Annotated in this window: 55 protein-coding genes (2 of these 55 only partly in view); 23 read left to right on the top strand and 32 right to left on the bottom strand. The window is 71.9% G+C overall.

What is annotated here, in order from left to right:
- A protein-coding gene (locus EDF53_RS11425; protein ID WP_111085536.1) for a hypothetical protein crosses the window boundary here: on the top strand, positions 1 to 12 show its 3' portion. It extends 192 nt beyond the left edge of the window; only the last 12 of its 204 coding nucleotides appear in the window; its start codon lies off the left edge, out of view; its stop codon occupies positions 10 to 12.
- A 57-nt stretch (positions 13 to 69) separates the two neighbouring features.
- On the opposite strand, the gene EDF53_RS11420 is transcribed toward EDF53_RS11425, so the two are convergent.
- The 6 genes from EDF53_RS11420 to EDF53_RS11395 form a co-directional block, all read right to left on the bottom strand.
- Complete coding sequence (locus EDF53_RS11420) at positions 70 to 906, bottom strand: NAD(P)-dependent oxidoreductase (protein WP_123293850.1); 837 nt, start codon at positions 904 to 906, stop codon at positions 70 to 72.
- An 82-nt stretch (positions 907 to 988) separates the two neighbouring features.
- Complete coding sequence (locus tag EDF53_RS11415) at positions 989 to 1,588, bottom strand: M23 family metallopeptidase (protein ID WP_185021016.1); 600 nt, start codon at positions 1,586 to 1,588, stop codon at positions 989 to 991.
- A 256-nt stretch (positions 1,589 to 1,844) separates the two neighbouring features.
- Positions 1,845 to 2,201, bottom strand: coding sequence for a hypothetical protein (locus EDF53_RS11410; protein WP_123293681.1), 357 nt, complete (start codon positions 2,199 to 2,201; stop codon positions 1,845 to 1,847).
- Positions 2,202 to 2,334: 133 nt separating this feature from the next.
- Positions 2,335 to 3,081 carry a 1-acyl-sn-glycerol-3-phosphate acyltransferase gene (locus tag EDF53_RS11405; protein WP_123293680.1) on the bottom strand — a complete coding sequence of 249 codons (747 nt, stop codon included), beginning with the start codon at positions 3,079 to 3,081 and terminating at the stop codon, positions 2,335 to 2,337.
- Between the two features lie 91 nt (positions 3,082 to 3,172).
- Positions 3,173 to 5,026: a DNA helicase RecQ gene (recQ, locus tag EDF53_RS11400; protein ID WP_123293679.1), complete on the bottom strand. Its 1,854-nt coding sequence runs from the start codon at positions 5,024 to 5,026 to the stop codon at positions 3,173 to 3,175.
- A 9-nt stretch (positions 5,027 to 5,035) separates the two neighbouring features.
- Positions 5,036 to 6,169, bottom strand: coding sequence for a CPBP family intramembrane glutamic endopeptidase (locus EDF53_RS11395; RefSeq protein WP_148058332.1), 1,134 nt, complete (start codon positions 6,167 to 6,169; stop codon positions 5,036 to 5,038).
- Positions 6,170 to 6,205: 36 nt separating this feature from the next.
- Between EDF53_RS11395 and EDF53_RS11390 the strand changes: the two genes are divergently transcribed.
- Positions 6,206 to 7,135, top strand: coding sequence for an EamA family transporter (locus tag EDF53_RS11390; RefSeq protein ID WP_123293677.1), 930 nt, complete (start codon positions 6,206 to 6,208; stop codon positions 7,133 to 7,135).
- A 9-nt stretch (positions 7,136 to 7,144) separates the two neighbouring features.
- Here the strand turns inward: EDF53_RS11390 and EDF53_RS11385 are convergent, their stop codons facing one another.
- Complete coding sequence (locus tag EDF53_RS11385) at positions 7,145 to 7,573, bottom strand: GNAT family acetyltransferase (RefSeq protein WP_123293676.1); 429 nt, start codon at positions 7,571 to 7,573, stop codon at positions 7,145 to 7,147.
- 93 nt (positions 7,574 to 7,666) lie between these two features.
- Here EDF53_RS11385 and EDF53_RS11380 point away from each other — a divergent pair, with 93 nt between their 5' ends.
- Both EDF53_RS11380 and EDF53_RS19365 read left to right on the top strand, forming a co-directional pair.
- Complete coding sequence (locus EDF53_RS11380) at positions 7,667 to 8,479, top strand: class E sortase (protein ID WP_260215475.1); 813 nt, start codon at positions 7,667 to 7,669, stop codon at positions 8,477 to 8,479.
- Positions 8,476 to 8,652 carry a hypothetical protein gene (locus EDF53_RS19365; protein ID WP_159573240.1) on the top strand — a complete coding sequence of 59 codons (177 nt, stop codon included), beginning with the start codon at positions 8,476 to 8,478 and terminating at the stop codon, positions 8,650 to 8,652. The genes EDF53_RS11380 and EDF53_RS19365 overlap by 4 nt, the downstream gene beginning before the upstream one ends.
- 45 nt (positions 8,653 to 8,697) lie before the next feature.
- Here EDF53_RS19365 and EDF53_RS11375 read toward each other — a convergent pair whose 3' ends face one another.
- The 4 genes from EDF53_RS11375 to EDF53_RS11360 all read right to left on the bottom strand — a co-directional run bounded on the left by EDF53_RS11375 (position 8,698) and on the right by EDF53_RS11360 (position 14,789).
- The gene (locus EDF53_RS11375) at positions 8,698 to 11,673 is read right to left on the bottom strand and encodes an AAA family ATPase (RefSeq protein ID WP_123293675.1); all 2,976 of its coding nucleotides are present in this window, start codon (positions 11,671 to 11,673) and stop codon (positions 8,698 to 8,700) included.
- On the bottom strand, positions 11,673 to 12,836 hold the full coding sequence (locus EDF53_RS11370; RefSeq protein WP_123293674.1) for an exonuclease SbcCD subunit D: 1,164 nt from the start codon (positions 12,834 to 12,836) through the stop codon (positions 11,673 to 11,675). Before EDF53_RS11370 ends, EDF53_RS11375 begins: the two co-directional genes overlap by 1 nt.
- A gap of 61 nt (positions 12,837 to 12,897) precedes the next feature.
- Positions 12,898 to 14,085, bottom strand: a complete 1,188-nt coding sequence (locus tag EDF53_RS11365) for a S24/S26 family peptidase (protein ID WP_123293673.1) — start codon at positions 14,083 to 14,085, stop codon at positions 12,898 to 12,900.
- A gap of 104 nt (positions 14,086 to 14,189) precedes the next feature.
- On the bottom strand, positions 14,190 to 14,789 hold the full coding sequence (locus EDF53_RS11360) for a hypothetical protein (RefSeq protein WP_123293672.1): 600 nt from the start codon (positions 14,787 to 14,789) through the stop codon (positions 14,190 to 14,192).
- A 202-nt stretch (positions 14,790 to 14,991) separates the two neighbouring features.
- On the opposite strand from EDF53_RS11360, the gene EDF53_RS11355 reads away from it, so the two are divergent.
- Entirely contained in the window at positions 14,992 to 15,534 is a 543-nt protein-coding gene (locus tag EDF53_RS11355; RefSeq protein WP_123293671.1) for a MarR family winged helix-turn-helix transcriptional regulator, read from the top strand.
- Between the two features lie 60 nt (positions 15,535 to 15,594).
- Positions 15,595 to 16,104, top strand: coding sequence for a mycothiol transferase (locus EDF53_RS11350; protein WP_123293670.1), 510 nt, complete (start codon positions 15,595 to 15,597; stop codon positions 16,102 to 16,104).
- 144 nt (positions 16,105 to 16,248) lie between these two features.
- On the opposite strand, the gene EDF53_RS11345 is transcribed toward EDF53_RS11350, so the two are convergent.
- Both EDF53_RS11345 and EDF53_RS11340 read right to left on the bottom strand, forming a co-directional pair.
- Complete coding sequence (locus EDF53_RS11345; RefSeq protein WP_123293669.1) at positions 16,249 to 18,279, bottom strand: DEAD/DEAH box helicase; 2,031 nt, start codon at positions 18,277 to 18,279, stop codon at positions 16,249 to 16,251.
- Between the two features lie 268 nt (positions 18,280 to 18,547).
- The gene (locus EDF53_RS11340; protein WP_260215471.1) at positions 18,548 to 19,402 is read right to left on the bottom strand and encodes a PPK2 family polyphosphate kinase; all 855 of its coding nucleotides are present in this window, start codon (positions 19,400 to 19,402) and stop codon (positions 18,548 to 18,550) included.
- Positions 19,403 to 19,575: 173 nt separating this feature from the next.
- Here EDF53_RS11340 and EDF53_RS11335 point away from each other — a divergent pair, with 173 nt between their 5' ends.
- Complete coding sequence (locus EDF53_RS11335) at positions 19,576 to 20,586, top strand: alpha/beta hydrolase (protein ID WP_111085552.1); 1,011 nt, start codon at positions 19,576 to 19,578, stop codon at positions 20,584 to 20,586.
- 302 nt (positions 20,587 to 20,888) lie between these two features.
- Entirely contained in the window at positions 20,889 to 21,176 is a 288-nt protein-coding gene (locus tag EDF53_RS11330) for a hypothetical protein (protein WP_123293668.1), read from the top strand.
- Here the strand turns inward: EDF53_RS11330 and EDF53_RS11325 are convergent.
- The 3 genes from EDF53_RS11325 to EDF53_RS11315 all read right to left on the bottom strand — a co-directional run bounded on the left by EDF53_RS11325 (position 21,173) and on the right by EDF53_RS11315 (position 26,736).
- Positions 21,173 to 24,427 carry an efflux RND transporter permease subunit gene (locus EDF53_RS11325; RefSeq protein WP_123293667.1) on the bottom strand — a complete coding sequence of 1,085 codons (3,255 nt, stop codon included), beginning with the start codon at positions 24,425 to 24,427 and terminating at the stop codon, positions 21,173 to 21,175. The genes EDF53_RS11330 and EDF53_RS11325 overlap by 4 nt on opposite strands.
- 76 nt (positions 24,428 to 24,503) lie before the next feature.
- A complete protein-coding gene (locus tag EDF53_RS11320) occupies positions 24,504 to 25,190 on the bottom strand; it encodes a DUF6518 family protein (RefSeq protein WP_123293666.1) in 687 nt (228 codons plus the stop codon).
- A 94-nt stretch (positions 25,191 to 25,284) separates the two neighbouring features.
- The gene (locus EDF53_RS11315) at positions 25,285 to 26,736 is read right to left on the bottom strand and encodes a PLP-dependent aminotransferase family protein (protein WP_123293665.1); all 1,452 of its coding nucleotides are present in this window, start codon (positions 26,734 to 26,736) and stop codon (positions 25,285 to 25,287) included.
- Between the two features lie 61 nt (positions 26,737 to 26,797).
- On the opposite strand from EDF53_RS11315, the gene EDF53_RS11310 reads away from it, so the two are divergent.
- The 3 genes from EDF53_RS11310 to EDF53_RS11300 all read left to right on the top strand — a co-directional run bounded on the left by EDF53_RS11310 (position 26,798) and on the right by EDF53_RS11300 (position 29,039).
- Positions 26,798 to 27,451, top strand: a complete 654-nt coding sequence (locus EDF53_RS11310; protein ID WP_123293664.1) for a YitT family protein — start codon at positions 26,798 to 26,800, stop codon at positions 27,449 to 27,451.
- Between the two features lie 134 nt (positions 27,452 to 27,585).
- Positions 27,586 to 28,461, top strand: coding sequence for a DUF4097 family beta strand repeat-containing protein (locus EDF53_RS11305; protein WP_123293663.1), 876 nt, complete (start codon positions 27,586 to 27,588; stop codon positions 28,459 to 28,461).
- Complete coding sequence (locus EDF53_RS11300; protein WP_111085559.1) at positions 28,458 to 29,039, top strand: PadR family transcriptional regulator; 582 nt, start codon at positions 28,458 to 28,460, stop codon at positions 29,037 to 29,039. The genes EDF53_RS11305 and EDF53_RS11300 overlap by 4 nt, the downstream gene beginning before the upstream one ends.
- Positions 29,040 to 29,212: 173 nt before the next feature.
- Here the strand turns inward: EDF53_RS11300 and EDF53_RS11295 are convergent, their stop codons facing one another.
- Positions 29,213 to 30,001 carry a MerR family transcriptional regulator gene (locus EDF53_RS11295; RefSeq protein WP_123293662.1) on the bottom strand — a complete coding sequence of 263 codons (789 nt, stop codon included), beginning with the start codon at positions 29,999 to 30,001 and terminating at the stop codon, positions 29,213 to 29,215.
- Between the two features lie 130 nt (positions 30,002 to 30,131).
- Between EDF53_RS11295 and EDF53_RS11290 the strand changes: the two genes are divergently transcribed.
- The 4 genes from EDF53_RS11290 to EDF53_RS11275 all read left to right on the top strand — a co-directional run bounded on the left by EDF53_RS11290 (position 30,132) and on the right by EDF53_RS11275 (position 33,967).
- Positions 30,132 to 32,351: an APC family permease gene (locus EDF53_RS11290; RefSeq protein WP_123293661.1), complete on the top strand. Its 2,220-nt coding sequence runs from the start codon at positions 30,132 to 30,134 to the stop codon at positions 32,349 to 32,351.
- Positions 32,352 to 32,362: 11 nt separating this feature from the next.
- On the top strand, positions 32,363 to 33,118 hold the full coding sequence (locus tag EDF53_RS11285; protein WP_123293660.1) for a hypothetical protein: 756 nt from the start codon (positions 32,363 to 32,365) through the stop codon (positions 33,116 to 33,118).
- 53 nt (positions 33,119 to 33,171) lie between these two features.
- Complete coding sequence (locus EDF53_RS11280; RefSeq protein ID WP_123293659.1) at positions 33,172 to 33,417, top strand: DUF3072 domain-containing protein; 246 nt, start codon at positions 33,172 to 33,174, stop codon at positions 33,415 to 33,417.
- A 109-nt stretch (positions 33,418 to 33,526) separates the two neighbouring features.
- A complete protein-coding gene (locus EDF53_RS11275; RefSeq protein WP_123293658.1) occupies positions 33,527 to 33,967 on the top strand; it encodes a DoxX family protein in 441 nt (146 codons plus the stop codon).
- A 34-nt stretch (positions 33,968 to 34,001) separates the two neighbouring features.
- Here the strand turns inward: EDF53_RS11275 and EDF53_RS11270 are convergent, their stop codons facing one another.
- Entirely contained in the window at positions 34,002 to 35,117 is a 1,116-nt protein-coding gene (locus EDF53_RS11270; RefSeq protein WP_123293657.1) for an NAD(P)-binding domain-containing protein, read from the bottom strand.
- Positions 35,118 to 35,275: 158 nt separating this feature from the next.
- Between EDF53_RS11270 and EDF53_RS11265 the strand changes: the two genes are divergently transcribed.
- Complete coding sequence (locus EDF53_RS11265) at positions 35,276 to 35,494, top strand: DUF3073 domain-containing protein (RefSeq protein WP_111085566.1); 219 nt, start codon at positions 35,276 to 35,278, stop codon at positions 35,492 to 35,494.
- Positions 35,495 to 35,736: 242 nt separating this feature from the next.
- Here the strand turns inward: EDF53_RS11265 and purM are convergent, their stop codons facing one another.
- The gene (gene purM, locus EDF53_RS11260; RefSeq protein WP_123293656.1) at positions 35,737 to 36,834 is read right to left on the bottom strand and encodes a phosphoribosylformylglycinamidine cyclo-ligase; all 1,098 of its coding nucleotides are present in this window, start codon (positions 36,832 to 36,834) and stop codon (positions 35,737 to 35,739) included.
- A 73-nt stretch (positions 36,835 to 36,907) separates the two neighbouring features.
- Here purM and purF point away from each other — a divergent pair, with 73 nt between their 5' ends.
- Positions 36,908 to 38,365, top strand: a complete 1,458-nt coding sequence (gene purF / locus EDF53_RS11255) for an amidophosphoribosyltransferase (RefSeq protein WP_111085568.1) — start codon at positions 36,908 to 36,910, stop codon at positions 38,363 to 38,365.
- Positions 38,366 to 38,448: 83 nt separating this feature from the next.
- Here the strand turns inward: purF and EDF53_RS11250 are convergent, their stop codons facing one another.
- Positions 38,449 to 38,844, bottom strand: a complete 396-nt coding sequence (locus tag EDF53_RS11250; RefSeq protein ID WP_111085569.1) for a hypothetical protein — start codon at positions 38,842 to 38,844, stop codon at positions 38,449 to 38,451.
- Positions 38,845 to 39,006: 162 nt separating this feature from the next.
- Here EDF53_RS11250 and EDF53_RS11245 point away from each other — a divergent pair, with 162 nt between their 5' ends.
- On the top strand, positions 39,007 to 41,538 hold the full coding sequence (locus EDF53_RS11245; RefSeq protein WP_123293655.1) for a LuxR C-terminal-related transcriptional regulator: 2,532 nt from the start codon (positions 39,007 to 39,009) through the stop codon (positions 41,536 to 41,538).
- A 270-nt stretch (positions 41,539 to 41,808) separates the two neighbouring features.
- On the opposite strand, the gene EDF53_RS11240 is transcribed toward EDF53_RS11245, so the two are convergent.
- A complete protein-coding gene (locus EDF53_RS11240; protein ID WP_123293847.1) occupies positions 41,809 to 42,171 on the bottom strand; it encodes a sterol carrier family protein in 363 nt (120 codons plus the stop codon).
- Between the two features lie 57 nt (positions 42,172 to 42,228).
- Between EDF53_RS11240 and purD the strand changes: the two genes are divergently transcribed.
- Both purD and EDF53_RS11230 read left to right on the top strand, forming a co-directional pair.
- Entirely contained in the window at positions 42,229 to 43,497 is a 1,269-nt protein-coding gene (purD, locus tag EDF53_RS11235) for a phosphoribosylamine--glycine ligase (protein WP_123293654.1), read from the top strand.
- On the top strand, positions 43,494 to 44,363 hold the full coding sequence (locus EDF53_RS11230; protein WP_123293653.1) for a phosphoribosylaminoimidazolesuccinocarboxamide synthase: 870 nt from the start codon (positions 43,494 to 43,496) through the stop codon (positions 44,361 to 44,363). Before purD ends, EDF53_RS11230 begins: the two co-directional genes overlap by 4 nt.
- A 233-nt stretch (positions 44,364 to 44,596) precedes the next feature.
- Here the strand turns inward: EDF53_RS11230 and EDF53_RS11225 are convergent, their stop codons facing one another.
- Entirely contained in the window at positions 44,597 to 45,802 is a 1,206-nt protein-coding gene (locus EDF53_RS11225; RefSeq protein WP_123293652.1) for a PP2C family protein-serine/threonine phosphatase, read from the bottom strand.
- A 141-nt stretch (positions 45,803 to 45,943) separates the two neighbouring features.
- Here EDF53_RS11225 and EDF53_RS11220 point away from each other — a divergent pair, with 141 nt between their 5' ends.
- On the top strand, positions 45,944 to 46,264 hold the full coding sequence (locus EDF53_RS11220) for a hypothetical protein (protein WP_123293651.1): 321 nt from the start codon (positions 45,944 to 45,946) through the stop codon (positions 46,262 to 46,264).
- A gap of 12 nt (positions 46,265 to 46,276) precedes the next feature.
- Here the strand turns inward: EDF53_RS11220 and EDF53_RS11215 are convergent, their stop codons facing one another.
- The 3 genes from EDF53_RS11215 to EDF53_RS11205 all read right to left on the bottom strand — a co-directional run bounded on the left by EDF53_RS11215 (position 46,277) and on the right by EDF53_RS11205 (position 48,460).
- Entirely contained in the window at positions 46,277 to 47,119 is an 843-nt protein-coding gene (locus EDF53_RS11215) for a helix-turn-helix transcriptional regulator (RefSeq protein ID WP_123293650.1), read from the bottom strand.
- Positions 47,120 to 47,276: 157 nt separating this feature from the next.
- On the bottom strand, positions 47,277 to 47,897 hold the full coding sequence (lepB, locus tag EDF53_RS11210) for a signal peptidase I (RefSeq protein WP_123293649.1): 621 nt from the start codon (positions 47,895 to 47,897) through the stop codon (positions 47,277 to 47,279).
- Complete coding sequence (locus EDF53_RS11205; protein WP_148058331.1) at positions 47,894 to 48,460, bottom strand: hypothetical protein; 567 nt, start codon at positions 48,458 to 48,460, stop codon at positions 47,894 to 47,896. Before EDF53_RS11205 ends, lepB begins: the two co-directional genes overlap by 4 nt.
- Positions 48,461 to 48,587: 127 nt before the next feature.
- Here EDF53_RS11205 and EDF53_RS11200 point away from each other — a divergent pair, with 127 nt between their 5' ends.
- Complete coding sequence (locus EDF53_RS11200; protein WP_123293647.1) at positions 48,588 to 49,373, top strand: SDR family oxidoreductase; 786 nt, start codon at positions 48,588 to 48,590, stop codon at positions 49,371 to 49,373.
- A 145-nt stretch (positions 49,374 to 49,518) separates the two neighbouring features.
- Here the strand turns inward: EDF53_RS11200 and EDF53_RS11195 are convergent, their stop codons facing one another.
- The 6 genes from EDF53_RS11195 to EDF53_RS11170 form a co-directional block, all read right to left on the bottom strand.
- Complete coding sequence (locus EDF53_RS11195; protein ID WP_123293646.1) at positions 49,519 to 50,403, bottom strand: VOC family protein; 885 nt, start codon at positions 50,401 to 50,403, stop codon at positions 49,519 to 49,521.
- A 238-nt stretch (positions 50,404 to 50,641) separates the two neighbouring features.
- Positions 50,642 to 51,733, bottom strand: a complete 1,092-nt coding sequence (locus EDF53_RS11190; RefSeq protein WP_148058330.1) for a hypothetical protein — start codon at positions 51,731 to 51,733, stop codon at positions 50,642 to 50,644.
- On the bottom strand, positions 51,730 to 52,332 hold the full coding sequence (locus EDF53_RS11185; RefSeq protein WP_123293644.1) for an ABC transporter ATP-binding protein: 603 nt from the start codon (positions 52,330 to 52,332) through the stop codon (positions 51,730 to 51,732). The genes EDF53_RS11190 and EDF53_RS11185 overlap by 4 nt, the downstream gene beginning before the upstream one ends.
- A complete protein-coding gene (locus EDF53_RS11180; protein WP_123293643.1) occupies positions 52,323 to 53,366 on the bottom strand; it encodes a peptidoglycan-binding protein in 1,044 nt (347 codons plus the stop codon). Before EDF53_RS11180 ends, EDF53_RS11185 begins: the two co-directional genes overlap by 10 nt.
- The gene (locus EDF53_RS11175; protein WP_123293642.1) at positions 53,366 to 53,971 is read right to left on the bottom strand and encodes a hypothetical protein; all 606 of its coding nucleotides are present in this window, start codon (positions 53,969 to 53,971) and stop codon (positions 53,366 to 53,368) included. Before EDF53_RS11175 ends, EDF53_RS11180 begins: the two co-directional genes overlap by 1 nt.
- Positions 53,972 to 54,253, bottom strand: a complete 282-nt coding sequence (locus tag EDF53_RS11170; protein WP_123293641.1) for a hypothetical protein — start codon at positions 54,251 to 54,253, stop codon at positions 53,972 to 53,974. It abuts the gene before it with no gap.
- Between the two features lie 104 nt (positions 54,254 to 54,357).
- Between EDF53_RS11170 and EDF53_RS11165 the strand changes: the two genes are divergently transcribed.
- Positions 54,358 to 54,924 (top strand): GNAT family N-acetyltransferase, encoded by a 567-nt coding sequence (locus EDF53_RS11165; protein WP_159573594.1) that lies wholly within the window; start codon positions 54,358 to 54,360, stop codon positions 54,922 to 54,924.
- Positions 54,925 to 55,023: 99 nt separating this feature from the next.
- On the opposite strand, the gene EDF53_RS11160 is transcribed toward EDF53_RS11165, so the two are convergent.
- Positions 55,024 to 56,271: the 3' portion of a catalase gene (locus EDF53_RS11160; RefSeq protein ID WP_123293639.1), read on the bottom strand. It continues 282 nt past the right edge of the window; 1,248 of the gene's 1,530 nt are visible here — the last part of the coding sequence; its start codon lies beyond the right edge, outside the window — the gene reads right to left on this strand; it ends in the stop codon at positions 55,024 to 55,026.

Raw genomic sequence — 56,271 nt, 5'->3', positions numbered from 1 at the left:
CGCCGCGACTGACGCGTCGACTCGCGCGTCGACTCGCGCGTCGACTCGCGCGTCGACTCGCGCGTCGATTCAGAAGGCGGTGCCGACCGCCGCGATGTCGTCGCCGCCGTGCCCGGCCGCACTCGCGTCGGCGTAGACCCGCCCCAGGGCGTCGAGGAGCGTGGTGGACACGTCGTTCGCCCGCGCAGCCTCGGCGATGAGGCCGATGTCCTTCCGCAGCCCGTCGAGTGCGAACTGTGCCGGGAACTCCCCCGCGATGATCGCCGCGCCCTTGGTGTGCGCGTAGGCCGAGTCGCTCGCGCTGCCGTCGATCGCGTCGAGGAACAGCTGCGGATCGAGCCCGAGCGCCGCGGCGAGGGCGAGCGACTGCCCCGTGGCCGCGGTGATCGAGGCGATCCAGGCGTTGGCCGCGAGCTTGAGCGCGGTCCCGTCGCCGACCCGCTCGCCGGCGCGGATGGTCTTCGCGCCGATCGCGTCGAGCACCGGGACGACCCGGTCGACCTGGTCGGCGGGGCCGGCCGCCAGCATGGTGAGCTTCCCCTGCTCCGCCGGGGCCTTCGTGCCGAGCATCATCGCCTCGACCAGGGTGATGCCGTACTTCGCGGCGAGCTGCACGACGGTCTCGGTGCCGTCGACGCCGATCGTGGACGCCTGCACCCACACGGCGTCGGTCGGAGCGTCTCCGGCGGCCTGTTCGAGCACGTCGACCACGGCGTCGGTGTCGAAGAGGGTCAGGAGGACCACCTCGGCGTGCTCGACGGCGGCACCCGGGTCCGTGGCGACCGTCGCACCGTGCTCCCCGAGTGGTGCGGCCTTGTCGGCACTCCGGTTCCAGACCGTGACCTGGTGCCCCTCGCGCAGCAGTGATCCCGCCACGCCGGCACCCATCGCCCCGGTCCCCAACACCGTCACTCGCACGTGCGTCTCCGTCCTGCCACGGCTCGGTGCCCCGGCGTTCCCGACGCTACGCGCTCGACCGTCGTCGCTGTCAGAGGAGCCCGCGGGCCTGCAGCCAGGTGGCCGGATCGACCGGGACCCCGCCGACGATGACCTCGAAGTGCAGGTGCGCCCCGGTGGAGACGCCGGTGTTGCCGACGGCGCCGAGGCGTTGACCGGCCGACAGGACCTGACCGGGTCGCACCCCGATCGCCGACAGGTGGCCGTACCGGGTCTGGGTGCCGTCGGCGTGCTGGAGCAGGACCTGGTTGCCGTAGCCGCCGAGGACCCCGGCGGAGACGACGCTGCCGGGCATCGCGGCGACGACGGTGGTGCCGATCGGAGCCGCGAAGTCGATGCCCTGGTGGTTCGTCGTGCAGGCGGAGCACCCGGTCACCCAGCGCGAGCCGAACCCACCGGCGGCCGGCACGATCCCCGCGGTGGGGCGGGCCGCGGCATCCGACGAGCCGACGGCGGTCGCACGTGCCTGCGCGGCAGCGGCTCTGCCGATCGAGAAGCCGTCGCGGTCGACGGAGAGCCGGGCGGAACCGTCGGCGACGAACTGCTGCACGCCGGGCACGGGACTGCTCGGCGACGGGGTCGATGCCATCGCGGTCTGCGGGGAGCCGACGGCGACGAAGAGACAGGTCACCGCGGCGGTCGCCGTCGCGGGCAGGGCGCGGCGGACGGAACTGCGGAAGGAGGAGGGGGAAGCCGGGGTGGCGGAAGGGGGAGCCACCACCCCGGCGGCTCTGGGGGCGTCCGGACGCGTGCCGTGCCCAGCACGGCACCGCTCGGACGCTTCGGGACGGCGGGTGCGGAGGCGGTTCGCGGCCCGCCGTTCGGCACCGCGCGGGCGCAGCGGGAGGCCGTCAGTGGGCGTCGTCATCGCTCGGGGACCGCCGGGCTCAGACGCGGACGACGCCGTCGCGGGCGATCCGGTCGAGTTCGGTCGCGACGGCGTCGACGACCGCTCGGGTGATGGCGTCGGCGACGGTCTCGACCAGGACGAGCTGCTCGGGCTGCACACGGAGCTCGGTGACCACCGACGGGGTGACGCGGACCGTGATGTCGTCGATCGCGGCGACGAGGGCCGCGGGCACCAGGGTCGAATCACCGGCACGGACGGGAGCGGTCATCGGTGAGGTCGGGGCAGGCGCCGCGGCTGCTCGAGCCGGGGTCGGGATCGGGGTCGTGCTCGTGGCCGGCGGCTCGGGCTGGTCGCGTCGCTGGGCGATGGAGTCGAAGAGCGGGGTGGAGGACATGCTGCTGACCGTCCGATCGGAGTCGTGGTTGCGGGCCGTTGTCGGGCGACCCGTCGGGGATGCGTGCCGTGCGGCACGTCCCTCATTCAACCATCGATATTTCAGATGTGCAATAGTGCCTGACAGATCCAGCTCAGTCGGGGTCGACGGCCGCTGCGGTCGGGTCGTCGGGCTGCAGCGCCCGCTTGACCCGTTCGACGATCGTCGCCGGCGGGTTGTTGTAGGTGTTCGCCGGCTCCTGGCCGCTGAGCTCCTGGATCGCCGCCATCACCGCATCGGTCGCGTGTCGGCGTGCACGTCCGGACGAGGCCTCGCCGAACGAGGACAGGTCGATCGGCTTCCCGAACTCGATCGTCACCTTGGCGAGCTTCGGCAGCTTCGAGCCGACGGGCTGCACGTCCTGGGTCCCCGTCAGGGCCACGGGCACCACGGGCGCGCCGCTCGTCAGGGCCAGCCATGCCACACCCGTGCGGCCCTTGTAGATCCGGCCGTCCAGGGAGCGGGTGCCCTCCGGGTAGATCGCGAAGGCCTCGCCCTCGTTCAACCGCGCGAGCCCCAGGTCGAGCGCCTGCTGCGCCGCCGCCCCCGCACCACGTTCGACGCCGATCGCACCGATGCCGCCGAAGAACGCCCGCGACACCGCGCCGCGGAACCCGGTGCCGGTGAAGTACTCCTGCTTCGCGAGGAAGGCGACCTTCCGCGGTGCCATCAACGTGATCGCCGGGGAGTCGATGAAGGAGCGGTGGTTGCTCGCGAGGATCACCGGCCCGCGCTTTGGAACGTTGCGGCGTCCGATGATCTTCGGTCGCCAGAGCATCCGCGCGAGCGGTGTCACCACTGCGCGGCTCAGCACGGTGGCGAACTTGGTCGAACCGGACACCGGGCCTCCTCGTCGTGACGGCGAACTCCCGAGTGTAATCACGCCTGCGAGCAGTACATGCCCACGGCGGCATGCACGTCCGACCGTGGGGTCAGTCGGCCTCCGACGCGACGACGTCGAGCACCGCGCGGCCGTACCGCTCGAGCTTCGCGGCACCGACCCCGGAGATCTCGGCGAGCTGGTCGACGTCGGACGGACGCACCGCCGCGATGCCGCGGAGCGTCGCGTCGTTGAACACCACGTACGCCGGCACACCCTGCTCGCGCGCCTGGGCTGCACGCCAGACCCGGAGCGCCTCGAACAGGCCGACCGCCTGCTGGGGCATGTCGGTGACGACGGTCCGGCGGGACGACCGGCTCGCCCGCGGCGCCTTCACCGGGTCGCGACGCATCCGCACCTGGACATTGCCGGTCAGGACCTCGGCGCTCGTCGGACTGAGGACGACCGTGCCGAACCCGTCGCCCGAGACCGCGGCGTAGCCCTGCGCGAGCAGCTGCCTGGCCACAGCGCGCCACTCGCCGTCGGACAGGTCGGAACCGATGCCGAAGGTCGCCAGGGACTCGTGCTGCAGCTCCTGCACCCGCGGTGACTGCTTGCCGACCAGGATGTCGACGAGGTGGGCGACGCCGTACCGCTGACCACGCTCACGCTCGAGCCGGACGACCGTGGACAGCAGCTTCTGCGCGGGCACGGTGCCGTCCCACGACTCGGGCGGGGCGATGCACGTGTCGCAGTTGCCGCAGGCCGTGGACGGCTGCCCGAAGTACGCCAGGAGCCGCACCCGGCGGCACTCGATCGTCTCGCACAGGCTCAGCATGGCGTCGAGGTGAGCGCTGAGCTGCCGACGGTGTGCGGCGTCGCCCTCGGACTGGTCGATCATCCGTCGCTGCTGCACGACGTCGTTCAGGCCGTACGCCAGCCACGCGGTCGAGGGCAGGCCGTCGCGTCCGGCACGACCGGTCTCCTGGTAGTACCCCTCGACCGACTTCGGCAGGTCGAGGTGCGCCACGAACCGGACGTCGGGCTTGTCGATGCCCATGCCGAAGGCGATCGTCGCGACCATGACGATGCCGTCCTCGCGCAGGAAGGTCGACTGGTTGCGCGCACGCACCCGGGCGTCGAGCCCTGCGTGGTACGGCAGCGCCTGGATGCCCTGTTCGGCCAGTGCGGTGGCGGTCCGCTCGACCGACTTGCGCGACAGGCAGTAGACGATGCCCGAGTCGCCGCTGTGCTCGGTGCGGATGAAGGTGAGGAGCTGCTGCAGCGCGCCGGTCTTCGGTTCGATGCGGTACTGGATGTTCGGGCGGTCGAAGTCGGCGACGAAGTGTGCGGCGTCGTCGAGGCCGAGCCGCGCCGAGATCTCCTGGTGGGTCTGCGGGGTCGCCGTGGCCGTGAGGGCGATCCGGGGCACGGTCGGCCAGCGCTCGTGCAGGACGCTCAGCTCGAGGTAGTCCGGCCGGAAGTCGTGGCCCCACTGGGCGACGCAGTGCGCTTCGTCGATGGCGAACAGCGACACCCGCGCCCGGTCGAGGAGCGCGCGCGTGGACTCGAGCCGGAGCCGCTCGGGCGCGAGGTAGAGCATGTCGACCTCGCCCTGGACGACCGCGCGCTCGACCCGGGCACGCTCGTCGGGCCCCTGCGTCGAGTTGAGGAAGGCGGCACGCACCCCGTTCGCCGCGAGGGCGTCGACCTGGTCCTGCATGAGCGCGATGAGCGGCGACACCACGACCCCGACGCCGTCGCGTACGAGCGCGGGCACCTGGTAGCAGAGCGACTTGCCACCGCCGGTGGGCATGAGCACCAGGGCGTCACCGCCGGCGACCACCTGGTCGATGATCGCCGCCTGCTCGCCACGGAAGTCGTCGTAGCCCCACACACGGTGCAGGACGTCGAGCGCGGCGGCTCGTGAGGCAGACACGGCGGCGGGCGCGGGCGTGGTGCTCATGCCACGAGCCTACGGGCGACCGGCGACACCCACGGCACTGTCCACAGCGGCACGGTCCACAACGGCTGCGTCGACATCGTCGGCACGAGCCGGCGCGACGGCCCACCCCGTGCCCGCCGGGCCGAACCACCGCTTGCCGCCCGCCCAGACCGGCGGCGTCCCGCGGAACCGCGGTGCCTGGTGTCCGGCGAAGGTGCGATCGAGCTTCCGCCACCAGGCCAGGAACTCGACCATGCCCCAGAACGCGAGCGACGTCCCGAGGGTGACGAGCCATCCGATGGGCGTGCCGTTGGCGTCGGACGAGGTCAGGTCGATCCCCGACCACCCCGGTGCCTGCAGCACGAAGATCATGATGTTGTTGAAGGCGTGCTGCAGCACGGTGGCCTCGAGGCCGCCGGTGCGGAGCACGATGATCGCCGCGATCAGGCCGAACGAACCGACGTCGAGGATGCCCCAGACGTTGTAGCCGTTCGGGATGTGCAGCAGGGCGAACACGACGGTCGACACCGCCACGGCGATGATCGTGCCGGTGCGTCGCGGGATCCACGACGCGATCGTCTGCATGAGGAAACCGCGGAAGATGAACTCCTCGGCTGCGCCCTGGAACGGGACGAGCAGGACGACCAGGACGATCGTGAGCGTGAGGGTGCCCAGGGACACCGTCGACTGCCCGATCGCGGCGTGGTTCCACGCGAAGCCGCCGTCGGTCGTGATCATCCCGCCGTCCCAGAAGAGACCGGTCTGCACCACGAACATGACCACGGCGATGACGAGGGTCGGCAGCAGGCACCACGCCGTCCAGGCCCACCGGACCCGGAAGCGCGTCGACGTCAGGACGGCGCCCGGTCCGAGTCGAGCGACCTTGACCGCCAGCAGGATCCCCGGCAGCAGGACGACCAGCGACACGAGCGACAACGACAGGACGAGCGGATCGGTCGGGTCCAGCGCACCGCCCGCCAGGTCGTTCTGCAAGTCGATCAGCGCCTGCGGACCCTGGGTCACGCCGAGCGGGACGAAGTACGCCACCGCGATGACCACCTGGGAAACGAAGTACCAGCCCGCCAGGAACGCAAGGGCGACCAGCGGGCGCCACCACCTCCATCGTGCGTCGACACGGGGCAGGCGGTGGTAGGGAACACTCACGCCCCGCAGGCTACCGGGCCGGGCAGGATGGGACCCGTGCTCACCGTGCTGTTCGGCCTGACCGGAGCCGTCGTCTACGGTTTCGCCGACTTCCTCGGCGGGCTCGCGTCGCGGCGCATCCGTCCGGTGGCGGTCACCGCCGTCGCCGCGGCGATCGGGATCCTGCCGCTGCTGATCGGTCTGGCCGTGCTCGGGGGGACGCCGTCGTGGGCGGGCACCCTCTGGGGCGCCGTCGCCGGACTGTCCGGCGCGGTCGGGGTCCTGCTGCTCTACGCCGCGTTGGCGATCGGCCCGATGAGCGTGCTGTCACCCCTGACCGCGGTGTTCGCCGCCGTCGTCCCGGTCCTGGTGGCCGTGGCCCGTGGGACCGTCCTGTCACCGCTGGCCGTCGCCGCGGTGGTCGTGGCCGTCGTCGCGGTGGTGCTGGTGGCGGCCGTGCGGGACACCTCGGGTGCACGACTCACCGTGCGTGGGGTCGTCGCGGCCGCGGTCGCCGGGTGCGGGTTCGGCGGGATCGTGCTGGCGTACGACGCGACCCCACCCGGCGCGGGCATCCACCCGCTCGTGGTCGCGCGGGTGCTGCAGACGGTGCTGCTGGGTGCGGCGGCGCTCGTGGTGACGGTGCGTGCCGGGCGCGGGGCGCGGTCTGGAGGCGCGGCAGACCCCGCAGCCTCGGTCGGCGTCGCGGGGTCTGCCGTGCCTCCAGGGCGCTGGTGGCCGCCGCGTCTGCTGCTGACGGTCGCGGCGTGCGGCGTCCTCGACGCCCTTGCGAACGTGTGCATCCAGGCGGGGCTGCACGCGAGCGACGACCCAGGCACCCTGCCCGTCGTGAGCGTGCTCAACGCGCTCTACCCGATCGGCACGGTCGTGCTGGCCGGGGTGGTGCTGCGGGAGCGGTTGACCGCGCCGCAGTGGGTCGGCATCGCGCTGGCGTTCATCGCGTCGGTGGGCCTGGCCCTGGCGTGACCGGACGACTCAGACGTCGGGGATGAGTCGCTTGCCGAGCGACACGGTGCGGTCGTCGGAGTACCCGAGGGACTCGTAGAAACCGAGCACCCGCTCGTTGCCGGCACGGATCTGCAGGTTGAGCTTCGGGCAGCCGAGGTCGGTGAGCAGCCGCTCGAACTCGGCCATCAGCGTCCGGCCGAGACCGGAGCCCTGCAGGTCCGGCTGCACGGCGAGGTAGTTGACCCAGCCGCGGTGCCCGTCGAAACCGGCCATTCCCGCGGCGACGACCCCGCCGGCCTCCGACTCCGCCACCAGGAAGAGCTCGGGCTGGACCGTGGCCTTGCGCGCGATGTCGCGGCGGGGGTCGTTCCACGGGCGGACGAGACCGCACGATTCCCAGAGGGCTACGACCGCGTCGGTGTCGTCGGCGCGGAACGGGCGGATCCGGTACTCCATCCCCCCACGTTACGGGGGTGTGGAGAACGTCGTCACCGGGCCGTCGTCGTGATCTGATAGACCTGTCCGACCGACCAGCCGATCAGGAGCCCCGTGACCGCACACGACACCATCCCGTCGCGCCGCAGCGCGCGGGACGACGACGGCGGTAGACGGTCCGGGCGCCGTTCCCCCCGGCGACGGCAGACGGTCGGTGGCGCGATCGTCTCGCTCATCGCCGAACTGCTCATCATCGCGGGTGCCGGCACCGGGCTGTACGTGGTGTGGACCGCCTGGTGGACGGACGTCGTGGCGGTCAACGAGCAGTCGAAGCTCGTCGAGGGGCTCGACCAGCTGAAGACCCCGGACGGGGCCGGCACCGAGCACCGTGGGACCGCACCCGTGCTGGCGGAGCCGCCGGACCTGTCCGACGTGTTCGGCACGATGCAGATCCCCCGCTTCGGCACGGACTACAACCGGCCGATCGGCGAGGGCACCGACCGTGAGAAGGTCCTCAACACCATCGGGCTCGGGCACTACCAGGACACCGCGATGCCCGGGGCCCCCGGCAACTTCGCCGTCGCCGGCCACCGCGTGACCTACGGCAAGCCGCTCAACCAGATCGCCGAGCTCAAGAAGGACGACTCCGTCGTCGTGCGGGTCACCGACGCGAAGACGAAGTTCGACGTCTGGTACGTCTACAAGGTCACCGACAGCCAGATCGTCACGCCCGACCACGTCGAGACGATCGCGCCGGTGCCGAACAAGCCCGGAGTCGACCCCTCGCCGTCGGACCGCTGGCTGACCCTGACCGCGTGCCACCCGATGTGGTCGGCGGCCGAACGGTTCGTCACGCACGCGAAGCTCGACTACTGGATGCCCGCGTCCGAGGGCACCCCGAAGGAACTCTCGGAGACGGCCAAGTGATCTTCCCCCTGGTCTGGCGGCTGCTGCCCGGCCCCACGTTCCTGAAGGTGCTCGAGCTGCTCGTGCTGCTCGCCGCGATCGTGTTCGTCCTGTTCCAGTGGGTGTTCCCGTGGATCGCAGCGGACATCCTGCCGCCGCCGGACGGCACCGTGGAGTCCACGCCGACCCCGTGACGGGTTACACCCGGAACCAGGACCGGCGCCGGACGGCAGGCGGCGTCAGACCGTTGTCGTCACCTGCGAGCCGCCGGCCGCGGTGCGACGCACGGCGATCCGCTCCGGGATCCGCTGCTTGAGTTCCTCGACGTGGCTGACGATGCCGACCTGCCGTCCACCGGCGGTCAGTCGCGACAACTGCCCGATGACGTCGTCGAGGGTCTCCGGGTCGAGCGTGCCGAACCCCTCGTCGACGAAGAGCGTGCCGAGCGAGACGCCACCGGCCTCGGCTTGCACGACGTCGGCCAGCCCGAGCGCCAGGCACAGCGACACGGTGAACGTCTCGCCGCCGGACAGGCTGCGGGGGTCCCGCACGGTGTCGGTGGTGTGGTCGTGCACGGCGAGTGCCAGGCCGGTCCGGCGTGCCCGTGACCCGGACTCCCGCTCGTCCGAGGTCTCGAGCGTGAACCGCCCCGCGAGCATCGCCCGGAGTCGGTCGTTGGCCGCGGCGACGACGTCCTCGAACCGGCGCATGAGCACGTAGGTGCCCAGGGTGATCCCCGTCGGGTTCGCCGCGGTGACCCCGTTCGCGATGTCGGCGAGCCGGACCACGGCGCGGCTGCGTGCCGACGTCTCGTCACGGGCACGAGTCGCCCGGGTGACCTCGGTCGCGCACCGGTCGACCGCGTCGGCACGGTCGGCCGCGGAGACGGTGACCGCGGCGGCCTCGTCGAGTGCGGCGGCAGCGCGCTGGCGTCCGGCCCGGGCGCCGTCGAGGTCGAGGCGTTCCGCGGAGTCGTCCGCCGCGGCGACCACGGCGGGTTCGGCCAGACCGGCCACGACGACGGCCCGCTCGGCCTCGGCCGCACTGATCAGCGCCCGCAGCCGGTCGGTGCTGTCGGGTTCGAGCCGTCCGGCCCGCGCTGCGGCGACGTCGGCGAAGTCCTGGTCGTCGAGGACCCGGTCGACCTCGGTACGGCGGTCGTCGCGGGCACGGGTCGCGGCGGCCACCCGTTCGTCGGCCTGCACGACCGCGCGGTACGCCTCGAGTCGCTCGTCGAGGAGCTCGACGGCTGTCCGGAGCGTCGCGGGACGCTCATCGAGGAGTGCTCCGAGCCGCTCGAGCGCCGCGGCCACGGTGCCGAGGTCGGTGTCGAGCCGCTCGGCGTCGGCCAGCGCGGTCGAGACCAGGACGGTCCGCCGTGCGTCGAGGTCGTTCCGCTCGCGCTGGAGCCGTCCGGTCGTCGTGTCGTGCTCCGCCCGCTGCCGCTCGTGCTGCAGGACGAGCGCGGCAGCGTCGTGCGCGGCCCGGACCCGTTCGTCGGCGGCCGCGGTCAGGGCGTCGAGCGCGGCGGTGTCGACCGCGCCGACGACGTCGACGAGCCGCTGGTGTTCGGCACGTTCGACCGCCAGGTCCGACGCGGCGTCGGCGAGGTGCTGGTCCGCTCGGCGAGTGGCGTCGCCGGCGGCGTCGACGGCCGCGGTCGTGGGGTGGTCGTCCTGCGGGGTCGCCACCGAGGGGTGCGCCGTCGACCCGCAGACCGGGCACGGGTCGCCGGTCGTGAGCGCCGCGCCGAGTTCTCCGGCGAGCCCGGCGATCCGGCGTTCGCGGAGTGCCCGCTCGGCCGCGAGGGCCTCGGTCGCCGACCGGCGCGCGGCAGCGACGGACTGCTCGGCCGTGGCGACCCGTTGCGCTGCGTGGTCGCGCGCCACGAGGTCGGCTCGGAGGGACCGGATCCGGGTGACCTCGTGCGCGGCGGCGTCCGAGTCGGCTGCCGTGCGGGCCGCGGTGCGTGCGGCCTCGACGATGCGGGCCCGCTCGGTGGGACGGGCGTCGAGTGCGGCGTCGCGTTCGAGCAGCTGCTCGGCGATCTGCTCGGCGTCCGCGGTGGCCCCGGCGATGGCGGACCGACGGGCAGCGGCGCCGTCCTCGACCGCGACGAGGTGCCGGACGGCCGACAGGTCGTCGGCCAGGGCGTCGCGTCGCAGCACGACGGCGTCGGCGTCGGCGGTGATCCCGTGGCGGTCACGCAGCGACCGGGCGGCCGCAGTGGTCTCGTCGGCGCGCGTGACTTCGGCGTCGAGTCCGTCGGCCACGGCGGTCACCCGGGCAGCGCGTTCGCCGAGGGCGACGGCCGACCGGGCGGCGTCGACGGCGGGGGCGTCGTCGTCGAGCGCGGCCCGTCGCACGAGCAGCCCCGCGCGTCGTTCGAGGGCGGTCGCACGCGCCGTGACCGCCTGTTCGTGCTCGGCAGCGGTGGTCGCCGCCGCGGCTGCTGCAGCACGGACGGCGGCAGCGGCATCGGCGGCCGCACGGACCGACGCCACCGTCGACGGCACGACGGTCTCGTCGGCGTCGTCGAGACCGGCGGCCTGGGCGAAGCGGTTCAGGGCATCACGTACGCGGTCGTCGGCACCGTCGACCTCGGCCTGCACGGCACGGCGCCGCGCGGCGAGCTCGTCGGCCGTGCGGTCGTAGACCTGCGTGCCGAACAGGGACTGCAGGAGCTTGCGGCGCTCTTCGCCCGGGGACCGCAGGAACCGTGCGAACTCGCCCTGCGGCAGCACGACGGTCTGCAGGAACTGCGCGCGGTCGAGCCCGACGATGCGGCCGATCTCGACGCCGACCTCGGGGATGCGTGACGACATCGGTTCGCCGGCGACGTCGGACGGGTTCGCCAGACGGAACAGCTGCACGGACGCCTGCTGCTTGACGGTGCCGGTCCCCCGCTGCTTCGGGCGGTCGTACTGCGGGGTGCGGCGGACCCGGTAGGTCCCTGCGCTGGTCTCGAAGACGAGTTCGACGAACGGCTCCACCGCCGGGTCGGCGTGCTGGCTGTGCAGGCGGTCGGAGCTGGCGTCGGACCCGGCGAGCCCGCCGTACAGGGCGAACACGACGGCGTCGATGATGGTCGACTTGCCGGAGCCCGTCGGCCCCTCGAGCAGGAACACCCCGGAGGCCGCGAGCGCTGCGAAGTCGATGGACACCAGGTCGGGGTAGGGCCCGATGGCGCGGAGTTCGAGTCGGTGCAGGTACATCAGCGGTCCCCCTCGCGCTGCAGCGCCAGCACCGCGGCCTCGTACGCCTCGGTCAGGACGGCGTGTTCGTCGTCGTCCGGGGCGGCACCGGTGGCGAAGGCCACGAAGTCGGCTGCGACCTCGACCGGGTCGGACGTCGCCGTGACCGCTCGGGCCACCGAGGCCGGACCGCGGTCGGCGGGTTCGTGCGTGATCGCCAGCGCGTGCGGGAAGTGGTCCTTCACCCGGGCGTACATGCGCTCCGGGTGCACCGTGTCGGTCACGGCCACTCGCACCCACGCGTCGGCGTCGGCCCGGAAGACCCCGGACTCGATGTCGTCGATGCCCCCGCGGACGTCGACCAGGCGGCGCGGCACGGGAGCGGGCACGAGTTCGACCGAGACGGCACCGGCCGCGTCGAGGTCGACCAGGGTCACCGACTTCTGCTGGTGCCGCTCGCCGAACGAGAACGCCAGCGGTGAGCCGGCGTACCGGATCCGTCCGCCGTCGCCGACCCGCTGCGGGCCGTGCAGGTGCCCGAGGGCGACGTAGTCGAAGCCGTCGAAGACCGATTCGGCCACCCGGTCGACACCGCCGACACGGATGTCCTGCTCGCTGTCGCTCGGGTCCGCCCCGCCGACGAAGGCGTGTGCGACGACGACGCTGCGGGTACCGCCGCGCAGCGCGAGGTCGGACCGGATCCGCTCGGTGGCGGCGTGCACGACGGCGTGGTGCGACCGTGCGAGGGGCTCGTCCGGCACGTCGGCGAGTGCGTAGCGGGTGAGGTCGGGGTGCAGGTACGGGATGCCGTAGACCGCCACCGGGCCGTCGGCGTCGTCGACGAGCACCGGGTCCGCGATCCGGGCGGGTTCGGCGAGGATGCGGACGCGGCGGTCCATCACACCGGCGCCGAAGCCCAGGCGTGCGGCGGAGTCGTGGTTGCCGGGCGTGAGCACCACGGTCGCCGTCTCGGCCAGGCGTTCGAGCACCCGGGACAGCATGCGGACCGCATCGATCGGCGGGATCGCCCGGTCGTACACGTCACCGGCGATCACGACGAGGTCGACGGAGCGGTCCCGCACGAGGTCGACGAGCCAGTCGGTGAACGCCGCCTGGTGCTCGAGGAGGTCGGCACCGAGCAGCGTGCGGCCGAGGTGCCAGTCGCCGGTGTGCAGGATGCGCATGCGGACACGGTAACGCCGGCCGGGGACATCGCCGGACGGCCGCGCGCCGCCTGTGGAGAACTCAGGGCACGCAGCTCGCCGACGCCAGGCCGAGGACCGAGACGACCCGCACCTTGACGGTCGGCGTGCTGGTCGCGGTCCAGTTGTTGCCGAGGTTCGTGCGGAGGTTCAGCGTGTAGGTCGTGCCGAGGTCGAGCAGGCCCGCACCGCCGTAGACGAGCGAACGCTGTCCGGGGGTCGTGGCGGTCGCGAGCTGGGTCGTCCCGTTCATGAGGTCGAACGAGTTCGGCACGGTGGGGTCCGTGTAGGTCCAGGTGATCGTCACGGTGCTCGACGACGCGGCCGTGCAGGTCAGCGTGGGGACACCGGTGGCCGTGCCCGCCGTGAAGTTCGACACCGGGTTCACGGTCGTCCGCGACCACGGCACGGCCACCGCCTGCGCCGGCACGAGCACCCCGATGCTCCCCGCGATGACGAGGACCGCCGCCGCACCGCCGAAGCGGCGCAGCCGCTGCACGCGACGCTCGTGCACCCGGAGCGAGCGACGGGTGACGACGGTGGTCCCGCCGGACGGGAGGCGCGTGGCGGCGTCGTCCCGCGCCTCCCGTCCGGCATCGGTACCGTCCGACGGCCCGTCACCCGACCCGTGGGCGGTGTCGCCCCCGTCCGAGCCGTCGGCGTCGTCGTCGTCGATCGCCGTGAGGCGGCGGAGCGACCCGTCGACCGTGCAGAGCGCCAGCAGCGCGGTCAGGCCGAGTGCGAGCACGACGACCCTGACCCATTCCCCCTGCCGGAGCCACAAGATCGGCGCCCCGACGAACGGGATGCGCAGGAAGGCGACCCCGTGCACGGCCGAGCGTTCCAGCGGTGTGGAGTCCTGCTGCGGGTTCGCGTCGCCCTTGGTGACCAGGGTGCCGCCCGGGCCGTCCTCGACGTAGCGGTGCATGCGGAGGTGACCCGGCTGGTCCGGGTCGTCCGCGAGCAGGATCTTGCCCGTCCGGACCTCGCCGGACGCGACCGGGCGCGAGACGACGACGTCCCCGGGCGTGAGGCGCGGCTCCATCGACCCGGTCATCACCGTCGTCGGTTGCCAGCCGATCAGCGCGGGGGCGGCCGCCCACAGGGCGAGGCCGAGGAGGGTCGCGACCACACCGCGTGCGACGGTGCCGACGACGACGCGCCCCCAGTCGACGACGTCACGGAGCACGGCGTGCGGTGTGGGACCACCGTGCACTGCGATGCTGCTCATGACTGCCTTCGACCGGGGGCGCGTTCTCGGGGGTGGTGACCGGGGGTGGTGACCGGGGCGGGCTCGGGCTGAGCCCCGGTCACCGGGTGGGGAGGGCTCCCGGCTCAGCTGTTCTGGGCCTCCCAGGTGAGGCCGAGGGACGCGGTGCCGCCCTGCACCGTGTTCGGCGCCGCGCTCGAGACCGTGTACGTGAAGCGGTAGACGCGCGACTCGGACGCGGAGCCGGTCGGGGCCCAGGTGCCGAGGCCGGTGGCGAAGTTCGTCGAGCCGGTGCCGAACGCGGCGAGGGTGCCGTTGTAGAGCGTTCCGCTGGTCGCGGCCGGGGTGAAGCCGGTGCAGGAGCCGAAGCCACCGCCGGTACCCTGCTCGACCTGCAGGTTGATGTTGCCCGAGAGGTTGTTCGTGGTGGCCGGGTTCGTGCCGTACAGCTTCACGGTCGAGGCCAACGAGCCGGTCGACGTGACCGTGATGCAGTTGGCGCCGGTCGAGCCGGGCTTCAGGCCCGTCGCGGTGAAGAGCGCGGTGTTGTTGTCGTCATCGGTGAGGGCGACGCTGCCGGCGGTCCAGTTGCTGGTCGGGTTGACGGTGGTGGCCGAGAACGCCGAGTAGGACGCGGTCGAGACGACGACACCCGAGGCGACGAGGGCGGCGGGGATGGCGATCCAGGCCGCGAGACGGGCGGCGCGAGGGGTGACACGAGACATTGCGGGAGCTCCTGATCCGGAAACGGTGGCGCCGTGGTCGCGGTGGTTGGTCGCGTCGGAGCCGTGGTGTTTGCTACGACGATCAAGTTACTTTTCCGCCGAGCAACTCACAAGCGAAGGAACCACCCCCGTGCTGGGGGTGTCTTGACGAGTGAGATACTTGTTGACTGAGTCATCCCACCCCCTGCCGAGAAGAGCTTCGATGACGGACACCACCCAGGCCGTCCTGCCCGACACCCTGCCGCCCGCACCCGTGTCGCCGACCGTCTCCGTACCGGAGCGCGTGGACTCGGACACCGACCTCGCGAAGCTCCTCACCGCCTTCCGCCTGCTCCAGACACAGCACGCCCGCGTCCTGCACCACGAGAGCATCGTGCGCGGGCTGAACGCCACCGACACCCGCTTCGTGTTCTTCCTGGCCGCGGCCGACGGCGAGGGGATCACGCCGAAGCAGGCCGGCGAGTACCTCGAGCTCACCACAGGCGCCATGACCTCGCTCGTCGACCGGCTCGAGCAGCGCGGACACCTCGAGCGCCGCCCGAACCCGCAGGACCGTCGCAGCGTCCTGCTGCACCTCACCGCCTCGGGTGCCGAGGTCGCCCGGCAGATCGGCGCCGTGTACTCGGACGCCTTCCGCGAGGTCGTCGCCCCCGCCGACCGGGTCCGCCTCGCCGCCGCGTTCGCCGGGCTCGGCGACGCCCTCGACCGCCACTCGCGCGCGGAGACCGCAGCCCGCTCCGCGTGACGGTCGGCGCGACGATCTGCGTGACCTCGCGTGTCGGGGCGCGCGCGTAGCGTGGTGCGCATGACACCGTCCGAAGTCCTGATCGAAGCGTTCTCCCGCGTCCCCGAGACCGTCGAACGTGCCGTCGACGGCCTGTCCGAGGACCAACTCGCAGCGCGTCCGGCCGCCGGGGCGAACACCCTGGCGTGGCTCGCGTGGCACACCGCCCGTGGGCAGGACGTCCAGATCGCCGACCTCGCCGGCACCGCGCAGGTGTGGACCGCCGACGGCTGGTACGAGCGGTTCGGCCTGCCGTTCCCGGCCGAGGCCCTCGGCTACGGCATGTCCCGCGACGACGTCGGTCGCGTGCGTGCTTCGGCCGAGCTGCTCACCGGGTACCTGCGTGCCGTCCACGACCGCACCGTCGCGTACCTCGGCACGCTCGGCCCGGACGACCTCGACCCCGTGGTCGACGACGCGTGGGACCCGCCCGTCACCGCCGGTGCCCGGCTCGTGAGCATCCTCGACGACTGCACGCAGCACGCCGGCCAGGCCGGTTTCGTGCGCGGGTTGCTGTTCTTCAACCGCTGACGCGGTCGCGCGTGGGCGTGCTCGCTTCGTGAGCAGAAATGGTCGGGTCCGATTTCGGGACCCGACCATTGCTGCTCACCATGTGACGGACGGGAGGCCCGTGGCGAGCTCGCCACGGGCCTCCCGTCGTGCGTGTGGTCGCGACTAGCGCGCGGCGAGCTCCGACACGATGCCGTCACCAGGGGCGGCCTGCACGAGGTCCGCCGCGATCTCGGCACGCTCGAGGATGCCCTCGATCTTGCGGATGCGACCACGCGGGACGAGGGTCACGACGGTGCCCTCCTTGCCGGCACGACCCGTGCGACCCGAGCGGTGCATGTACGCCTTGTAGTCGTCCGGGGCGTCCGCCTGCACGACGAGCGACACGTCGTCGACGTGGATGCCACGGGCGGCGACGTCGGTGGCGACGAGCACGTTCACCCGGCCGCTCGTCAGGAGCTGCAGGTTCCGCGTCCGGCGCGACTGGTTCAGGTCGCCGTGGAGCGACGTGGCACGGATGCCGGCGTCCTCGAACTGGTCGGCGAGGCGCTCGGCGTAGGCACGGGTCCGGGCGAAGACGATCGTCTTGCCGTCACCGGCGACGAGCTCCTCGAGGACACGGTCCTTCTCGCGCTGCTCGACCACGAGGACACGGTGGTCGATGGTCGAGGACGCCTGGTCCTCACCCGCGACCTCGTGCACGCTCGGCTCGTGCAGGAACTGCTCGACGAGCGCCGCGACCTGGGTGTCGAGCGTCGCGCTGAACAGCAGCTTCTGTGCACGGTTGCCCTGCGGGGTGACCTCGGCGGTGGCGGAGAGGATCTCCTGCACCGGCTCGAGGAACCCGAGGTCGCACATGTGGTCGGCCTCGTCGAGCACGGAGATGACGACCTCGCTGAGGTCGAGCTTCCCCTTGTTCATGAGGTCCTGCACACGACCAGGGGTGCCGACGATGATGTCGACGCCACGCTCGAGCGCACCCTCCTGACGGCCGTACGGCACGCCGCCGTAGATCTGCGTCGTGAAGAGGCCCACCGAGCGGGCGATCGGCTGCACCGTGCGGTCGATCTGCAGGGCCAGCTCGCGGGTCGGCGCGAGGATGAGCGCACGCGGGGCGCGGCCCATCTTGCGCTTCGTGCCGCCGCCGTGCTCCATGAGCTTCTCGACGAGCGGGGCGCCGAACGCGATGGTCTTGCCGGAGCCCGTGCGGCCACGGCCGAGGACGTCCTTGCCGGCGATCACGTCGGGGATCGTCGCGGCCTGGATCGGGAACGGGCTGCTCGCGCCGAGCTCCTGCAGGGCGCGGGAGATGTTGCCGCCGATGCCGAGGTCGCCGAAGGTCACGCCCTCGACGTCCGACGCCACGGTGGACTCGGCCTGGAGCTTCGCGAGCTTGACGTCGTCGGCGGGGACGAACTTGCCGCGCTCGGGCTCGTCGAAGGAGCGGCGGGGAGCGCTGCGATCGTCGCGGTCGAAGCTGCGACGGGGACGGTCGTCATTGTCACGACGGGGGGCACGGTCATCGCGGTCGAAGCTGCGACGCGGGCGGTCGTCGTTGTCACGACGGGGCGCACGGTCGTCGCGGTTGAAGCTGCGCGGAGCGCGGTCATCGCGGTCGAACGAACGACGCGGGCGGTCGTCGTTGTCACGACGCGGAGCACGGTCGTCGCGGTCGAAGCTACGACGAGGACGGTCGTCGTTGTCACGACGCGGAGCACGGTCGTCGCGGTTGAAGCTGCGCGGGGCGCGGTCATCGCGGTCGAACGAACGACGGGGACGATCGTCGTTGTAACGACGGGGAGCACGGTCATCGCGGTCGAAGCGACGGGGACGGTCGTCCTGGTCACGACGGGGCGCACGATCGTCACGGTTGAAGCTGCGCGGGGCGCGGTCGTCACGATCGAAGCGACGGGGAGCACGGTCGTCACGGTTGAAGCCGCGACCACCGCGGTCGTCGCGCTCCGGGCGGCGCTGGCCGCCGCTGTCACGGGGCTCCCAGTTCGGGCGCGCGGGGCGCTCGCCCTGCGCCGAGCGGCCGCGACGCTCCTCGGCGTCCCAGCGCTGCTTCTGGCGCGGCGCGGTCGCCTCGGCGGCGCGGAACCCGCGGTGCTTGCTGCTGCGTGCGGCGGGGGTGCCGTTCGGGTGGCGGGGACGATCGGAGGCGCGGTTGTCCGCGCCCTTGTTGTACGGAGCCATGACTGCTTTCTCGGGTGCGCAACGAACCGCAGCGCCCGACAGCGACATCGGCGGGGGCTGCTTGCGGAGAGGGGGTTCATCCCGTCGCGATTCGACGTGATTCCAGCCCTCGAGCAACACACACCCAACAAAAAGCCCGTGATCACGATGTCACGGCGTCGAAGGCCGACCGAACGAGTCTACGCGACCCCGCGCTCTGATGCCAGCCCCGTCGTCGACGGACGGCCGCGAGCCGGACCCGGCCCGTGCCTCCCGGCCGGCCCGTCGGTCAGGACTCGGCGAGCCGCTGTCGTTGCTCGGCCACGTCGAAGTCCGCCTTCGGCCACGAGAGCTGCATGTCCTCGAGGGCCCGGAGCAGGAGCTGCTGCACCGCCAGGCGGGCGTACCACTTGCGGTTCGCCGGCACGACGTACCAGGGCGCCTGCGGGGTCGAGGTCCGGTCGAACACGATCTGGTACGCGTCCTGGTAGCGGTCCCACAGCAGGCGCTCGTCAATGTCGCCCGGGTTGAACTTCCAGTGCTTGTCGGGGCGGTCCAGTCGCTCGCCGAGGCGTTCGCGCTGCTCGTCCTTCGAGATGTGCAGCATCACCTTGACGATCGTGGTGCCCTCGGCGGTGAGGCGGTCCTCGAACTCGGTGATCACGCCGTAGCGTCGTTCGATCTCGTCCGGCGCCGCGAACGCCCGGATGCGCTGGATGAGGACGTCCTCGTAGTGCGAGCGGTCGAAGACGCCGAGCTGCCCGGCACTCGGGAGCTGCCGCTCGATGCGCCAGAGGAAGTCGTGCTCGCGCTCCTCGGCCGTCGGGGCCTTGAAGCCCGCGTACCGCACGCCGTTGGGGTCGACCGCACCGACGACGTGCGAGACGATGCCGCCCTTGCCGGCGGTGTCCATCGCCTGCAGGACGAGCAGCACCCGGCGCTGGTCGCCGGCGGTCGACGCCGCGTACAGCCGCTCCTGCAGGGCGGCGAGGCGAGACGCCCCCGCGGCGAGCGCTTCGAGCCCGTCGATCTTGCGGCCGGGGAAGCCCGGCGTCGCATCCGGGTCGACCTGGTCGAGGCGGAAGCCCGGGTCGACGCGGAGCAGTGGTTCGGGATCGGCGTTCCAGGCCTTGCGACGGCTCACGGGTCCTCCTGCGGTCCTGGCGGCGGGTGCCCCCTGCTCTCATCCTGGCACTGTGGCGGTTCCGCCGTCGGGTGCGCGGTCGAGTGCGCGGTCGGGTGCGCGGTCGGTTGCGCGGTCGGGGTTCCTCCGCTGGGGTGACGTGGCCGGCCTCGGGTGCGGCTACCGTGGAACCGATGAAGTCCGGCCGCCGCACAGTGCTCGCGCTCGTCGCCGCGGTCGTGGCGCTCGGCGCGGTCGCGTCCTGCAGTACGGACCCCGTCGGTGACGAGAACGCGACGGTCACCGCGGACAGCGTCATCTACCCGCTGTCCCTGCAGTACCACGGCATCGACGTGGTCGCGGATGTGCCGTACGGCACGGCTCCGCTGCAGCGACTCGACGTCTGCCTGCCGGCCGACAGCGCCCCGGAGACGACCGCGACCCCCACGGCGACGCCGTCCGCCACCCCGACGGCCGACCCCGCCGAGGCCGCAGCCAGCACCGGTCGGCCCGCGGTGCTGATGATCCACGGCGGCAGCTGGTCGCACGGCGACAAGGCCACGGCCGCCTACCGGTCGGTGTGCAAGTACCTGGCGTCCGAGGGCTTCGTCACGTTCAACGTCGACTACCGGCTCGCGCCCACCGACCCGTTCCCGGCCGGTCTCGACGACGTCCGACGGGCGCTCGACTACGTGTTCCGACCCACGACGCTCTCCACGTACGACGTCGACTCCCAGCGGGTCGGGGTGTTCGGCGGGAGCGCGGGCGGCAACCTGGCGGCGATGCTCGCGGTGACCGACCACGAGTCTGCCGCCTACGCCGAGGGCGACCGGATCCGTGCGGTCGTCGACCTGAGCGGCCCCACGAACCTGACGTCGCGCTCGACCCGGGCCGACGGGGTGTCCGCGTCCTTCCAGCGGAAGCAGCTGCTGTACCTCGGCTGCCGGACCTACGCGAAGTGTCCGGCGGCGACCCGGGCGTCGCCGGAGTACCACGTCACCTCGGACACGGCGCCGTTCTTCATCGGGCACTCGACGGACGAGTTCATCCCGTTGTGGGAGTCGCAGGAGTTCGCGGCGACGCTCCGGTCACACGACGTGCCGGTCACGTTCGTGCAGGTCGAGGGGACGGCGCACTCGATCGCGCAGCTCGACGAGGCGATGAGCCGCCGCGTGGCGACGTTCTTCCGGACCCAGCTGGGCTGAGGCGCTGCGGGGGGCGCCGCGCGCGGGTTCGGCCGCGGGCGGGTTCGGCCGCGGGCGGGTTCGGCCGCGGGCGGGTTCGGCCGCGGGCGGGTTGTGTGCCGCCGAAGCGACACTTCTCGCCGACGAGCGGCCGTCCGTGCCGCGAGAGCGACGTTGTGCCGCCGATGTTCGGCGGAGAAGTGTCGCTTTCGCAGAGACGCCAGAGCGGGCGCGCTCGCGGAGCCGCACTGCCGCGTGCCCCGGGCGGGTGGCACCCGGAGTCGGGACTACTGCCGACCGGCGCCACGTCGCAGACTTCCGGGGTGACCGACACCTCGACCCGCCCTGCACGCGCCGCCGCGACCCGCTGGGACCGTTCTGCGCTGCAGACCTCCGCGGAGTTGCTGCTCGGGCTGTCGTTCGCCGCCACCATGGCCTTCGGCGGGTACGCGGCTGCGACCGGGCACCTCGCTGTGTTCGCGCAGGGCGCCGGGATCGTCTTCCTCGTCACGCTCACCTGCGTGCTCGTGTCGTGGTTCCGGGCCGTCGAGCGCGAGGAGCGGGCCGTCGTTCCGCCCCTCGCCGCGATCGACGCCGAGTACCGCCGCTAGGCCGCGCTGTCGGAACGCGCCGCTCGACGCCGCTGTCGTTCCGCCCGATGCTCCGCGCGTTCCTGGCGTCGCTCAGCGCGCGCCTGCTTCCGGGTCTTGCCCGCGGCGATCCGGTCCGCGTTGCGCTCGCGTGCCCGCTCGACCACGTAGTACAGCGCCGGCAGCACCACCAGGGTCAGCAGCGTCGACGACACCAGCCCGCCGATCACGACGAGCGCGAGCGGCTGCGAGATGAACCCGGACTTGCCGGTCAGCCCGATCGCCATCGGCACGAGCGCGAAGATCGTCGCCAGTGCGGTCATCAGGATCGGCCGGAGTCGTCGGGTGGCCCCTTCGACCAGGGCCTCGCGCACCCGCAGCCCGCGCCGCCGGTACTGGTTCACCAGGTCGATGAGGACGATCGCGTTCGTCACGACGATGCCGACGAGCATGAGCACGCCGATGAGCGACGCCACTCCGAGTGGGATGCCCGACGCGATCTGCAGCAGGATCGCGCCCGTCGCCGCGAACGGCACCGAGACGAGCAGCAGCAGGGGCTGGAGCAGGCTCCGGAACGTCGCGACCATCACCACGTAGACGATCAGGATCGCGACCAGGGCGGCGAGCAGCAGCTGGCTGAACGCCGACGTCTGGCTCGAGGCGACGCCGCCGATCGACGCGGACGCACCCTTGGGCAGGTCGAGCTGGTCGACCGCCGTGGTCACCGACTGCACCGCCGCGCCGAGGTTCGACGCGTCGGGGGTCACGGTGATCGTCGCGGTGCGGACGGCGTCCGAGGTGGTGACGGTCGTCGGTCCCTCGGCACGTTCGACGGTGGCGACGTCGGACAGCGGCACCGGGCCGGTCGAGGTCGGGACAGACAGTGCGCGCAGTGCCGTGATGGTCTTCGGCGGCGAGGGTGCGGCGATGTAGACGTCGAGCGAGGCGTCGTCGATCTCGACCGTCCCGGTGTCGCGCGGCGACACCGAGGCTGCGACGATCCCGCCGACCTGGGTCTCGGTCAGCCCGAGCGCGGCCGCCTTCTCGCGGTCGACCCGGACGGCCAGGTACGGCTCGGCCGAGGACAGGTTGCTCGTCGCCCCCGTGGTGTCGTCGACCGTCCGCATCTCGCGCAGCACCTGCGACGCGGCGGTCCGGAGCTGCGCTTGGGTCGGCGCGCTGACGTCGACCTCGATGTCGCTGCTGCCGCCGAAGCCACCACCCGACGACGCGACGGTGAGCTCGCCCTGGTCCTTGAGCCCGTCGAGTCGCTTCCGTGTGTCCGACTGCACCCGGGTCTGGTCGGCGCCCTCGTCGGTGGTCACCGAGTACTGCACCGATGCCGTGCCGCCGCCACCGAACGCGGCCTGGATCGACTCGCCGCTCGTGCCGATCGTGGTCTGGACGGTCTCGACGCCGTCGACCGCGCGGAGCTGGCGCTCGACGGTGCGCGCCGCGTCGGACTGCGACGCCAGGCTCGTGCCGGGCTCGAGGTCCTGCGTGACGGTGAAGGTGTTCTGCCCGGAGTCACCGAGGTAGTTCGTCTTGACGAAGGGCAGCGCCGCTGCGGTCCCTCCGAGCACGAGCACGGCGAGCACGAGGACCACCCACGGTGCGCGGAGCGCCCACCCGAGCACCGGCTGGTAGCCGCGGCGCAGCCGGTCGGGTGCGGACGCGTCGTGCAGGTCTGCCGCACTCGCGAGTGCACCGTCCGTCGCAGAGCTGACGGGAGGCACGGCCCCCGCCGCCCCGTCGGCGTCGGTCCCCGACACGGCCGGCTGCACCGCCCCGGCGTGCTTGTGCCCCTTCGGCGCGCGCAGGAACCAGTACGCCAGCACCGGCACGATGGTCAGGGAGACCAGCAGCGAGGCGACCAGCGCCATCGTCACAGTGAGGGCGAACGGCCGGAACAGTTCGCCGACGAGCTCGGCGACGAACGCGACGGGCAGGAACACGACCACGGTCGTCACGGTCGACGCGGTCACGGCGCCGGCGACCTCGCGGACGCCGTCGAGCACCGCCCGTTGCCGGTCGACGCCGGGTTGCAGGTGCCGCTTGATGTTCTCGATCACGACGATGGAGTCGTCGACCACACGGCCGATCGCGATGGTCAGGCCGGCGAGCGTGATGATGTTGAGCGTGTAGCCGGCGGCCAGCATGCCGATCGCGGCGAGGAGCACCGACGTCGGGATCGAGATCGCGGTGACGATCGTCGACCGGACCGACAGCAGGAACAGCAGGATCACGAGGACGGCGAACGCCAGGCCGAGCAGTCCTTCCTCGGCCAGGGAGTCGATCGACTGCTGGATGAAGGGCGCCTGGTCGAACACGACGGTGAACCGGGGGTCGCCGTCGATCTTCGCCTCGATGCCGGGCAGGGCGTCACGGACGGTCTCCGAGACGTCGACGGTGTTCGCCTCCTGCGTCTTCGTGATCGCGATGGTGAGTGCCTGTTCGCCGTTCACGCGGCTGATCGAGGTGCGCGGTGACTCCTTGATGGCGACGGCGGCGACGTCGCCGAGGGTCGTCGCCGAGGTGCCGCCCGTCAGCGGCAGGTCCTCGATGTCGGCGACCGAGGCGATGCGTTCGCCGGTCTGCACGGAGAGCGTCGAACCGCTCTGCGTGATCGTGCCGCCGGGGATCAGGGTGCCGTTGTCGTCGAGCGCGTCCGAGATCGCCGTCTCGCTGAGGCCCCGGGCTGCCAGGTCGTCCTGGTCCGGGGTGATGACGACGCGGCGACCGGGGTTGCCGTAGACGTCGGCGGCCCGCACCCCGTCGAGCTTCTCGAGGTCGGGCACCGCGGTGGCGTTCAGCCGTTCGACGAGCTGTTCCTGGTCGCCCTTCGCCGACACCGCGAGCTGCAGGACGGGCAGGTCGTCGAACGACCCGGTCACGATCTGGGTCTGGACGGAGTCGGGCAACGAGAGTGCGTTGACGACGGTCTGGATCTTGTCCTCGGCGCTGGCCAGGTTGGAGCCGTAGTCGAACGAGGCCGACACGATGCTCTGCCCGGTGGACGAGGTCGCCGAGGTCGACTCGAGGTCCGGGACCGCCTGGATTCCCTGCTCGATCTTCGTCGAGACGTCGTTGGACACCACCTCGGGCGTGGCACCCGGGTACGCGCTGACGATCGCGACCTGCGGGAACTCGACGCTCGGGATGAGCTCCTGCTTGAGGTTCGACAGCGCGATGCCGCCGAAGATCGCGACGACGATGGTGACGAGCGCGATGAGGGCCCGGTTGCGGAGGCTGAAGACCGAGAGGAGGTGCACGTCATCGATCCTCGCAGCCGCAGCCCGTGCGCGTCCGCATCAGGCCGTCGGGTCAGCCGTCGAGTCAGCCACCGAGTCAGCCACCGAGCAGCAGGTACGCGCCGAGCACGCCGACGGTGCCGAGCACGCCGCTGCCGAGGGCGATCACGCGGCCGACCGACGACCGGGCGGTGGCCACCCCGACGACGAGCACGAGGATGCCGACGACGATCTCGACCACCCACGTCACCGGGCCGGTCGTGGCCACCACCTGCAGCAGCGCCCGCACCCCCTCGCCGATCAGGATCGCGGCGGTGACCCCGAACGCTCCGGCACGCCAGCGGGCCTCGCCGGAGCGGACGAACACGGCGACCGCACCGGCGAGCAGCCCCGCGGGGACGCCGAGGAGCACCCACAGGTTGGTGACGGACAGGAAGTCCGGGTAGCCGCGCAGGTTCGTCGTGGCCCAGTAGCCGACGTGCATGAGTTCGAGCAGCACGACGCCGAGCAGCATCGCGAGCGGCAGGGCGAACCGGCCGGCACGGGCTCCGGCGCCGATGCACAGCGCGACGGCGACCAGGAACCAGGGGCCGGCCGAGTTGGCGACCGACGACAGTGCGGGCACGGTCTGCCCGAACGAGGTCAGCACACCGGCGAGCAGCGCACCGCTCAGGGCCATCGTGACGCGCACCAGAGCCGGCACCGCGGGGCACGGCTCGGACGGCGACGCGGACGACGGGGACGCAGCAGCGGCCGGAGCACCGGCGGACAGGGTCGCGTTCATGGCATCAGCATCGCGTCGTCCGCCGCCGCGCACATCACCCCACGGAGCGAGAACGACCCCGGCCCATCACCCCAGAGGATGACCCCACGACTGCTCACACCACGGCGGCGAGCGACCCCCGCACCCCGGCGGACTCCCCACCGACCCGAGCCCACGCCCGTTCGAGCACGTCCACCAGACGGCCGCGGTCCGCCGGCGCCATCGTGAACGGCACCCGCAGGAACCGTTCGAACCCGCCGTCCGGGCCGAACACCCCGCCGGACGCCAGCACCACGCCCTCGGACCGCGCGGCCAGCACGAGCGCACTCGACACCGGTCGCCCGAGGCCCACCCACGTCGTCAGCCCACCTGCGGGCGACGGGACGTCCCATTCCGGCAGTCGTGCCCTGAGCGCGCCCACGACGTCGTCGCGACCCTGTCGCAGGTACTCGCGCCGCGCCTCCAGGACGGCCGCCGTGCGTGGGACCAGCTCCCGCGCGACCAGCTGGTCGAGGACGGGGGTGCCGAGGTCGCCCGTCGGGCGGGCGGCGAGCAGCCGCTGCAGGAGCGCCGGTGCGGCGCGGATCCAGCCGATCCGCAGGCCGCCCCAGAACACCTTGTCGGCCGACCCGATCATCACGACCGACGCCCCCGACGGGTCCGCTGCCGCCAGCGGCAGCGACGGCGCGCCGTCGATCCGCAGCTCGCCCATCGTCTCGTCGGCGACCACCGTCGTGCCGACCGACGCCGCGACGGACAGCAGGAGCTGGCGGGTCGACACGGACATGGTCGCTCCGGTCGGGTTGTGCAGCTCGGGCATGACGTAGGCGACGGCCGGGGCGGTCCGGCGCAGCGTCGTCTCGAGCGCGGCGGCGTCCCACCCGGTCCGCGCGTCGACGGGCACGCCGACGAGCCGTCCGCCGGCCTCGCGGAACGCCTCGTGCGCGTGCGGGTAGGTCGGGGATTCGACGAGCACGGCGTCCCCGCGACGGACGAGCACCCGTGCGAGCAGCGCGATGGCGTGCTGCGCGCCGATCGTCACGATCACCTGGGACGGGTCGGTCGGCAGTCCGCGCTCGGTGTACCGGTCGGCGATGGCGGCGCGGAGCCCGGGGTCGCCGACGGTGTCGTACCCGATGCCGGCGAGCGCCGCGGGCACGTGTCGCACCGCCCGCTCGACGGCCTCGGCCATCCCCGGTGCCGAGTGCAGCGCGGCCTTGCGCAGGTCGAGGAGCTCGCCGTCGACCACCCCACCGAGCCGTTCCGGGTCGGGACGACCGATCAGGGACGCGGGCAGGTGGACCACGCTGCCGGAGCCACGGACCGACACGACGAACCCGTCGGACCGCAGTCGGGCGTAGGCGTTCGCCACGGTCGTGCGGGAGATGCCGAGCGCGGTCGCGAGTCCGCGCTCCGCCGGCAGTCGCACGCCCTGCGCGACCCGGCCGTCGATGACGAGCACACGGATCGCGTCGGACAGGGCCTCGTACGCCGGGGCGTCGGTGCCGTCGCGCCAGTCGGTGAGCAGCAGGGCAGCAGATCGGGCACTCAGCAGCACGGGTGTCATGGGTCCACGGTAGCGCGATTGGCTCTCGACCAGCAGTCCAATCCGCATCGACGATGAACCCATGTCCCGCAGCACCGCCCTCACGTTCCGCTTCGTCCAGCTCTTCGTCGGCCTGTTCCTCTACGGCGCCTCCACCGCGCTGCAGGTCCGAGCGGTCGTCGGCGTCTCGTCGTGGACCGTCCTGACGCAGGGCCTCGAGAACGTGGTGCCGTGGTCGTTCGGCGTCATCACCGTCGTGTCGAGCGGCGTGATCCTGCTGTTCTGGATCCCCCTGCGCCAGAAACCGGGCATCGGCACGCTGCTGAACGCGCTGGCGATCGGGCCGAGCGCCGACCTGGTGCTCTGGCTCGTGCCGGAGCCGTCCGGTCTACTCGCCCGGATCGCCCTGTTCGTCGCGGGACTGGTGCTGCTCGCCGTGGCGACGGCGTTCTACATCGGCGCGGGGTTCGGCACCGGGGCCCGTGACGGCCTGATGGTCGGGCTGCACGAGCGCCTCGGCTGGCCGCTCTGGCTCGCGCGCACCCTGGTCGAGGTGTCCGTCGTCGTCGTCGGCTGGATCCTCGGCGGGAACGTCGGGGCCGGCACCGTCATCGCCGCCTTCGCGATCGGCCCGATGGTGCAGCCGCTCATGCCGTTCTTCCGCCGGTTCCCGTGGAGCCCCGAGCGCCGGGTCGTCCGGGAGGCCCGTCCCACCTCCGTCGCGCACGCTTCGTGAGCAGGAATGGTCGGGTCGCAGGGCCCCACCCGACCATTTCTGCTCACCATCTGCCCGGCACCCTTGCGCCTCGTCGACTCGCGATATAGCGTGACCTCCACAGACGCGATACATCGCGAGTTGGAGGAATCAACATGACGCAGGAGAAGTGGCTCGTCGACGAGCCCAAGGTCATCGACACCGGCATCGTCCGCACACTCCGTGTCGGACTCGTGGGTGGTCAGGTGGACGTCGTGGCACACGACGAACCCACCGCACGGGTCGAGGTCCACAGCGTTTCCGGCAAGCAGCTGAAGATCGAGGTCGACGGCGACACGCTCACCGTCGACCACCCGCAGATCCGGTGGGACGACCCCATCGGGTTCCTCAAGTCGTTCCGCGGCAAGGCCCACGCGGACGTCAGCATCCTGGTCCCCCGCGACGCCTCGGTGCACCTCGGCGTCGTGTCGGCGGGTGCGCTGCTGTCCGGCACGAACCGAGGCGCGATGCTCAACACGGTGTCCGGCGACCTCGTCGTCGACGGTGTCGCCGGCGACGTCACGGTCAACGCCGTCTCGGGCGCGACGACCATCCGCGAGCTCGACGGCGCCCTGACGGTCCACACGGTCTCGGGTGACGTCGTGGCCACGGGCGAGATCCCGCGGTTCCAGGCGGACGGTGTCTCGGCCGACGTCGTGCTCGACCTGCACGGCGTGCCGGAGTCGGCGCGCGTCAACACGGTCTCCGGTGGCGTGAGCGTCCGGCTCGAGGACGGTGTCGCCTACCAGTGCACCGTCAGCACGGCGTCCGGCAAGCTCCAGTTCGACGACTCCGAGATCCGCGGTGTGCGCGGCTCGTACGTCAAGCAGGGTGGCGAGCTGGCTGGCCAGTGGCTCGACCTGCGCGTGAACTCGGTCTCCGGCGACATCGCGGTGCTGCACGCCCCGCCGGTCGCCGCCGAGCCGACCGCACCCCCGACCGCCCCGGTGCCGCCGACGGTGCCGACCAACGACGGCGAGGCGCCCGAATGAGCCCCGTCTTCGCCCACGGCCACCTCCGCCTGTACCTGCTCGTGCTGCTGGCGGACCACCCGATGCACGGCTACGAGCTCATCCAGGCCCTCGGCGACCGGTTCGGCGGTACCTACGTGCCGAGCGCCGGCACCGTGTACCCGCGGCTCGCGAAGCTCGAGGAAGAGGGCCTCGTCTCGAAGACCGCCGACGGCCGCAAGACCGTCTACGCGATCACCGAGGCCGGCCGCACCGAACTCGCGGCCCGTGCCGACGAGATCGCCGCGGTCGAGTCCGGGGTCGCCGACTCGGTGAAGTCCCTGGCCGACGGCGTCCGCGCCTCGGTCGGCGAGGCGATGCGCTCCCTCCGTGCAGACCTCGCCGCCTCGGCGGAGAGCCCCGGCACCGGTTCCCACGAGGACCCCGTCTCGGTGCCGTCGGAGAGCGCCCGCGCCCTGCGCGAGCTCGAGATGGCACTGTCGTCGTTCCGGCAGCAGGTCCGCGCGGACCTGCGCCGACGTGCGACCCGCGGCACGCTCCGTGCGGACACCGTGACGCGCCTGCGTGACGGCCTGGAGGCCCTGCGAAAGTCGCTCTGACGGCCCGCGGCCGACAGGCGGTCGCGACCCGTGCCTCCCGGCCGCCCGTCGCACCGCCCCACCCCGCACAGCCCCACCCACGGAACCAGGTTCCGGACACAGCACCACGCCGATCCGTGGTGTCGTGACCGGAACCTGGTTCCGTCTGCGCACGACGGCCAGCGGTCCGCGCGCTACAGCCCGGCGTCGGCGAACGCGACCATCGCGTCGCGCAGCGCACGTGCCGCACCCGCTCCGGCCCAGTCGTAGGCGTGCGCGAACCGCTCGTCGCGCACGTACATCTCGGCGAGGGTCCGGAACCGCTCCGCGGTGAGGTCCGCCGGCGGCGTCGACTCGGCGAGCCACGCGAACTGCCGCCGCGCCACTGCCTGCGCGGCCGGTGAGCCCGGGTCGTCGCCGGACGCGGCGAGCGCTGCGGCGTCCTGGGCGATCGCGCGCAGTTCGTCCTGGAACGCCTGCTTGCCCGCGGTGTCCTTCGCGTCCCACCAGGCGGTGCCGCGCTGCCAGGCGTCCGCTCCCCAGCGCTCCTCGACCTCGTGCTTGAAGCGGGTCTGGTCGAACCCGTCGAAGGTGTCCGTGGCGTTCATGGTGTCCCCGTTCTCGATCCTGGTGATGGTGGTGCGCACGGCGGCGAGCTGCCGGGCGAGGCGGTCCCGCTCGCGTTCGAGCCAGGCGACGTGCGCGGTGAGGGCGGCGACGTTGTCCTGCTCGCCGTCGAGGACCCGGCGGATGTCGGGCAGCCCGATGCCGAGGCCGCGCAGCAGCAGGATGCGCTGCAGCCGGACGAGTGCCCGATCGTCGTAGCGGCGGAGTCCGCCGTCGCCGACGGCGGTGGCCGGCAGCAGCCCGATGGCGTCGTAGTGGCGGAGCGTGCGACTCGACACCCCGGCGGATCGCGCCACGTCGGCGATGCCGTGGGGTGCTTTCGCAGCTGCGGTGGCGATGTCTGACGGATCCCTCATGCAGCCCACCGTAGAGGTTGACGCAGCGTCAACCGCAAGGGGTGATCGGGGTGCGGAGTCGACGACACGCGACCGACCGGGAATGACCGCCCGGGGACCCGTGTTGACTCCCGCCCGGAACTGAGTAGGTTTGCCGCTCGTGACGAACGAGGTCCGGTCGCTGAAAGCGCGACTGATCGGGGATCCCCTCCCCTCTGAGAAGCTCGAAGGACAGCTCCTCCCGAAGCACCTGGCACTGCCGATCTTCGCGAGTGACCCGCTGTCCTCCGTCGCGTACGCACCGCAGGAACTCCTGATGATCCTGCTGCTCGGCGGGATGTCGTTCCTGACCTTCGCACCGTGGGTGGCCGCGCTCGTGGTGCTGCTGCTCGTGGTGGTCGTCGCGTCCTACCGGCAGCTCATCAAGGCGTACCCGTCCGGCGGCGGCGACTACGAGGTCGCGCACCGGAACCTCGGCGAGAAGGCCGGGCTGGTCGTCGCGAGCGCGCTGCTCGTCGACTACGTGATGACGGTCGCGGTGTCGGTGGCCTCCGGCGTGGACAACATCATCTCGGCGCTGCCGATGCTGAACGACGTCCGCGTCGAACTCGCGCTCGTGTTCGTCGTGCTCCTCGCCGCCACGAACCTGCGCGGCGTGCGGGAGTCGAGCAAGGCCTTCGCCATCCCCACCTACCTGTTCGTGGCGTCGGTCTTCGTGATGGTCGTCACCGGCCTGGTCCGGGTCGCCGCGGGACACGCCCCGGTCGCCGAGTCCGCCGGGTACACCGTCGACAACGTCGAGCACACGACGCAGGCGGCGTTCATCCTGCTGCTCCTCCGGGCCTTCGCCTCCGGCTGCTCGGCCCTGACCGGCGTCGAGGCCATCGCGAACGGCGTGCAGGCCTTCCGACGCCCGAAGATCAAGAACGCGCAGGCGACCCTGGTGGCGATGGGCGGCATCGCGATCGTCCTGTTCATCGGGCTCATCACGCTCGCGCTCGTGTCCCGCGTGCACTACGCCGAACGCGCCTGCGACCTGCAGGGGTTCGCGGACTGCGCCACGACGCCGCAGCGCTCCCTCATCGCCCAGATCGCGGCGGCGACGTTCGGTGACAACTCGGTGCTGTTCTTCGTCATCCAGGCGACGACGGCGGCGGTCCTGCTCCTCGCCGCGAACACGGCGTTCAACGGGTTCCCGCTCCTCGGCTCGATCCTGGCCCGCGACTCCTACGCCCCCAAGGCCCTGTCCACCCGCGGCGACCGGCTCATCTACTCGAACGGCGTCATCGTGCTGGCGCTCGTCGCCGCAGCGCTGCTCGTGGTGTACCGGGCGAACGTCACGAGCCTCATCCAGCTCTACATCATCGGCGTCTTCGTGTCGTTCACCCTCGGGCAGACGGGCATGGTCGTGCACTGGACGCGCCTGTTGCGCGCGGACCGCGCCGGCACCGCCGATCCGTCCGTCAACCGCGCGCAGGTGGTGCGCTCCCGGACCATCAACGCGATCGGTGCCACGTTCACCCTGGTCGTCCTGGTCATCGTCACGATCACCAAGTTCACGCACGGCGCCTGGCTCGTGTTCCTGATCATGCCGATCCTGTACGTGCTCATGCTCGGCGTGAACCGCTACTACCGCGACGTCTCGCACGAGATCGAGGCCGACGTCGAGACCGAGTTCGGCGCCACCGGTGACCACGCCGTCGTGCTGGTGAACAAGCTGCAGAAGCCCGTGCTCAAGGCCCTCGACTACGCGATCGCGGCCGAGCACGCCAGCTGCGAGGCGGTCCACGTCGCGATCGACGACGCCGATGCCCAGCACCTGCGTGACCAGTGGGCCGAGTACGGCATCCGGATGCCGTTGACCATCGTGCCGAGTCCGTACCGCGACATCTCGATGCCGCTCATCAAGTACATCAAGGCGCACCGACTCGAGCACGGCTCCGAGGTCGTCACCGTCTACACGCCGATCTTCATCGTCGGTCACTGGTGGGAGGGCCTGCTCCACAACCACCGCGGTCGTCGCATCCGCAAGAAGCTCCTGCTCGTGCACGGCGTCACCGTGGCGCTGGTGCCGTGGCTGCTCGACTCGTCCGAACTGCTGTACGGCCGCCGGTCGCGCCCGCTCCCCGGCCAGGAGCGTCGCGGCGAGCCCGTGCGGCCGCCGCTCCGCCGGTCCCTCGCCGGCTCGGCCGGAGCGCCGGTCGACGGTGTCGTCGACGATCGCCTGGCCCGGTCCGCGCAGCGGAACAGCCTGCAGCCGCGTCGCGCGACCCGACCGGCCGGTCCCGCCGAAGGCGTCGACCCCGCGCAGTGCACCGGTGAGCTGCACGCACTCGTGCCGACCTCGCCGCGCCGGGGCGACGAGTCGTAGCATCTGACGTCATGACGATCACCGACCTGCGGACGTTCGCCACGTTCGACGGCCACGGCGGCAAGGTGTCGAAGCGTGTCGAGGTGCTGGACCACGAGCCCGTCGCGGGCAGCCGCCACGAAGGACTCGTCGCCGTGCGCGGCGAGCATCCCCTGGGCGCGCTCGACGAGCGCGCCGCCGACGAGTCGGCAGCGCTGTCGCGCGGCGTCCCCAGCGTCGGCTGGGTCGACCCGTCGACCCTGCGCGACTGGTACCGCCCGGACCGCGTGGTCATCACCCGGCTCGAAGCGCGGCAGTCCGGCATCGAGCCCGGTCTCTACGCCGATTCGCGCGGTCGCGGACGGGTCCGGATCGACGGCCTGGAGGCACGACTCGCCCCCGACGGTCGGCCCGCCTTCCGCGCACTGGCCGGCTCCGAGGCGCCCTGGGTGGTCGACGTCCCCCTGCCGACGGACCAGGCGGTACGGCTCGTGGCGGTCGCCGAGGTCGACGACGGCTTCGAGGTCGTGACCGCTCCGGTGTCCCCGTTCCTGCAGCCCGGCGACTACGCGGCGTACGACGACGACGTCCCCGGTCTGCCCCCGCGGCCGTCCAGCGGCCGGGTCGTGGTGTCCGCGACCGTGCTGCTCGACGGTTCGCTGCACGAGGTCGAGCGGATCGACGAGCAGGCCGCGACGATCTGGGTCCGGCGCGAGGGAAGGACCGTGCCGATCGCGACGAGTGCGGTCGGCCCGGACCTGGTGCGGTACTCGGCCACGCCGGTCTGACGGGGGACACGGGCCTGCGGGGTGCGTCGGAGGTGCGGCGTAGCGTCCTCGGCATGAGTGATGCAGAAGAGACCCTCGGCGGCGCCCGTCCGGACCCGTCGACCGACGCGAGCAAGGACCCCGAGCAGTGGGTCACCGGTGACGAGCCGATGACCGGACCCCAGCGCAGCTACCTCGACACCCTGGCCCGTGAAGCCGGCGAGGAGCTCTCCGCTGACCTGACCAAGGCCGAGGCCTCGGAGCACATCGACCGCCTGCAGCAGCAGACCGGCCGCGGCACCGACACCACGGGTTCCTGAGAGCGGGTCCGCCCTTCGGCGGACCCCAGCCTGGGCATGTTCTGGTGATGTCCGGGCAGACCCCCGGACGAGGGGCATCGATGACGTGTCACCGGTTAGCTTCGTGGCCATGCGAACGACATCGACCTCCATCGGCCTGACCGCGCTCCGCATCGTCCTCGGGGTGGTGTTCATCGCCCACGGCGCGCAGAAGTTCGCCCAGGGCATCCCGAACGTGGCCCAGGGCTTCTCCGGCATGGGCGTTCCGCTCGCCGACGTCGCCGCGCCCCTGGTGGCGGGCCTCGAACTCGTCGGCGGCGTGCTGCTCGTGCTCGGCGTCGCGACCCGTGTCGTGGGCGTCCTGCTCGCCGTCGACATGGTCGTCGCGGGGCTGCTCGCCCATGCGTCGTCCGGCTTCTACTCGCAGGACGGCGGCTTCGAGTACGTGCTCGTCCTGGCGGTCGCGTCGCTCGTCGTGGCGCTGACCGGCCCGGGGCGGTTCTCGCTCGACGCTGTGTTCCTGGCGTCGTCCCGTCGCCGTCGTGGCGTGCAGGAGCCCCTGCCCGCCTGACCCGCCCTGCGCCGCCCTGCGCCCCTGGAGCGGCTCACGCGGCGGCGAGCACGTCCATCACCTGGCGGGCGATGAGCCGTCCGGCCCGGTTCGCCCCGATCGTCGACGCCTGCGGCCCGTAGCCCGCCAGGAACAGCCGCGGCTCGTCGACCGAGCGCCCGTCCGCCACGACGACCCCGCCGGCCGCGGTCCGCAGGTGCAGCGGCGCGAGGTGCCGCAGGTCGGCCCGGAACCCGGTCGCCCAGAGCACCGCGTCGGCGTGCACGTGCGTGCCGTCGGCTGCCACCACGCCGGACTCGTCCATCCGGGTGAACATCGGCTGGTCGCGAAGCACCCCGCGGTCGATGCCCGCCCGGATCCGCCGCGAGACCGGCACGCCCGTGCCGCTCACGATGCTCGGCAGCACCTCGCCGGCACGAGCCGCCCGGTCCTGCTCGTCGACCGCTGCGACCGCCGACTCGAGGTCGAGCGACGACGAGTCCGCCCACACCATCGGCCGCCGGGTGAACCAGTGGGTCGACCGGGCGACACCGTCGAGTTCGAGCAGGAAACCGATGGCACTCGTTCCGCCGCCGACCACGACGACGTCCTGCCGGGCGAACTCCGCGGCGCTGCGGTACTCGGTCGTGTCGAGCTGTCGTCCGCGGAACGCGCCTCGACCCGGGTACCACGGCACGAACGGCGTGCCCCACGTGCCCGATGCGTTCACCACGATGTCGGCGCGGATCCGGGTCTCCGTGCCGTCGGCGGAGCGGGTCGTGACGCACAGTCGGCCGTCCGCGGTGCGCGAGACCGACGGCACCGAGACCGGACGCCGGACCCGCAGGTCGTAGTGCTGCTCGAACCGCCGGTAGTACTCCCCCACGACGTCCCGGGCGGGTCGTGACCGATCGGCGTCGTCGAACTGCAGCCCCATCGCCCGCATCCCCGGCAGGTCGTGCACGCGGTGCGCCGCGCCGAGCCGCAGGGCCTCCCACCGGAACTGCCAGGCACCGCCCGCGCTCGGGGCACGATCGAGCAGCACCAGGTCGATGCCGGGCACGAGCCCCAGGCGGCGCAGGTGGTATCCCACCGACAGTCCGGCCTGCCCCGCACCGATGACGACGACACGGGCGGACTGGTCGGCTGGGTTCTCGAGGGGTTCGGTCATCACTTCGATTCTCCTGTGCACGGAGCCGTCGCGGCGACGTCCAGATCGAGGTACATGGTAGAGTGATCGGCAGATTTCAAACCACGAACCGTCTGGTTCCCCGAGTGATCTTCCGTCATTCGCCAGGACCGGACCAGAGCCGAACGAGGGGGTCACGCATGGGGCGCGGCCGTCAAAAGGCGAAGCACACCAAGGTCGCCCGTGAGCTGAAGTACTTCAGCCCGCAGACGAACTACGGTGCACTCGAGCAGGAGCTCTCCGCCGGACAACACTCCGATGACGATCTCGTCGACCGCTGGGCGGACCAGTACGGTCCCGAAGCGGCAGACGAATCCGACGAGTTCGAGACCGAAGCGGACCAGAACAAGTCCGCCTGACCGGCACAGCCGTCACGCCGCGCGCCTCCGGGCAGCGCGGCGTTTCTGCGTGCCCACGCGGATGACGCGGACCGGTCACGACTCCCCACGCGGGGAATGCCGAGTGGTCACGAAGTGCCGCCCGCGGCCGGACCGAGCGGCACTTCGTGACCGCTCGGCGGACACCTGACGGCAGGTCGTGCGGCCTGGAGGCACGACGAACGCCCGCCACGCGGCCTGCGTGACGGGCGTGGCCGGCAGGCTCAGGCGGCGTAGCTCCCGACGAGCCGCACGGCACCGCCGTCGACGCCCTTGGCGCCCTGCTCGAAGCCGGTCAGGTCGCGGGCCGACGTGGCGATCGTGCCGACGGGCCACGCGGGCATCCCGGCCACCCCGAGCGACTCGATGACGTCCACCGCGGCGCTGGCGGACACCACGGCGAACATGCCGATGCCCAGGTTCCAGGTGCCCTCGGTGTCCTCGATCGGCGTGCCGGCCATGTCGGCGAGCACGCGGAAGACCGGAAGCGGCTGCCAGGTCGAGCGGTCGACCTCGATCCACGAGCCGACGGGCAGCACGCGCGCCAGGTTCGCCGCGATGCCACCACCGGTCACGTGCGACAGGGAGTGCACGGCGCCCGGGTGCTGCTCGAGCAGCTCCAGCAGCGGCGTCGTGTACAGGCGGGTGGGCTCGAGCAGAGCTTCGCCGACGGAGACGCCGCCGAACTCGGCCAGCTGGTCGGTGTACCCGACCCCGCGCGACGCCAGGATGTGCCGGACGAGCGAGTACCCGTTCGAGTGCAGCCCGGAGGACTCGATGGCGAGCACGACGTCGCCCTCCTGCACCAGGTGGGCACCGAGCTGCGAACCGGCCTCGACGACACCGGTCGCGGCGCCGGCCACGTCGTAGTCGTCCGGGCCGAGCAGCCCGGGGTGCTCGGCGGTCTCGCCACCGACCAGAGCGGTACCCGTCGCCGAGCAACCGCGGGCGATCCCTGCGACGATGTCGGCGATGCGGTTCGGCACGACGCGCCCGCAGGCGATGTAGTCGGTCATGAACAGCGGCTTCGCACCGACCACCACGATGTCGTCGACGACCATGCCGACCAGGTCCTGCCCGATGGTGTCGTGCTTGTCGATCGCCTGGGCGATGGCGACCTTGGTGCCGACGCCGTCGGTCGAGGTCGCGAGCAGCGGGTGTGAGAAGTCCTTCAGGAAGGACACGTCGTAGAGTCCGGCGAAGCCGCCCACGCCGCCCAGCACGTGGCTGTTGTGCGTCGCCGCGACTGCGGACTTCATGAGTTCTACGGCCAGGTCACCGGCAGCGGTGTCCACTCCGGCTTCGGCGTACGGGTTGGGCATGCGGAGTCCTTCGCGGTGACATGGCAGACTTGTTCGGTACCCCCCGATTCTACGGTCTGGAGCACACCCGCGAATGTGCGGCATCGTCGGCCTCGTTGCACAGGGCCCCGCCAACCAATCCATCTACGACGCACTGCTCCTCCTGCAGCACCGCGGGCAGGACTCGACGGGCATCGCCACGGTCGAGGGTCACGTGCACCACATGCACAAGACCCGCGGCCACGTGCGGGAGTCGTTCCGAACCCGTGACATGCGCGCCCTCCTCGGCACCATGGGCCTCGGCCACGTGCGCTACGCCACCAAGGGCGCGGCGAGCAACGAGGAAGAAGCACAGCCGTTCTACGTGAACGCGCCGTACGGCATCGTCCTCGTCCACAACGGCAACCTCACCAACACGCGGGAACTGACGCGTGAACTGTTCGACATCGACCGTCGGCACCTCAACACCACGTCGGACACCGAGCTCCTGGTGAACGTGCTGGCGCACGAGCTGCAGGGACAGGTCCGCGGCACCGACCTCGATCCCGGGCAGGTCTTCGACGCCGTCGAGCGCGTGCACGAGCGGGTCGAGGGCTCCTACGCCACGATCGCCACGATCGCCGGCCACGGGCTGCTCGCGTTCCGCGACCCGTTCGGCATCCGGCCGCTCATCCTCGGCCACAAGTTCGACGAGGCCGGCCAGCCCGAGTGGGTCGTCGCGAGCGAGTCGCTGGTGCTCGAGTCCGGCGGCTACGAGATCGTGCGCGACGTCGCCCCGGGCGAGGCGATCTTCATCGAGATGAACGGGCAGATGCACGCCCGGCAGTGCGCGAAGAACCCGCGGCTCGTGCCGTGCTCGTTCGAGTACGTGTACCTGGCCCGTCCCGACTCGGTCATGAACGGCATCTCGGTCTACGACGCCCGCCTGCGTCTCGGCAACCGGCTGGCGGACACCATCGAGCAGTACGCGCCGACCGGTGACATCGACGTGGTGATGCCGATCCCGGACTCGTCGCGACCGGCCGCCATGCAGGTCGCGCGGAAGCTCGGCATCGAGTACCGCGAGGGCTTCTACAAGAACCGCTACGTCGGCCGGACCTTCATCATGCCGGGCCAGGCGGAGCGCAAGCGGTCCGTCCGGCAGAAGCTCAACGCGATGTCGTCGGAGTTCAAGGGCAAGAACATCCTGATCGTCGACGACTCGATCGTGCGCGGCACGACGAGCAAGGAGATCGTGGAGATGGCCCGCGCCGCCGGTGCGAACGAGGTCACCTTCACGAGCGCCGCTCCCCCGGTCCGGTTCCCGCACGTCTACGGCATCAACATGCCGACGCGCGACGAGCTCATCGCGCACGACCGGAAGATCCCGGAGATCAACCGCGTGCTCGGCAGCGATCACCTGATCTACCAGGAGATCGGCGACATGCGGGACGCCATCATCGAGGGCTCCGACGTGACCGACCTCGAGATGAGCTGCTTCACGGGCGAGTACGTCACGGGCACCGTGAGCCCGGAGTACCTGTCCTGGGTCGAGGCGAACCAGCTCAGCTAGGTCGCGTCCGAGACGCAACCGCAATACGGACGGGAGGCCCGTTGCCAGCTGGCAACGGGCCTCCCGTCTGGAAGCGGTCGCGGCTACGGCCGCTGGTCGCCGTGCTCGTCGATCTCGCCGTCGACCGTCTCGGGCGGCAGCTCGACCTCGACACGCTCCGCCGTCAGGCGGGCCGCGCGCCGGGCGAAGACCCGGTCGAACACGACGGCGACGACCGCGCCGACGAAGGCACCGATCGTGACGCCCCACAGGCTGAAGTAGCCCACCAGGCTGCCGAAGCTCGACTCCTCCTGCTGGCCACCGAGGTTCATGGTGAGCGAGACGACGATCAGGGTCGCGATGAACCCGAGCACCGCACCGCCGACGATGAACACCCCGAACTTCGGGGCACGACGGATCGTGACCTCGTCAGAGGTGGAGACGGCGTTCGGCGCAGGGGCCGGGACCGGCTGGTCGTCGGGTCGATCGGTGTTGCTCACCCACCCATTGTCCCCCACTGTGGGACGTCTCCCGGCCTGTCCGCGCAGTCCGATCCAGGAGAGGATGATCCGTACGCGTTGGTATCCCAAGGGCTGGAGGTGACACGGATGCGAGAACGGACCGTACGGGGACGAGGCCGCACCCCGAGCACCCCGGCGCGCGTGACCTGGCCCGTGATGCAACGCCACGAAGAGGACCGTGCCGTGTCCGTCGTCGCGGAGCACCAGTGGAGCGTCGCGCTCGTCGGCGCCCCGGGTCTCGGCAAGAGCACCGTCGCCGCCCGCGTCACCGACCGCGTCGCCGGACGGGACGCCACCGGGCGCACGGTCGTGGTGCCCATCACCGCCGTCGCCTCCGGGCGGTCGATGCCCTTCGGCGCGATCTCGGACCGCTTCGGCGAGCTGCCGGCGACCCTGTCCGAACTGTCCGACGACGCCGGGGCCGAGCAGCGCCTCCGGGCGATCGCCGGCCTGGCCGACCGCGACGTCCTGCTGCGCGTCGACGACGCCGACCACCTCGACGCGATCTCCGCCCGGTACGTGGCGTGGCTCGTCCGGCACCAGGGTGCGCGGCTCGTCCTGACCTGCCGTGACTTCACCGCGCTGCCGGAACCGCTCCGCGCCCTGTGGCAGGACGACCTGCTCGAGCGCATCGACCTCGAGCCGCTCACCCTGCGCGAGACGTCGGCCCTGGTGGCCGAGGCGCTCGGCTCGCAGCTCGAGAACGCCTCGGCCGAACGGGTGCACCGCGCGACCGCCGGCAACCCGCTCTACCTGCGTGAGGTCGTCCGCGCCGCTCGCACCTCGGGTGCCCTCGAGCACACGGCGTCCGGGTGGTACTGGCGCGGCCGGGTGACGGCGTCGAACAGCCTCGCCGACATGTACCGGACGGAGCTCGGCTCGTTGCCGGAGGACCTGCGCGACGTCGTCGACATCGTGGCACTGGCCGACCCGATCCCGCTCGCGCGGCTGCTCGGCCTGGTCAGCGGCGGCGACGTCGACCGCGTGGTCGCGCTCGGGCTGGTCCGGATCGACTCGCTCGACGACGGCGCCGCGGTGGCCCGTCCGCAGCACCCGCTCGTCGGCGACGTGATCCGCGGCCTGGTACCGGTCGCCCGCCGCACGGCGCTGTTCGCCCGCGCGAACGCCTTCCGCGCCGACAGCCCCGAGGGTGCCCCGCCCGCCGCACGGTTGCGGTCGGCGCTCTGGGCGCTCGACTGCGGTGTCGTGCCCCCGGTCGAGCAGCTGCTCGACGCGGCGCAGGTCGCGGTGCGGCTGCAGGAGCACGAGAGCGCGATCGCCCTGGCCTCCGCAGCACTCCGGCGGACACTGCACCCGAACGAGCAGGTCGCCGCGCGCTGCCTGCGGTCGCTGGCGTACTCGTACACCGACGGGCGCGAGGCCGGTCGCGCCGACGCCGAGGCGGCCTGGGCCGTCGCCCGTGCGGACCCCGGCACGGTGGACGACGCCCTCGTGGTCGAGGCCTGCGAGATCCTCGCCAACATCCGGCAGTTCCACGACGACGACGTGCTGGCAGCGGTCGCGCTCACCGACGTCGCCAGCCGCCTGGTGTCCGGCGAGGCGGTCGAACGGCTCCGCCTGCTGCGCCTTGCGCACCTCGGCTGGGGCGGCCGCTTCGACGAGGTCCGCGCCGAACTCGAGCGCAGCGGCATCGTGCACGCCCCGACCATCCCGTTCGCGTTCCTGTGCGTCGCCCCCTGCGCGATCATGGCGCTCGCGACGGCCGGCCGGCTCGACGACGCCTCGGCCCTCGGTCGCCGGGCACTGGCCACCGCGATCGAGCACCTCGAGGACGCACCGTGGAGCGTCGGCGAGATCGTCTCCGTGCTGCACCAGGTGCAGGTCTGGCGGGGCGACCTCGCCGACCTGCTCACCGAGGTACCCGTCCGACGATCCAACCCGTACCTGAAGTACGACTTCACCCTGGAGCTCATCGGGGACGGCAACCTCGCCATCGGCCAACGACGCTGGGACGACGCGATCGCGGCGTTCTCGGCAGCCTGCGAACGGTACGACGTCGCGGACCACGGCGGCTTCGCGGCCTACCCGTGGGCGCGGCTCGCGATGGCGTACGCCTACGCCGGTCGCACCGAGGACGCGACGCGTGCACTCGACCGGGCGAGGGCCACCCCGCAGCGGGCGATGCGGATCACCGGGGAGCAGGTCGCGGTGACGATCGCCTGGACCGAGGCGGTGCTCGGCAACCCGGCCGGGCTCCGGCACGCCGACGACATCATCGACCGCGGGACGGCGAGCGGTGGGTGGACGCACGTCATGTACGCGCAGACGCTGCACTACGCGATGGACATGCTGAACGGACGCGAGACCGGTACCTCGCTCGGTCGCATGCGCGAGGCCGCCGCTCGGGTCGACGGTCCGCTCGCCGCGGCGATCGTGGAGTACGCCGACGCCCTGACCGCACGCGACCGGACGCGGGTGATCGCGGCGCAGGGGGTGCTCGCGTCGCACGGCATGGCGGTCACGGCCGGCCGGCCGAAACCACCGCTCACGAACCGCGAGTACCAGGTCGCCGAGCTCGCGGCGCAGGGGTTGAGCAACCGACTGATCGGCGAGGAGCTCGGGCTCTCGACGCGGACCATCGACGCGCACCTGTCGCGGGTGTTCGGCAAGTGGGACCTGCACGCCCGGTCGGAGCTCGCCGGACTCTTCTGAGCCCACTCGTGACGCAAGAACGTTGCGCATTGCAGCACGACGCGCCGCGGCGGTTGACACGTTGTGTGGAACATCGCGTACCTTGGTCCCTGTCGCCGGGTTCGGACCCGTTCGGGTCGGGTCCGAATCCCGGCGACTTCAAGCGTAGGTTCGCAGTGCATGCGCCCGCATCGGTAGGGACTACCTAATTCGGTTCGATCGGCTAGGTAATCCTCGGTGTGACTCCGGCGTGAGCCGCACCGGCCTCGGTGTGACTCCGCGCGACCCGGACTACGGCGCGACCCGCACCGGCAGGAACGCCGTCAGGTCCGCACGTGAGCCGGAAGCGCTGACGCGTGACTGCGCGACGGCTTCGTCCCAGGTCAGCTCAGCGGTCGCGAGCGCGAGCCACGTCGTGGCGTCCGTCTCGACCACGTTCGGCGGCGTGCCACGGGTGTGGCGCGGGCCGGGGACGGCCTGGACCGCGGCGAACGGCGGCACCCGGACCTCGACGCTGTTGCCCGGCACATCGTCGGCGAGGCGCTGCAGGGTCCACCGGACGGCCGTCGCGACGGTCGCCCGTGCCGTGTCGCCCTGCTGCACCGCGGTCAGTGCGGCACGGCCGGCGGCGTCCTCGATCCTCCTGGGTGGCATCTCCACAGGCTAGCCGTCGCCTCGCGGCGGGAGAGTCCTGATCGGTAGGGTGATCGGGTGCGAATCCTCGTCCTCGGTTCCGGTGCCCGCGAGCACGCGATCATCACGGCCCTCCTCGCTGAACAGGCGGGCCACGTCATCACGGCTGCTCCCGGCAACGCCGGCATCGCCGCCGATGTCGAGACCGTCTCCCTCGACCCCACCAACGGCGCACTCGTCGCCGAGTACGCGATCGAGAACGGCGTCGAACTGGTCGTCGTCGGACCCGAGGCGCCGCTCATCGCCGGTGTGGCCGACCCCGTCCGCACCCGGGGCATCCCGGTCTTCGGGCCGGGCAAGGCCGCCGCGCAGCTCGAGGGCTCGAAGGCCTTCGCCAAGCGCATCATGTCCGAAGCGAACGTACCCACCGGCCGCCCGGTGTACGCCGGCACGGCGGAAGAGGCCGTCGCCGCGATCGACGAGCTCGGCGCACCGTACGTCGTGAAGGCCGACGGGCTGGCCGCGGGCAAGGGCGTCCTCGTGACCGAGGACCGTCAGGCCGCGATCGACCACGCCACCTACTGGCTGCAGCACGGGCACGTCGTGGTCGAGGAGTTCCTCGACGGCGAAGAGGTCTCGTTGTTCTTCCTGAGCGACGGCCACGACGTCCGCCCGCTCAGCCCCGCGCAGGACTACAAGCGCCTGGCCGACGGCGACCTCGGGCCGAACACCGGCGGCATGGGCGCGTACTCGCCGCTGCCGTGGCTGGCCGATCGTTGGGCGTCCGAGCAGGCCTTCGTCGACGAGGTCACCGAGCTGGTCGCGCTGCCCACCGTCCGTCGCCTCGAGCACGAGGGCACCCCGTTCGTCGGGCTGCTCTACTGCGGGCTCATCGTCACCGAGCAGGGCGTCCGGGTCATCGAGTTCAACGCCCGCTTCGGCGACCCGGAGACCCAGGTCGTCCTCCCCCGCCTGGCGACGCCGCTGAGCGGACTGCTGCTCGCCGCCGCGACGGGCCAGCTCGGGGGCACCCCGGCACCCTCATTCCGTCCGGATGCGGCGGTCACGGTCGTGCTCGCGAGCGAGGGCTACCCGGAGAACCCGCAGACCGGCCGTCCGATCACCGGCATCGACGCCGCGAACGCGCGCGACGGCGTCTCCGTCGCACACGCCGCCACCGGGGTGCTCGACGACAGCCTCGTCGCCACCGGCGGCCGCGTGCTCAGCGTCGTCGCGACCGGGTCCGACTTCGCCCAGGCACGGGAGCGCGCCTACGCGGGCCTCGGTGACATCACCCTGCAGGGCGCGCAGTACCGCACCGACATCGCCGCGAAGGTCACCCGATGAGCGCCGCGCCCGTGATCGCCGGCTGGGACCACGTCTCGTCGGGCAAGGTCCGCGAGCTCTACGTGCCGACCGGTACCGCCGACCTCCAGAGTGCGTCCGAGCTGCTGCTCGTGGCGTCCGACCGGGTCAGCGCCTACGACTTCGCACTCGAGCCACCGATCCCGGGCAAGGGCGAGCTGCTCACCCGCCTGTCGCGCTTCTGGTTCACGCAGCTGAGCGACGTGCCGAACCACATCATCGGCCCGTCGTCCGGTGGCACCCCCGTACCGGCCGAGGTCGAGTCGCGGTCGATGCACGTCATGCCGCTCGAGATGTTCCCCGTCGAGTGCGTCGTTCGCGGGTACCTGGTCGGCAGCGGCTGGGCCGAGTACCAGCAGACCGGCAGCGTCTGCGGCGTCGCCCTGCCCCAGGGGCTGTCGAACGGCGACCGGTTGCCCGAGCCGATCTACACCCCGGCCTACAAGGCACCGCAGGGCGAGCACGACGAGAACATCTCGTACGAGCAGACCGTCGACCTGGTCGGCGCCGAGGTCGCGGCGACCCTGCGCGACCTGTCGCTGCACGTGTACACCGAGGCAGCCGCGATCGCCCTCGAGCGCGACGTCGTGATCGCGGACACCAAGTTCGAGTTCGGGCAGGACGCCGACGGCCGGATCCGGATCGCGGACGAGGTCCTGACCAGCGACTCGAGCCGGTACTGGGACGCCCGGGCCGACGGTCGGACGGACTCGTTCGACAAGCAGATCGTGCGCGACTGGCTCAGCGCCAACTGGGACCGCCAGGGCACGCCTCCGGTGCTGCCCGAGGCGATCGTGTCCCGCACCGCCGCGCGCTACGCCGAGCTCATCGAGCGCCTCGGCGCCTAGCTGATTCCTGCTGCGGGCCTGCTGCGCGGGCCCCGAGCGGGCCCCGACCGGGCCCCGAGCGGACCCCGACCGGTCACGACACCCCGCTCACATCCGGCGACCGGTCACGAGCCGTCGTTCAGACCCCCGGCGCCTGACCGTTCGTGACCGTCCGGCGGCGCGCCGACGGCACGTCGTGACCAGTCGACGAGCGACCAGTCCTGACCTGCCGACGACCTGCCGACGGCTCGTCGTCAGAGGTCGCGCGCGACCACGACGACGGTCAGGTCGTCGCCCGGGTCGTGGTCGACCGCACGTGACCGCACCCGCTGCAGGAACGTCGCGATGTCCGGCGAGCCGCGGTAGAGCTCGCCGAGCTGCGACAGCGACGCGAGCGTGGAGTCCCACAGCTCGAGCGCGCCGTCGCTGACCACGATGACCACGTCGCCCGGGCGCATGACGAGCGACCCGGAGGCACGTTCGATGCCCGCGGGGTGCAGCCCGATCGGCAGGTCCGACGACCGCAGGATCCGCTCGGCGCCGTCGTCGCGGAGCTGCAGGACGAGTCCGTGTCCGGCGTCGGTGAAGTCGATCCGGCCGGTCGAGGGCGTGAGCCGGCCGTGGAACATCGTCGCGAACGACTCGGCGCGGCTGAGGTCGGGTGCGACCTGCGCCTCGAGCTCGGCGACGGCGACGTCGGGTGCCAGGTCGCCGCGGGCGAGCAGTGCACCGCGGATGTTCGCGGCGAGCAGCCCAGCCGACATGCCCTTGCCCATGACGTCCGCCACGGTCAGGTGCACGGCGTCGTCACCCGAACGGTGCCAGTCGTGGAAGTCGCCGGAGACGACGCCGTGCGGCACCGACAGCCCGGCGATCCGGTAGCCGGGCACGTCGACCGTGCCGGGTTCGAGCCCCGCGAGCACGGACCGCAGGCGGTCCTCGTCGGCGCCGGCTGCCAGTTCCCGCTCGGCCCAGACACCGAGTTCCTGGAGCAGGGCGACCTCGTCGGCGTCGAGGGTCCGCGGTTCCGGGTCGATGAGGCAGAGCGTGCCGACCTTGACGTCGTCGTCGCCGAGCCGCAGCGGGACCCCGGCGTAGAAGCGCACGTTCGGGTCGCCGACGACCATCGGCATGTCGTAGTAGCGGGCGTCGATGCGCGCATCCGGCACGAGCACGGGGCCGCGCTCCCCCAGCGTCCGCCCGCAGAAGGTGTCCTGCAGCGGGATGACCGGTCCGAAGTGGCTGTCGCTCTGTTGGGACTTGATGGTCAGCGAGGTCTCGCCCGCCAGGTTCAGGAAGGAGCCGGAGACACCGAGGGCTTCACGCGCGATGCGGGTGATCCGGTCGAAGCGCTCTTCGGCGCCACCCTCGACCACGTCGAGTGCGGCGAGCAGCGCTGCTCGGCGCACGGCGTCGGGCGCGCCGGTGACTGGGACGGTCGTCGCTGTCTCCGAGTGCATGCACCCACGCTAACGCGCCAACCGGACAGGTCCTGTCCCCACTACGGAGGACGCACCACCCCAGTCCGCGGGGCAGGCTCGCCGAGTGTTCGGCGGCCGACCCTGGTCCGGCGCGGCCCGGCGCGGGACTACCCTGGACGCGTGTCCCGCCGCGCCCTGCCCGCCGTCGCCCTCGCCGCGGCGGCCCTGCTGACGCTCGCGGGGTGCGGTGCCCACGACTCGACCGGTCAGGTCTCGGTCACCGTGTCGGACAACGCCGCCGACCGCCCGTACGAGGTCAAGATCTTCGCCTCGACGGGCAAGCTCTCCGAGCACCAGCGGGTGTTCCCCGGTGGCACCGCGGACTTCGCGGGGGTCCCGCTCGGCAAGGTGACCGTCCGCGCGGGCTCGCTGTGCCCGCAGACGACGACGGTGACGAACGACGCCGTCGCGACGGTCACGCTGACGACGACGGGCTGCTGAGCGCGGGTCGGTTCAGACCGCGCCGGGACCCCGTGCGATCGTCTCGTGCGGCTGCTCGCCGAAGCGTGCGCGGTAGTGGGCGGCGAAGCGCCCGAGGTGCGTGAACTGCCAGCGACGGGCGACGTCGCTCACCAGCAGCGCGCCCGAACGCGATCGGCCGAGTTCGAGGTGGACCCGGTCGAGCCGGACCTCGCGCAGGTACTGCATCGGTGTCACCGCGAGCCGCCGGCGGAAGAGGTCCTGCACGCCGCGCTCGCTCAGGCCGCACGAGTCCGCGATGTCGGCCACCGAGAGCGGCTGGTCGGCCTGGTCGTGCACGAAGCGGATCGCACGACGCATCCGGTGCTCGACGTCGGACCGTGACGGCGAGAACGTCGACAGCACGACCGTCGCGATGCGTCGGTTCAGGGCGGCTCGCTCGTCGGCCGGCAGCGCGGGGTCGAGGACGCGACCGGTGACGTCGCGGAGGAGTGCTCGGAGGGGTTCGATCCGAGGGTCGGCGGCGTCCGGTTGCCGGAACTCGGCCGCTGGACCGCCGCCGCCGCGGTCGCCGTCGCCGTCGCCGTGGCTATGGCCGTCGCCGTCGCGTCCGCCGAGCAACGCCGGCGACAGGTGCAGCAGGGTCATCGCCGTGGCGTCGGTGTCGAAGCCGTACGCCACCGAGGCGGAGAGCATCATCGGGCGTTCGGCGCCGACGTCCCAGCTCGAGCCGTCGTCCGCGGTCAGGCGGGCACGGCCATCGGCGAGCCAGAAGACCACGTGGTCCGGTCGGGGGCCGATCGTGCCGGAGCGGTGTCCGTGCGTCCCGATGCGCCGGATCGACAGCTCCGCGTCACCCCCGGTCACGTAGTCCATGGGCGCAGCGTTGATGGGCACAGCATCGAAGGGCACAGCGTCCATCGGAACAGTGCCTCCGCTCACCCCGCTGCGGACGGTCCGGCACGGGAATCGGAACGCTACCGCACCGGACGACCGGGGCGGGCAACGACCGCCCCGGACCGCTCAGGGCCGCTCAGGACGGGTCGGGCACCTGGTCCCACTCGTCGGCGTACCGCGAGAGCACCGTCCACCGTGACACCGGCCACGTGGTGATGAACGCACGACCGACCACGTCGTCGACCGGCACCGTGCCGTGCACGCGGGAGTCCGCCGAGTTGTACCGGTTGTCGCCCATCACCCAGATGCGCCCCTTCGGCACGGTGATGTCGAAGTCGGTGCCGGAGACCCGGTCCGACCCGATCTCGGGCACCACGTAGGGTTCGTCGACCGGGTGGCCGTTCACCGACAGGTGTCCGCCGGTGCCGCAGCACGAGACGGTGTCGCCGGGCAGGCCGATCACGCGCTTGATCAGGTCGTCGCCCTGCCCGGTGCCGAGCCAGCCGCCCGGGTCCTGGAACACGACGACGTCACCGCGCTGCAGCGGCACGGCGCCGGGGACGAGTTCGTTGACGAGCACGCGGTCGCCGATGAGCAGCGTGTTCTCCATCGACGCGGACGGGATGTAGAAGGACCGGACCAGGTAGGTCTTCACCAGGAACGACGCCAGCAGCGCCACGACGACGATGACGACGAGGTCGCGGAGGAACTTCCAGCCGGCCCGCTTCGGCTTCGGCTCGGACTCGGTGGCGCTCAATGCGTCAACACCACCTTCACGAGACCGATCACGAACGCCACGGCGGCCAGCACGATGCCACCCCAGAGCCCAAGGAACGTGGGCCGCTTGCCGCTGAACCGCTGCATGAAGACGCCGACCATGCCGATGCGCACGACCAGGATGACCAGGGCGGCCGTCTGCGCCCACCCCGTCGGGATCCACCCGATCCACGCCACCGCGTACAGCACCGCCGGGATGAGTCCGGACGTCGCGATCGGGTTCGCGTTCCGCATGATCGTCACGACCGATTCGCGCCGGGCGTCGTCCGTCTGGGAGCCATCGCCGCCGAGGCCGTGCGCCACCAGGTGCGCGAGCACGTGCGCCAGGTAGGTCAGGACCGCGGTCGCCAGGACGGCCCAGATCGCTGAACCGTGGTGGATCGCGGCCGGGTCGACGGCGATCGCGGCGGCGAGCACCGTGATGTTGCCGTAGATGTAGGACGACATCCGGTCGCGGACGTGCTCGATCGGCAGGTCGCGCGGGTCCGGACGACCGCCGCGGGGTCCGCGTCCGCTTACGCGCGGTGGTCGTGTACGTGGCATCCGTCCATCTTGGCCCTCGCGTGCCGGTCCTCGCCGACAGGACACCGAGTGCGATGGCCACGCGCGTGGCCGGTTCCGGCAGACTGGGTGGCGATCGGTGCGACGGCGCACCGGACAGGAGGCCCGTATGACGTCCGCACGACCACTCGCCCTGGTGACCGGCGTGGGCCGCAGAGCCGGCATCGGCGCGGCGCTCGCCATCCGTCTGGCGACCGACGGCTGGGACCTGGCTATCTCGTGGTGGGGCCCGTACGACGACCGCGTGAGCGGTGGGGCGGATCCCGACGGGGTCGAGTCCGTCGTGCAGGAGTGCGAGTCGGTGGGTGCACGCGTGACGCGCCTCCCGGTCGACCTGGAGGACCCGGACCAGGCGGCCGCCCTGGTCGGCCGCGCCGAGACCGAGGCAGGCGCACCCGTCACCGCCCTGGTGATGTCGCACTGCGAATCGGTCGACTCGGACGTCCGGACCACGACGGTCGAGTCGTGGGACCGGCACTTCGCGGTCAACGCCCGCGCGCCGTTCCTGCTCGTGCAGGCGTACGCGGCCGCACTCGAACGTGCTGGCGACGCCGCACCGCGGGACCGCCGGCGGATCGTCGCGCTGACGAGCGACCACATCGCGTACAACCTGCCCTACGGGGCGTCGAAGGGGGCGCTCGACCGTCTCGTGTTCGGTGCCGCGAAGGAGCTCGGCAGCCTCGGCGTCAGTGCGAACGTGGTGAACCCCGGCCCGAACGACACCGGCTGGATGTCCGACGACGTCAAGCGCTGGGCGGTCGAGGGCACGCCGCTCGGCCGGCTCGGACGACCGTCGGACACCGCTGCGCTCGTCGGGTTCCTCTGCTCGGAGCAGGGGCGCTGGGTGAACGGGCAGCTGCTGACGTCGGACGGCGGGATCTCGAACCGCGCGTGACCCGGGCGGCGGCAGCCAGACGGCCGGGCGGCCGGCAGTCGGCGGCCGACGGCCGGCGCCGAGTCTCGGGGTCAGCGACACTTCTCGTGCCTGCGGGCGCGAGAAGTGTCGCGCAGCCCGAGTCTCTGCCCTGCGGCGAACCGCGTCAGCCGCGACCGGGCGCGGTCACCTCGATGCGGTTCGCCCACGGGTCCTCGAAGGCGACCGTCCGGCCGTCGTCGGCGGTCTGCACCCCGGTGTCGTGCATGCGTGCGACGAGGGCACCGAGGTCGTCCGACCCGGGCACCTCGATCCGCACGAGCCCCAGCCCGAGCGCGAGCTGACGGCGCCCGGCCCCGCGGGAGTTCCAGGTGTTCATCGCCATGTGGTGGTGGTAGCCGCCGGCGCTGACGAACAGGGCCTCGCCCCACCCGGCCGTCGTCGCGAAGCCGAGCTTGTCGACGTAGAAGTCCTTCGCGCTGGCGACGTCGCCGACCGACAGGTGCACGTGGCCGACCCGACCCGGCGCGTTCGGCGCGGACTCCACCGCGTCGGACGTCAGGTGCTCCTGCAGGAACGCGTTCGGGTCGACGTACTTCGTGTCCATGTCGACCATGCCGTGCGTCCACGACCACTCCGTGCGGTCGCGGTCCCAGTACAGCTCGACGCCGTTGCCCTCGGGATCGGTGAAGTAGAACGCGTTGCTCACCAGGTGGTCGGCGCTGCCGGTGAAGGTCTGCGGGAACTTCGTCGCCACCGAGTACAGCGCGGCAGCCAGGTCGGCCCTCGTGTCGAACAGGATCGCGGTGTGGAACAGGCCGGCGTCGTGCGGGCCGGCGTGCTGCATCGACGGCGCGTGCTCGAGGATCACGATCGGGACCGCCAGGCCACCGGCGCCCGGTCGTCCCAGCACGGCGACACCGCCCTCGTTCGAGAGCAGCGAGAGCTGGACGCCATCGCGGTAGTAACCGATCATCCGGTCGAGGTTCGCGACGCGGAGGGTGACGGCACCCATCCCGGTGTCGGCGGCGAGGAGGTCCTGCGTGTGCATGGCACCAGTGTGCCCCCATTTGGTTGACGCGTCAACCAAATGGGCGTCGGTCGCCTGCGCAAGAGCGACAGATCCACGCCATCCCGGTGCGAGGTACCCGCCAAAGCGACAGATCTCCGTGAACAGTTCGCGGCAATCTGTCGCTTTGGCGAACGGGGCGCGCAGCGGACGGGGCGCGCAGCGGACGGGGCGCGCAGGCGACGGGAGGCCCGGTGCGCGTCCGCCCCGCCGGCTGCGGTCAGCGGGAGCGGAAGTAGCGGTGCAGCGCGCGCTCGCGGATCGCGGCCGCGGCGAGCGCCCCGCCGAGCAGCGCGCCCACGAGCCCGAGGGACGCGATCGCGATCGCCTCGCGCACGATCGGCAGTGCGTCGTCGACGTCGAGTCCACGCACCGACACCACCGCGACGCTCGTCGCGACCAGGGCCCCGACCGATCCCCAGACCAAGTGCTGCAGGACGATGCCGAGGACCTGCGCGCTCCGCGGCACCCCGACGTGCCGGTCGGAGGCCAGGGCGAGCCGGCGCCGTGCGACCGCTGCCGCGCCGATCGTCAGCCCCACGAGGGCCGCTGCACCGAACGGGACGAGCACTGGCTGCCGCGCCGCGGGGGTGAAGACCGCGCCCAGGGTCGGGTTGAGCTGCCCGGCGGTCGGTCGGTCTTCGCCCTCGGCCCCGCTCGCTGGCAGGACGGTGCGCCGGAGCATCGAGACCGTGTCGTCGCGCTGCGGCCACACCGTCGCCCAGCAGGCGTCGAACGGCGACCCGTCGTCCACCGTCGGCGCGAGGACCGCGTACTCCAGGTCGGGGTCCCGGCCGTCGTCGGGGTAGTCGTACACACCGGCGACCCCGGTGCCCGCGCCGCCCACCGTCACGAGGCGATCGCCGGCAGCAAGCCCCAGGGTCTCGTGCACCGTGGGCGAGATGATCACTCCCGCGGCCCCATCGGCAGCGGAGCCGCCGAGCAGGCCACGCACCCCGGCGGTCACCTCGTAGCTCGGGATCGCCGAGCCCGGCAGCGCGGCGGGGACGACCCCGGCGTCGAGGCGACGGAACGCGCCAGACGCGATGACCCCTTCGGCATCCGCGAGGGCATCGCACACGCGGCCGTCGATCCGACCCTCGGCCCGCTGGACGGTCGTCGCCGCACCGCTCGCGACGAACACCGCAGCCGCCCGGACGTCACCGGCGACCGCAGCTGCGCGCATACCCACGACACCGCTGAGCAGCACCGCGAGGACGACAGCGGTCACGGCTGCCCACGAAGCTCCGGAGGCGATGTCACGCCACGCCTCCCGCCAGACCTCGGTCACCTGCATCCGGCGGGGGCTCATCGGTACCGCCCGAGGTCGAGCACTCCGTCGCAGGCGTCACGGGTCGCGTCGTCGTGCGTGGCGACGACGACGACCGTCCCCGACGCGGCGAGCGCACCGATCCCACGGTTCACCTCGATCGCGCTCGCCCGGTCGAGTTGCGCCGTCGGCTCGTCGACCAGCATCAGACCCGGCGCACTCGCGATCGCGCGCGCGAGCATCAGGCGTTGCGCCTCGCCACCGGACAGCTCGGCGAACCGCGCGTGCGCCCGCGAGCCGAGCCCGAAGCGCTCGAGGACCTCGAGCGCCCGGACGTCCGCGGTCCGACGATCCGCGCCCTGGGCGACGAACGGCAGCGCGACGTGGTCGAGCACGCGGCGGCGGGCCACCCCGTACGGGTTCTGGAAGACCCAGAGCGGCCGACAGCCCGGCGGACGGACGGCGGCACCGCGCGTCGGACGGAGCATCCCGGCGAGGATCGCGAGCAGCGTGGACTTGCCAGAACCACTCGGCCCGACGACCGCGGTCACACTCCCCTCGGCGAAGGCGCGGTCGACGCGGTCGAACAGCACGGTGCCGTTCGGCCAGACATGTCCGACGCCCTCGAGCGTCACCGACACGAGCTGGACCCGTCCGGCGCGGCACGGATCCGGTCGAGCGTTCGTCCGCCGGGCACCCGGACGAACGACTGCCCGAGTTCCGACCCGAGGACCTCGACCCGGAGTGACCGCCCCGTCGTCGGTTGCACGCACGCCCGGTCACCCTCGAGGTCCCAGAGAGCCGTCGGTGGCACCACCTGGACGGTCCGCGGGCGACTGAGCGTCCACATCGCGGCCACCGTCGGTGTGCCGTCGGTCGAAGCGACCGTCGCCGCGTACTCCGGCAGGGCGGTGATCGTGGAGAGGGCCGTCGGCGACGAGACCACCCCGGCGGCGTCGATCGGGACGTCGGCGTTCCCGATCCGCAGCACGCGCTCCCCCGGCGCAGGATCGACCGGGAGCGCCTCGATGCGCGCACCGCGGAGTTCGGCCGGGAGTTCGACGAGGACACCGTCGGCGCCGACCGCTGCCCCGACGACGGCCACGCACGCCAGGACGGCGTTCTCGGCGGCTGGCACCCATGCGAACGGGTCCCACGGCACGACGCCGTCGGGCAGGTCGTCGCGGTCGACGCCTCGGTCGACCAGGAACTGCTGCGCAGCGCGGAGCGTGCCCGGGCCGAGGACGCCGTCGATGCTCAGTCCGGCACCGAGGCGCGTGAGTTCCCGCTGCAACCCCGTGACGTCGGCCCCGCGGTCGCCGAGCTCGAGGTCGCGCCACAGCGGCTCGTCACTGGCGAGCGCGATCACCGGACGCCCGTCGACCCGCGCGAGGACGTCCCCACTCCGCACGGGTACCCCGGTCGAGCACGTCGACGTCGTCACCGTGCCGGTCCGCGACGTCACGACCGCCCGTGGGGCACCGGTGTCGAGTGCGAGCTGCACCTGTCGTTCATCGGCATCGGTGCGCTCGGTCGCCCGGACGGTGCTCGCGGGGGCCGCCGTCCGGAGTGCAGCCGGGACCTCGGCCGGCACAGCGACCACGATTGCGGCGGCCGTCGAAGCCGCGACCACCATCGCCCCGAGCGCCAGGAGCGCGGCAGACGGGAAGCGCATCACTGCCGCCAGAGCCCGAGGGGATCAAGGGCGCACTGCTTCGCTTGCTCGCCCATCGAGTCGAACGGGAAGGCGTCGGCGTCTTGGTCCTTCCGCCACTGTTCCTCGGAGTAGTCAGGTCCGACGAGACCGGCCTTCCGCAGACACGGAACGGTGATCTTCGCGTCATCCAGCTTGCGGGGGTTCCTGCGCGTCTCCTCGAACAGGAACGTGATGCTCTGGTCGAACTTCGACTCGCACGCTTCGAGGATCTTGTTGGTCCTCCCGATGTCGTTGCTCGGCGACTTGCCCACCGTGCTTCCCACTTCGAACCCGCCGTCCGCGAAGTAGGAGATCGTGAGCTCCGAATCGCGGAGGCACGTGTCGACCTTCGCGTGAGCGTCCTCGAGCTCCTGGGTCGTGACGCGACCGTCACTGAGTACCCCGCGTTCGTACGCAGACTCGCTGTCGTCGAATGCGGACGCAAATTCGGTCGCCCACGGGCCTTCTGAGATGGAAGGAGTCGGTGAGTAGCCCGCTTCTCCCGCACCACTACAGCCAGACGCACCAAGAGTGAGAGCGACCGCGACGCACAGTGCGCCGCGGCCACTCGTCCCGCCGGACACTCAGCTGCGCGCGGTCATGCCGTACGACACGACGTTCGCCCAACATGCGGTCTGCTGCGACCAGTTCCCTCGGGTGACCCACTTGCCGTACCGCGGATCCTTGTTCTTGATGGCGTCCCAGTGCCGCGCGCTCGAGCAAGAGTTGTTCTTGCCCTTCCAGATCGAGACAGACCCGTAGCAGGCAGCACTCGCCTCCGGCGCCGTCACGGTGTCGACCGCGATCCCGCCGCCCACGACACTCCCCAGCACGACCGCACCCAGCACGACGTTCTTGATCGACATCGATCTCCCCTTTCATCGCGACATCACCCTGATGTCACCGTTAACGTATTACCGGTCAGTACGAGAACGCAACGACACCCACCACATCCGTGCAGGATGGACGCGTGACTGATGACATCCGGTGGGAGGTGGTCGAGGAGAGCTCCCTCTCGCTCCCGGACCACGAAGCGATCGCAGCACTGCTCGCGCAGGCGTTCCCGGACTGGTCCCACTGGTACGTGGGCGGCCGCAGCTGGTCCGGCATGCAGCCCGAACGCCGGGTCCTCGCCCGTGACCAAGACGGCGTCGTCCTGGCGCACGTCGGGATCCGCCGCATGTTCATCACGGTCGGCGGGCGCGATGTCCTGGTCGGAGACACCGGCCTCGTCGCCGTGTCGCCCAGGCTCCAGGGATCGGGCAAGGGCCGGGAACTCATGGAGCGCACGCACGCCGTGCTCGACGGGCTCGCGGTGCCGTACGGCTTCCTCGGCGCGGGCGAGAACCGCATCCCCTTCTACGCGAAGCTCGGCTGGCACGAGTTCCCCGAGGTCGTCGGCACCTTCTCGGCGTTCACCGCCGAGGGCGCTGGCATCACGAACACCGAGCAGGGCGGCTGGATGGTGCGGCCGGTGGCCGCAGCCCTGGAGGACTGGCCGGCCGGCCCGATCTGGCTGAACGGGCAAGAGGTCTAGAACGCAACGACAGACGGACGGGAGGCACGGTGCCAGCTGGCACCGTGCCTCCCGTCCGTCAGGTGGTGGACCGGGGCTCACGCCCCCGCGTCCACCGGACTACGCCTCGACCGCCACGGTCTCCGGGTCCTCGTTCGAACCCGGCGCGCTCGGCACGACCGCGGCGCGCACGCGCGCACCGAGGTCGGCGTCAACGTTCGTCCAGTACGCGAACACGCGCTCGCGCAGGTCGTCGCGCGTCACCTTCGAGACGTGACCGGCGATGTTGCCGACCAGGCGCTCACGGGCGGCGTCGTCGAGGACCTCTCGGACGAGCGTGCCGGCCTGGCCGAAGTCGTCGTCCTCCGGGTGCAGGGTCGCGGCGGAACGCTGCAGCGCACCGTCCGACTCCCAACCGGGCACGTCGTCGGTCGCGGTCGGGTCGGCGTGTGCGCCGCCGAGCGAGTTCGGCGCGTACACGGGCACCTCGGACTTCTGGAAGTCGAAGCGCATCGCGCCGTCCTTCGAGTACGAGTGCACCTCGTTCTTCGGGGCGTTCACCGGCAGCTGCGCGTGGTTGGTGCCGACGCGGTAGCGGTGGGCGTCCGCGTAGCTGAAGATGCGCGCCAGGAGCATCTTGTCGGGGCTCGCCGCGATGCCGGGCACGAAGTTCGACGGGGCGAACGTCGCCTGCTCGATCTCGGCGAAGTAGTTCTCCGGGTTGCGGTTGAGCTCCATCGTGCCGACCTCGATGAGCGGGTAGTCCGCGTGCGGCCACACCTTCGTCAGGTCGAACGGGTTGAAGCGGTAGGTCGCGGCGTCCTCGTAGGGCATGACCTGCACCTTGAGGGTCCAGCGCGGGAAGTCGCCACGCTCGATCGCGGCGTGCAGGTCACGGATGTGGAAGTCTGCGTCCTCGCCGGCGATGCGGTCGGCGTCCTCCTGCGTCAGGGTCTTGTGGCCCTGCTCGGTGATGAAGTGGTACTTCACCCAGAAGCGCTCGCCCTCGGCGTTGATCCACTGGTAGGTGTGCGAGCCGAAGCCGTCCATCTCGCGCCACGACGCGGGCAGGCCGCGGTCGCCCATCAGCCACGTGACCTGGTGCGCCGACTCGGGCGACAGGGTCCAGAAGTCCCACTGCATGTCGTGGTCGCGCAGGTGCGAGCCGGGCAGGCGCTTCTGCGAGCGGATGAAGTCCGGGAACTTGATGCCGTCGCGGATGAAGAAGACGGGGGTGTTGTTGCCGACGAGGTCGTAGTTGCCCTCGGACGTGTAGAACTTCAGCGCGAAACCGCGGGGGTCGCGCCACGTGTCGGGCGAACCCTGCTCACCGGCGACGGACGAGAAGCGCGTGAGCATCTCGGTCTG

The sequence above is a fragment of the Curtobacterium sp. PhB78 genome, assembly GCF_003751685.1.
GTDB lineage: Bacteria > Actinomycetota > Actinomycetes > Actinomycetales > Microbacteriaceae > Curtobacterium.
Note: the sequence above shows the minus strand (reverse complement) of the source record. Positions and strands in the feature narration are given on the sequence as shown.

Coding starts and splice junctions, on each gene's coding strand:
- EDF53_RS11410 (WP_123293681.1), bottom strand. CDS start 2,201: ATGTCCTCCACCCCGCTCTTCGACTCCATCGCCCAGCGACGCGACCAG.
- recQ (WP_123293679.1), bottom strand. CDS start 5,026: ATGAGCACCACGCCCGCGCCCGCCGCCGTGTCTGCCTCACGAGCCGCC.
- EDF53_RS11385 (WP_123293676.1), bottom strand. CDS start 7,573: ATGGAGTACCGGATCCGCCCGTTCCGCGCCGACGACACCGACGCGGTC.
- EDF53_RS11375 (WP_123293675.1), bottom strand. CDS start 11,673: ATGTACCTGCACCGACTCGAACTCCGCGCCATCGGGCCCTACCCCGAC.
- EDF53_RS11370 (WP_123293674.1), bottom strand. CDS start 12,836: ATGCGCATCCTGCACACCGGCGACTGGCACCTCGGCCGCACGCTGCTC.
- EDF53_RS11365 (WP_123293673.1), bottom strand. CDS start 14,085: ATGAGCAGCATCGCAGTGCACGGTGGTCCCACACCGCACGCCGTGCTC.
- EDF53_RS11360 (WP_123293672.1), bottom strand. CDS start 14,789: ATGTCTCGTGTCACCCCTCGCGCCGCCCGTCTCGCGGCCTGGATCGCC.
- EDF53_RS11355 (WP_123293671.1), top strand. CDS start 14,992: ATGACGGACACCACCCAGGCCGTCCTGCCCGACACCCTGCCGCCCGCA.
- EDF53_RS11350 (WP_123293670.1), top strand. CDS start 15,595: ATGACACCGTCCGAAGTCCTGATCGAAGCGTTCTCCCGCGTCCCCGAG.
- EDF53_RS11345 (WP_123293669.1), bottom strand. CDS start 18,279: ATGGCTCCGTACAACAAGGGCGCGGACAACCGCGCCTCCGATCGTCCC.
- EDF53_RS11335 (WP_111085552.1), top strand. CDS start 19,576: ATGAAGTCCGGCCGCCGCACAGTGCTCGCGCTCGTCGCCGCGGTCGTG.
- EDF53_RS11320 (WP_123293666.1), bottom strand. CDS start 25,190: ATGAACGCGACCCTGTCCGCCGGTGCTCCGGCCGCTGCTGCGTCCCCG.
- EDF53_RS11315 (WP_123293665.1), bottom strand. CDS start 26,736: ATGACACCCGTGCTGCTGAGTGCCCGATCTGCTGCCCTGCTGCTCACC.
- EDF53_RS11310 (WP_123293664.1), top strand. CDS start 26,798: ATGTCCCGCAGCACCGCCCTCACGTTCCGCTTCGTCCAGCTCTTCGTC.
- EDF53_RS11305 (WP_123293663.1), top strand. CDS start 27,586: ATGACGCAGGAGAAGTGGCTCGTCGACGAGCCCAAGGTCATCGACACC.
- EDF53_RS11300 (WP_111085559.1), top strand. CDS start 28,458: ATGAGCCCCGTCTTCGCCCACGGCCACCTCCGCCTGTACCTGCTCGTG.
- EDF53_RS11295 (WP_123293662.1), bottom strand. CDS start 30,001: ATGAGGGATCCGTCAGACATCGCCACCGCAGCTGCGAAAGCACCCCAC.
- EDF53_RS11285 (WP_123293660.1), top strand. CDS start 32,363: ATGACGATCACCGACCTGCGGACGTTCGCCACGTTCGACGGCCACGGC.
- EDF53_RS11280 (WP_123293659.1), top strand. CDS start 33,172: ATGAGTGATGCAGAAGAGACCCTCGGCGGCGCCCGTCCGGACCCGTCG.
- EDF53_RS11275 (WP_123293658.1), top strand. CDS start 33,527: ATGCGAACGACATCGACCTCCATCGGCCTGACCGCGCTCCGCATCGTC.
- EDF53_RS11270 (WP_123293657.1), bottom strand. CDS start 35,117: ATGACCGAACCCCTCGAGAACCCAGCCGACCAGTCCGCCCGTGTCGTC.
- EDF53_RS11265 (WP_111085566.1), top strand. CDS start 35,276: ATGGGGCGCGGCCGTCAAAAGGCGAAGCACACCAAGGTCGCCCGTGAG.
- purM (WP_123293656.1), bottom strand. CDS start 36,834: ATGCCCAACCCGTACGCCGAAGCCGGAGTGGACACCGCTGCCGGTGAC.
- purF (WP_111085568.1), top strand. CDS start 36,908: ATGTGCGGCATCGTCGGCCTCGTTGCACAGGGCCCCGCCAACCAATCC.
- EDF53_RS11240 (WP_123293847.1), bottom strand. CDS start 42,171: ATGCCACCCAGGAGGATCGAGGACGCCGCCGGCCGTGCCGCACTGACC.
- EDF53_RS11230 (WP_123293653.1), top strand. CDS start 43,494: ATGAGCGCCGCGCCCGTGATCGCCGGCTGGGACCACGTCTCGTCGGGC.
- EDF53_RS11225 (WP_123293652.1), bottom strand. CDS start 45,802: ATGCACTCGGAGACAGCGACGACCGTCCCAGTCACCGGCGCGCCCGAC.
- EDF53_RS11215 (WP_123293650.1), bottom strand. CDS start 47,119: ATGGACTACGTGACCGGGGGTGACGCGGAGCTGTCGATCCGGCGCATC.
- EDF53_RS11205 (WP_148058331.1), bottom strand. CDS start 48,460: ATGCCACGTACACGACCACCGCGCGTAAGCGGACGCGGACCCCGCGGC.
- EDF53_RS11200 (WP_123293647.1), top strand. CDS start 48,588: ATGACGTCCGCACGACCACTCGCCCTGGTGACCGGCGTGGGCCGCAGA.
- EDF53_RS11195 (WP_123293646.1), bottom strand. CDS start 50,403: ATGCACACGCAGGACCTCCTCGCCGCCGACACCGGGATGGGTGCCGTC.
- EDF53_RS11190 (WP_148058330.1), bottom strand. CDS start 51,733: ATGAGCCCCCGCCGGATGCAGGTGACCGAGGTCTGGCGGGAGGCGTGG.
- EDF53_RS11180 (WP_123293643.1), bottom strand. CDS start 53,366: ATGCGCTTCCCGTCTGCCGCGCTCCTGGCGCTCGGGGCGATGGTGGTC.
- EDF53_RS11170 (WP_123293641.1), bottom strand. CDS start 54,253: ATGTCGATCAAGAACGTCGTGCTGGGTGCGGTCGTGCTGGGGAGTGTC.